The sequence below is a fragment of the Streptomyces sp. NPDC038135 genome (genome assembly GCF_055601245.1).
Genome location: NZ_JBVJXS010000015.1, coordinates 1 through 55285 on the forward strand (window position 1 = coordinate 1; position 55285 = coordinate 55285).

55 protein-coding genes and 1 pseudogene (1 of these 56 cut by a window edge) are annotated in these 55285 nt (G+C 72.2%); 32 read left to right on the forward strand and 24 right to left on the reverse strand.

All coding sequences use genetic code 11. The features are described from left to right. Positions 1–402: pseudogene (locus ACZ7JA_RS34305) on the forward strand (glucose-6-phosphate isomerase); the annotation flags it as partial. Between the two features lie 59 nt (positions 403–461). Here the strand turns inward: ACZ7JA_RS34305 and ACZ7JA_RS34310 are convergent. From ACZ7JA_RS34310 to ACZ7JA_RS34325, 4 genes are read right to left on the reverse strand one after another with little or no spacing between them, the layout of a single operon-like run. Continuing rightward, positions 462–2744: an FtsX-like permease family protein gene (locus ACZ7JA_RS34310; protein ID WP_470812304.1), complete on the reverse strand. Its 2283-nt coding sequence runs from the start codon at positions 2742–2744 to the stop codon at positions 462–464. Between the two features lie 3 nt (positions 2745–2747). Beyond that, positions 2748–2924 (reverse strand): hypothetical protein, encoded by a 177-nt coding sequence (locus ACZ7JA_RS34315; protein WP_470812306.1) that lies wholly within the window; start codon positions 2922–2924, stop codon positions 2748–2750. Then, positions 2924–3712, reverse strand: a complete 789-nt coding sequence (locus ACZ7JA_RS34320; protein ID WP_393430195.1) for an ABC transporter ATP-binding protein — start codon at positions 3710–3712, stop codon at positions 2924–2926. Before ACZ7JA_RS34320 ends, ACZ7JA_RS34315 begins: the two co-directional genes overlap by 1 nt. Further along, entirely contained in the window at positions 3670–4185 is a 516-nt protein-coding gene (locus ACZ7JA_RS34325; protein ID WP_351669293.1) for a PadR family transcriptional regulator, read from the reverse strand. The genes ACZ7JA_RS34320 and ACZ7JA_RS34325 overlap by 43 nt, the downstream gene beginning before the upstream one ends. A gap of 305 nt (positions 4186–4490) precedes the next feature. Between ACZ7JA_RS34325 and ACZ7JA_RS34330 the strand changes: the two genes are divergently transcribed. The 5 genes from ACZ7JA_RS34330 to ACZ7JA_RS34350 all read left to right on the forward strand — a co-directional run bounded on the left by ACZ7JA_RS34330 (position 4491) and on the right by ACZ7JA_RS34350 (position 11142). Continuing rightward, complete coding sequence (locus ACZ7JA_RS34330; RefSeq protein WP_470812308.1) at positions 4491–5762, forward strand: ABC transporter substrate-binding protein; 1272 nt, start codon at positions 4491–4493, stop codon at positions 5760–5762. Between the two features lie 142 nt (positions 5763–5904). Next, a complete protein-coding gene (locus ACZ7JA_RS34335) occupies positions 5905–7566 on the forward strand; it encodes a glycoside hydrolase family 13 protein (RefSeq protein ID WP_389452824.1) in 1662 nt (553 codons plus the stop codon). Positions 7567–7614: 48 nt separating this feature from the next. Further along, positions 7615–8940 carry an ABC transporter substrate-binding protein gene (locus ACZ7JA_RS34340; RefSeq protein WP_351669288.1) on the forward strand — a complete coding sequence of 442 codons (1326 nt, stop codon included), beginning with the start codon at positions 7615–7617 and terminating at the stop codon, positions 8938–8940. A 7-nt stretch (positions 8941–8947) separates the two neighbouring features. Continuing rightward, positions 8948–10306, forward strand: coding sequence for an ABC transporter permease (locus tag ACZ7JA_RS34345; RefSeq protein ID WP_393428732.1), 1359 nt, complete (start codon positions 8948–8950; stop codon positions 10304–10306). Further along, positions 10303–11142, forward strand: a complete 840-nt coding sequence (locus ACZ7JA_RS34350) for a carbohydrate ABC transporter permease (protein WP_351669286.1) — start codon at positions 10303–10305, stop codon at positions 11140–11142. The genes ACZ7JA_RS34345 and ACZ7JA_RS34350 overlap by 4 nt, the downstream gene beginning before the upstream one ends. 72 nt (positions 11143–11214) lie before the next feature. Here the strand turns inward: ACZ7JA_RS34350 and ACZ7JA_RS34355 are convergent, their stop codons facing one another. From ACZ7JA_RS34355 to tkt, 6 genes are all read right to left on the reverse strand, one after another. Beyond that, positions 11215–11712, reverse strand: a complete 498-nt coding sequence (locus ACZ7JA_RS34355) for a lamin tail domain-containing protein (RefSeq protein ID WP_351669285.1) — start codon at positions 11710–11712, stop codon at positions 11215–11217. A 192-nt stretch (positions 11713–11904) separates the two neighbouring features. After that, positions 11905–12687 carry a 6-phosphogluconolactonase gene (gene pgl / locus ACZ7JA_RS34360; RefSeq protein WP_351669284.1) on the reverse strand — a complete coding sequence of 261 codons (783 nt, stop codon included), beginning with the start codon at positions 12685–12687 and terminating at the stop codon, positions 11905–11907. Then, positions 12684–13736, reverse strand: a complete 1053-nt coding sequence (gene opcA, locus ACZ7JA_RS34365) for a glucose-6-phosphate dehydrogenase assembly protein OpcA (protein ID WP_470812312.1) — start codon at positions 13734–13736, stop codon at positions 12684–12686. Before opcA ends, pgl begins: the two co-directional genes overlap by 4 nt. Further along, positions 13733–15271, reverse strand: coding sequence for a glucose-6-phosphate dehydrogenase (zwf, locus tag ACZ7JA_RS34370; RefSeq protein WP_351669282.1), 1539 nt, complete (start codon positions 15269–15271; stop codon positions 13733–13735). Before zwf ends, opcA begins: the two co-directional genes overlap by 4 nt. 1 nt (position 15272) lies before the next feature. Then, positions 15273–16391: a transaldolase gene (gene tal / locus ACZ7JA_RS34375; RefSeq protein WP_351669281.1), complete on the reverse strand. Its 1119-nt coding sequence runs from the start codon at positions 16389–16391 to the stop codon at positions 15273–15275. Positions 16392–16424: 33 nt separating this feature from the next. Continuing rightward, on the reverse strand, positions 16425–18512 hold the full coding sequence (gene tkt / locus ACZ7JA_RS34380) for a transketolase (protein ID WP_351669280.1): 2088 nt from the start codon (positions 18510–18512) through the stop codon (positions 16425–16427). A 379-nt stretch (positions 18513–18891) separates the two neighbouring features. Here tkt and ACZ7JA_RS34385 point away from each other — a divergent pair, with 379 nt between their 5' ends. The 4 genes from ACZ7JA_RS34385 (at position 18892) to ACZ7JA_RS34400 (ending at position 22294) form a co-directional block, all read left to right on the forward strand. Next, entirely contained in the window at positions 18892–19881 is a 990-nt protein-coding gene (locus ACZ7JA_RS34385) for a heme o synthase (RefSeq protein ID WP_389452840.1), read from the forward strand. Between the two features lie 69 nt (positions 19882–19950). Then, positions 19951–20283: a hypothetical protein gene (locus ACZ7JA_RS34390; RefSeq protein WP_351669279.1), complete on the forward strand. Its 333-nt coding sequence runs from the start codon at positions 19951–19953 to the stop codon at positions 20281–20283. Between the two features lie 100 nt (positions 20284–20383). Beyond that, the gene (locus ACZ7JA_RS34395) at positions 20384–21490 is read left to right on the forward strand and encodes an amidohydrolase family protein (protein ID WP_389304367.1); all 1107 of its coding nucleotides are present in this window, start codon (positions 20384–20386) and stop codon (positions 21488–21490) included. A 51-nt stretch (positions 21491–21541) separates the two neighbouring features. Beyond that, positions 21542–22294, forward strand: coding sequence for a nucleotidyltransferase domain-containing protein (locus ACZ7JA_RS34400; RefSeq protein ID WP_351669277.1), 753 nt, complete (start codon positions 21542–21544; stop codon positions 22292–22294). A 1-nt stretch (position 22295) separates the two neighbouring features. Here ACZ7JA_RS34400 and ACZ7JA_RS34405 read toward each other — a convergent pair whose 3' ends face one another. From ACZ7JA_RS34405 to ACZ7JA_RS34420, 4 genes are read right to left on the reverse strand one after another with little or no spacing between them, the layout of a single operon-like run. After that, complete coding sequence (locus ACZ7JA_RS34405; protein ID WP_389452849.1) at positions 22296–23306, reverse strand: COX15/CtaA family protein; 1011 nt, start codon at positions 23304–23306, stop codon at positions 22296–22298. 45 nt (positions 23307–23351) lie between these two features. Then, positions 23352–24125 carry an ABC transporter permease gene (locus ACZ7JA_RS34410; RefSeq protein ID WP_470812316.1) on the reverse strand — a complete coding sequence of 258 codons (774 nt, stop codon included), beginning with the start codon at positions 24123–24125 and terminating at the stop codon, positions 23352–23354. Continuing rightward, a complete protein-coding gene (locus ACZ7JA_RS34415) occupies positions 24122–25045 on the reverse strand; it encodes an ABC transporter ATP-binding protein (protein WP_351669274.1) in 924 nt (307 codons plus the stop codon). The genes ACZ7JA_RS34410 and ACZ7JA_RS34415 overlap by 4 nt, the downstream gene beginning before the upstream one ends. A gap of 31 nt (positions 25046–25076) precedes the next feature. Further along, on the reverse strand, positions 25077–25892 hold the full coding sequence (locus ACZ7JA_RS34420) for an AAC(3) family N-acetyltransferase (protein ID WP_351669273.1): 816 nt from the start codon (positions 25890–25892) through the stop codon (positions 25077–25079). A 184-nt stretch (positions 25893–26076) separates the two neighbouring features. Here ACZ7JA_RS34420 and ACZ7JA_RS34425 point away from each other — a divergent pair, with 184 nt between their 5' ends. From ACZ7JA_RS34425 to dapD, 11 genes are all read left to right on the forward strand, one after another. After that, positions 26077–26838 carry a helix-turn-helix transcriptional regulator gene (locus ACZ7JA_RS34425; RefSeq protein ID WP_351669272.1) on the forward strand — a complete coding sequence of 254 codons (762 nt, stop codon included), beginning with the start codon at positions 26077–26079 and terminating at the stop codon, positions 26836–26838. Then, entirely contained in the window at positions 26835–28256 is a 1422-nt protein-coding gene (gene sufB, locus ACZ7JA_RS34430) for a Fe-S cluster assembly protein SufB (protein WP_199210105.1), read from the forward strand. Before ACZ7JA_RS34425 ends, sufB begins: the two co-directional genes overlap by 4 nt. Positions 28257–28312: 56 nt before the next feature. Next, positions 28313–29497, forward strand: a complete 1185-nt coding sequence (sufD, locus tag ACZ7JA_RS34435) for a Fe-S cluster assembly protein SufD (RefSeq protein ID WP_389304376.1) — start codon at positions 28313–28315, stop codon at positions 29495–29497. Beyond that, on the forward strand, positions 29494–29814 hold the full coding sequence (locus ACZ7JA_RS34440) for a non-heme iron oxygenase ferredoxin subunit (RefSeq protein WP_199210104.1): 321 nt from the start codon (positions 29494–29496) through the stop codon (positions 29812–29814). The genes sufD and ACZ7JA_RS34440 overlap by 4 nt, the downstream gene beginning before the upstream one ends. A gap of 7 nt (positions 29815–29821) precedes the next feature. Continuing rightward, positions 29822–30586, forward strand: a complete 765-nt coding sequence (sufC, locus tag ACZ7JA_RS34445) for a Fe-S cluster assembly ATPase SufC (RefSeq protein WP_351669270.1) — start codon at positions 29822–29824, stop codon at positions 30584–30586. Next, the gene (locus ACZ7JA_RS34450; protein WP_351669269.1) at positions 30583–31839 is read left to right on the forward strand and encodes a cysteine desulfurase; all 1257 of its coding nucleotides are present in this window, start codon (positions 30583–30585) and stop codon (positions 31837–31839) included. The genes sufC and ACZ7JA_RS34450 overlap by 4 nt, the downstream gene beginning before the upstream one ends. 11 nt (positions 31840–31850) lie before the next feature. Beyond that, positions 31851–32318 (forward strand): Fe-S cluster assembly sulfur transfer protein SufU, encoded by a 468-nt coding sequence (sufU, locus tag ACZ7JA_RS34455; protein WP_199210101.1) that lies wholly within the window; start codon positions 31851–31853, stop codon positions 32316–32318. Next, the gene (locus tag ACZ7JA_RS34460) at positions 32315–32647 is read left to right on the forward strand and encodes a metal-sulfur cluster assembly factor (protein WP_131569140.1); all 333 of its coding nucleotides are present in this window, start codon (positions 32315–32317) and stop codon (positions 32645–32647) included. Before sufU ends, ACZ7JA_RS34460 begins: the two co-directional genes overlap by 4 nt. 94 nt (positions 32648–32741) lie before the next feature. After that, positions 32742–33062 (forward strand): DMT family transporter, encoded by a 321-nt coding sequence (locus tag ACZ7JA_RS34465; protein ID WP_351669268.1) that lies wholly within the window; start codon positions 32742–32744, stop codon positions 33060–33062. Further along, positions 33062–33598 (forward strand): TetR/AcrR family transcriptional regulator, encoded by a 537-nt coding sequence (locus tag ACZ7JA_RS34470; protein WP_389304380.1) that lies wholly within the window; start codon positions 33062–33064, stop codon positions 33596–33598. The genes ACZ7JA_RS34465 and ACZ7JA_RS34470 overlap by 1 nt, the downstream gene beginning before the upstream one ends. 64 nt (positions 33599–33662) lie before the next feature. After that, on the forward strand, positions 33663–34652 hold the full coding sequence (gene dapD, locus ACZ7JA_RS34475) for a 2,3,4,5-tetrahydropyridine-2,6-dicarboxylate N-succinyltransferase (RefSeq protein WP_470812321.1): 990 nt from the start codon (positions 33663–33665) through the stop codon (positions 34650–34652). A gap of 341 nt (positions 34653–34993) precedes the next feature. On the opposite strand, the gene ACZ7JA_RS34480 is transcribed toward dapD, so the two are convergent. Next, positions 34994–35281 (reverse strand): hypothetical protein, encoded by a 288-nt coding sequence (locus ACZ7JA_RS34480; RefSeq protein WP_351669265.1) that lies wholly within the window; start codon positions 35279–35281, stop codon positions 34994–34996. Positions 35282–35446: 165 nt separating this feature from the next. Here ACZ7JA_RS34480 and ACZ7JA_RS34485 point away from each other — a divergent pair, with 165 nt between their 5' ends. Then, complete coding sequence (locus tag ACZ7JA_RS34485; RefSeq protein WP_470812323.1) at positions 35447–36097, forward strand: GNAT family N-acetyltransferase; 651 nt, start codon at positions 35447–35449, stop codon at positions 36095–36097. Between the two features lie 28 nt (positions 36098–36125). On the opposite strand, the gene dapA is transcribed toward ACZ7JA_RS34485, so the two are convergent. After that, positions 36126–37019 (reverse strand): 4-hydroxy-tetrahydrodipicolinate synthase, encoded by an 894-nt coding sequence (gene dapA / locus ACZ7JA_RS34490; RefSeq protein ID WP_403684348.1) that lies wholly within the window; start codon positions 37017–37019, stop codon positions 36126–36128. A gap of 156 nt (positions 37020–37175) precedes the next feature. Between dapA and ACZ7JA_RS34495 the strand changes: the two genes are divergently transcribed. From ACZ7JA_RS34495 to ACZ7JA_RS34515, 5 genes are all read left to right on the forward strand, one after another. After that, the gene (locus tag ACZ7JA_RS34495; RefSeq protein ID WP_470812417.1) at positions 37176–37328 is read left to right on the forward strand and encodes a hypothetical protein; all 153 of its coding nucleotides are present in this window, start codon (positions 37176–37178) and stop codon (positions 37326–37328) included. Continuing rightward, complete coding sequence (locus ACZ7JA_RS34500; RefSeq protein ID WP_389452865.1) at positions 37325–38011, forward strand: hypothetical protein; 687 nt, start codon at positions 37325–37327, stop codon at positions 38009–38011. Before ACZ7JA_RS34495 ends, ACZ7JA_RS34500 begins: the two co-directional genes overlap by 4 nt. 54 nt (positions 38012–38065) lie before the next feature. Continuing rightward, positions 38066–38485 (forward strand): phage holin family protein, encoded by a 420-nt coding sequence (locus ACZ7JA_RS34505; protein WP_470812325.1) that lies wholly within the window; start codon positions 38066–38068, stop codon positions 38483–38485. Beyond that, positions 38482–39108, forward strand: a complete 627-nt coding sequence (locus ACZ7JA_RS34510) for a DUF3618 domain-containing protein (protein WP_470812327.1) — start codon at positions 38482–38484, stop codon at positions 39106–39108. The genes ACZ7JA_RS34505 and ACZ7JA_RS34510 overlap by 4 nt, the downstream gene beginning before the upstream one ends. A 263-nt stretch (positions 39109–39371) precedes the next feature. After that, entirely contained in the window at positions 39372–40109 is a 738-nt protein-coding gene (locus tag ACZ7JA_RS34515) for an SRPBCC family protein (RefSeq protein ID WP_351669258.1), read from the forward strand. A 13-nt stretch (positions 40110–40122) separates the two neighbouring features. Here the strand turns inward: ACZ7JA_RS34515 and ACZ7JA_RS34520 are convergent, their stop codons facing one another. After that, on the reverse strand, positions 40123–41949 hold the full coding sequence (locus tag ACZ7JA_RS34520; RefSeq protein ID WP_470812329.1) for an endonuclease/exonuclease/phosphatase family protein: 1827 nt from the start codon (positions 41947–41949) through the stop codon (positions 40123–40125). A 266-nt stretch (positions 41950–42215) separates the two neighbouring features. Here ACZ7JA_RS34520 and ACZ7JA_RS34525 point away from each other — a divergent pair, with 266 nt between their 5' ends. The 4 genes from ACZ7JA_RS34525 (at position 42216) to ACZ7JA_RS34540 (ending at position 46814) form a co-directional block, all read left to right on the forward strand. Next, positions 42216–43643, forward strand: coding sequence for a hypothetical protein (locus tag ACZ7JA_RS34525; protein WP_351669256.1), 1428 nt, complete (start codon positions 42216–42218; stop codon positions 43641–43643). A gap of 332 nt (positions 43644–43975) precedes the next feature. Continuing rightward, the gene (locus ACZ7JA_RS34530; RefSeq protein WP_351669255.1) at positions 43976–45427 is read left to right on the forward strand and encodes an alkaline phosphatase PhoX; all 1452 of its coding nucleotides are present in this window, start codon (positions 43976–43978) and stop codon (positions 45425–45427) included. 73 nt (positions 45428–45500) lie between these two features. Then, positions 45501–46139, forward strand: coding sequence for a 2'-5' RNA ligase family protein (locus tag ACZ7JA_RS34535; protein WP_470812332.1), 639 nt, complete (start codon positions 45501–45503; stop codon positions 46137–46139). A 63-nt stretch (positions 46140–46202) separates the two neighbouring features. Then, the gene (locus tag ACZ7JA_RS34540; protein ID WP_389304397.1) at positions 46203–46814 is read left to right on the forward strand and encodes a TetR/AcrR family transcriptional regulator; all 612 of its coding nucleotides are present in this window, start codon (positions 46203–46205) and stop codon (positions 46812–46814) included. Positions 46815–46832: 18 nt separating this feature from the next. Here the strand turns inward: ACZ7JA_RS34540 and ACZ7JA_RS34545 are convergent, their stop codons facing one another. The 7 genes from ACZ7JA_RS34545 to ACZ7JA_RS34575 form a co-directional block, all read right to left on the reverse strand. Continuing rightward, the gene (locus tag ACZ7JA_RS34545) at positions 46833–48044 is read right to left on the reverse strand and encodes a TerD family protein (RefSeq protein WP_389304548.1); all 1212 of its coding nucleotides are present in this window, start codon (positions 48042–48044) and stop codon (positions 46833–46835) included. A 71-nt stretch (positions 48045–48115) separates the two neighbouring features. Then, positions 48116–49105: a zinc-dependent alcohol dehydrogenase family protein gene (locus ACZ7JA_RS34550; RefSeq protein ID WP_351669251.1), complete on the reverse strand. Its 990-nt coding sequence runs from the start codon at positions 49103–49105 to the stop codon at positions 48116–48118. Beyond that, the gene (locus ACZ7JA_RS34555) at positions 49102–49947 is read right to left on the reverse strand and encodes a carbohydrate ABC transporter permease (protein WP_351669249.1); all 846 of its coding nucleotides are present in this window, start codon (positions 49945–49947) and stop codon (positions 49102–49104) included. The genes ACZ7JA_RS34550 and ACZ7JA_RS34555 overlap by 4 nt, the downstream gene beginning before the upstream one ends. Continuing rightward, positions 49944–50882 carry a carbohydrate ABC transporter permease gene (locus ACZ7JA_RS34560; protein ID WP_351669247.1) on the reverse strand — a complete coding sequence of 313 codons (939 nt, stop codon included), beginning with the start codon at positions 50880–50882 and terminating at the stop codon, positions 49944–49946. Before ACZ7JA_RS34560 ends, ACZ7JA_RS34555 begins: the two co-directional genes overlap by 4 nt. Next, positions 50879–52249, reverse strand: a complete 1371-nt coding sequence (locus ACZ7JA_RS34565) for an ABC transporter substrate-binding protein (RefSeq protein WP_393428651.1) — start codon at positions 52247–52249, stop codon at positions 50879–50881. Before ACZ7JA_RS34565 ends, ACZ7JA_RS34560 begins: the two co-directional genes overlap by 4 nt. 114 nt (positions 52250–52363) lie before the next feature. Continuing rightward, positions 52364–53134 carry a DeoR/GlpR family DNA-binding transcription regulator gene (locus ACZ7JA_RS34570; RefSeq protein ID WP_389304550.1) on the reverse strand — a complete coding sequence of 257 codons (771 nt, stop codon included), beginning with the start codon at positions 53132–53134 and terminating at the stop codon, positions 52364–52366. Positions 53135–53402: 268 nt separating this feature from the next. Next, positions 53403–54212, reverse strand: coding sequence for an NAD-dependent epimerase/dehydratase family protein (locus tag ACZ7JA_RS34575; protein ID WP_351669243.1), 810 nt, complete (start codon positions 54210–54212; stop codon positions 53403–53405). Between the two features lie 263 nt (positions 54213–54475). Here ACZ7JA_RS34575 and ACZ7JA_RS34580 point away from each other — a divergent pair, with 263 nt between their 5' ends. Next, positions 54476–55285: the 5' portion of a 5-dehydro-4-deoxyglucarate dehydratase gene (locus ACZ7JA_RS34580; protein WP_351669241.1), read on the forward strand. The gene runs 132 nt beyond the window's last position; 810 of the gene's 942 nt are visible here — the first part of the coding sequence; it begins with the start codon at positions 54476–54478; its stop codon lies off the right edge, out of view.

A 55285-nucleotide genomic window follows, 5' to 3' on the forward strand; every position in this document is an offset into this window, starting at 1 on the left:
GGTGAACTGGAAGCCCAGCACGACCTGCTGATGGCGAACTTCTTCGCCCAGACCCAGGCGCTCGCCTTCGGCAAGACCGCCGACGAGGTCCGCGCGGAAGGTGTGCCGGAGGAACTCGTCCCGCACAAGACCTTCCCGGGCAACCGGCCGACGACCACCATCCTCGCCCGCGAGCTGACCCCGTCCGTGCTCGGCCAGCTCGTCGCCCTCTACGAGCACAAGGTGTTCGTGCAGGGCGCGGTGTGGAACATCGACTCCTTCGACCAGTGGGGCGTGGAGCTGGGCAAGGTCCTCGCCAAGCGGGTCGAACCGGCCCTGACCGAGGGCGCGGACGTGCCCGGCCTGGACGCCTCCACCCAGGCGCTGGTCGCCAAGTACCGGGAGCTGCGCGGCCGTAGCTGACCGCGGCGTGCGCCGGGCCGGAGGCGGGCGCCTTCGGCCCGGCGGACCGGCTCCGGCGCTCAGGCCACCGCGCTCAGCGTGTCCGCCTGCCGCCGCCGTGCCGCCCGGGCGGCGGGCAGCGCGGTCAGGGCGGCGGCCCCCAGCACGGCGCCCGCCGCCAGCGCGAGCAGCAGACCGGGCGGGGGCGACTGGGCGATTCCGGCGCCGATGCCGCTGGAGTCGCCCTGGGCGTCGATCAGCCGGTGCGCCAGCGGCAGCCCCAGCGCCGTTCCGGCGACCGCGGCCGCCAGCGCCGTACAGGTCGTCGCCGTGACGGTGATCGCACCGATCTGCCGCGGTGACATGCCGATCGCCCGCAGGGCCAGCACGTCCCGCTCGCCCTCCCGGACGCCGCCGCCGATCGCGGTGAGCAGCTCGACCAGACCGATGAGGGCGAGCACCGCGACCAGTCCGGCGACGACCGCGCGCAGCGGCGACAGGCCGTCGGCCGGGTTCGGCACGGCCGCCACGTCCAGGTGGCCGTGCCCGGCAGCGGCGAGGGCGGCCGCGACCCACTGCGGATCGGCGCCGGGGCGCAGCCGGAGCTGGTAGAACGCGGGGGACAGGGCGGGGTCGTTCTCGCGCAGGGTGTCCACGGAGGTCGTCACCACCCGGCCGGCGTTCTGCGGTTCGAGGCTGCGGCCCACGATGTGCAGGATCTGCGGCCGTTCGCCCACCGTCATCCGCACCCAGTCGCCGACCCGTACGTGCAGCAGGTCGAGCAGGCCCTGCCCGGCCACCGCCTCGTCCGGTCCGCGCGCGGCCCGGCCCTCGGCGAGCGCGTACGGATAGGGCCGGTCGTGGGTGCCGAGGCCGCGCAGGGCGATCGTCCCGGTCTGGCCGGGCACCAGCGCGGCCACCTCGACCCCCGGGTAGGCGGCGGCCACCCGGCGGTCGGCCGCCAGCACCGCGCGGACGTCCGCGTCGCCCAGGGAGCCGTCCGAACGGACCGCCAGCGCGGCCGGCAGGCCCACCCGCTCCGGGCTGCTGTGGAACCGGTCGATGGTGGTCCAGGCGCTGAGCGCCACCACGATCAGCGTCAGCGGCAGCGTCAGCCGGGCCACACCGGCCAGCGACCGGCCGCGGCCCGCGAACGCCTTGTGGCAGCCGAGCACGAGCGCCGCGGGCAGCCGCAGCCCCAGGGCGCCGCGCGCCAGGCCGGTCAGCCGGCCGCCCGCCGGGGCGGACGGGCGCGGCACCGGCACCGGCGGCACCCGGCCCGCCCGCCACGCCGCGAGCCCCGTCGTCAGGCCGATGAACAGCATCGCGCCCACGGGCACGGCGGACAGGGCGACGGTGTGCCCGGGCAGTGTCTGCCACACGCCCACCGCGTCGCCGAGCCGCCCCGGGACCCGCCTGCCGCACCCCTCGGTGAGCGCCGCCGCGGCCACCGCGCCGAGCGCCGCGTACGCCAGGTGCTGCAGCAGGAAGACCCGCACCACCTGCCCGGGCGTGAAGCCGATCGCCTTCAGCACCGAGATGTCCCGCAGATGGCCCCGTATGCGGGTGCCGATCGCGCCGTGCACGGCGAGTCCCGCGGCCACCAGGGCGCCCAGCCCGAACAGGCCGAGCACCTGGCCCAGCAGCCGGTTCTCGCCCTGCGCCGCGGCCCGCGCCTGCTGCCAGGTGGACACCTCGCCGACCGCGCCCGCGCCCAGCACGGTGACGGCGCGCTGCACCGCGTAGTCCGTGTCGGCCGGGTCGCCGAGGCGCAGCCCGGTCACCTGGCCTGCGGGGGCGCGCACGGCGGACGGCAGGGCCCAGACCAGGCCGGGCTGGGAACCCGGGCTGTATCCGGGCTCGGCGCTGTCCGCTATGCCCGCCACGGTGAGCGTCCGGGCGGTGCCGGGCAGCGTGAGGGTGTCGCCGGGCTCGGCCAGCAGCGCCCGGGCCAGCCGGCTCTCCAGGACCACGCCGTCCGGCCGTCCAGGGTCCAGCCAGTGGCCCGCGGTGAGCACCGGGCGGCCGACGGAGGGCGGCCGCGGGGTGCCGCGCAGCTCCACGGCGGCCCGGGTGCCGCGGCCGGCGACGGTGGCGGACTCGGTGGGGTAGGGGCCGGCGACGGACTCCACACCGTCCAGCCGGGCGAGCGCGCGGGCGTCGGCCGAGGCGGCGGTGTGGATCCACACATGGGCCCCGTGGGCCTGGGTGAAGGTGCGCTGCCAGGGGTTGGTGGCGTAGCCGAACAGGGCCGCGGCCAGCAGCAGGGAGGCGACGATGCCGGCGGTGGCGAGCGTGATGAACAGCGCCTCGCCGCGGTGCGTGCGCAGATCGGAGTGGGCCCAGCGCAGGGTGGCTCGCACGGCTCAGTCCCCGGTCCGGTGGCCGTACGGCCGGCGCGCGGTGAGCCGCCGGTACGCCGTCGGCCGGTGCGCCGTGCGCCGCCGGGCGACCGGTTCCCGGGCGGTCGGTTCGTGCACCGTCGGTCCCTGGGCGGTCGGTACGTGCGCCGCGGGTCCGTGGGCGGTCGTTCCGTGCGTCATCAGTCCCTCAGCTCCAGCACGCCCGCCGTGCCCGGCTTCCGGGACGGCGGCCCGTCCAGGACGGCGTCGTCGGCTATCCGGCCGTCGAAGAAGCTGATCACGCGGTCGGCGGCGCTGGCCAGCCGGGCGTCGTGGGTCACCAGGACGATGCTCTGCCCGCGTCCGTGGAAGCGGGACAGCAGCCGCATCACCTCGCGGGTGCCCTTGCTGTCCAGACTGCCCGCGGGCTCGTCGGCCAGCAGCAGCGGCGGATGGTTGACCAGGGCGCGGGCGAGCGCGACGCGCTGCTGCTCACCGCCGGAGAGCTCGCCGGGCATGCTGCGCTCCTTGCCCGCGAGACCCAGCTCGGCGAGGAGTTCCACGCGCTCGGCCCGGGCCCGCTTCGGGGGCACGCCGGCGAGCAGGGCGGGCAGCTCGACGTTGTCCGCGACCGACAGATTCGACACCAGGTTGAAGAACTGGAAGACGATCCCGATGGCCTTGCGGCGCTCCACCGCCCAGCGCGCCTCGCTGAAGGAGTCCGTGCACCGGCCGTCGAGCCAGATGCTGCCCTCGTCCGGCCGCTGCAGCCCGCCGAGCAGGTGCAGCAGCGTGGACTTGCCGGCCCCGGACGGCCCGGTGATCGCCACGAACTCGCCGCGCGCCACGCTCAGGCCGACCCCGCGCACGGCGTGCGCGGGCGCGCCCTCGCCGTGGTGGGTCTTCACCAGCCCCTCGGCGCGCAGCAGCGGAACGGAGCCGTCGTTCACTCCAGTCCCTCCAGTTCCTCCTGGCACCGCTCCAGCCAGTCGAGGTCGGCCTGCAGATGCAGCATCGCGCCCTCGATGAGCAGCTGGGCGATTCGGTTGTCCCGGCTCTCGGCCGCGGCCAGTTTCGACAGATCGCGCATGGTGTTGAGGTACTGGCGCCGCTGCCTGTTGATGAGTGCGACCTGGTCGGCGAGACCGGTCTGCGGGGCCAGCGCGAGCTTCATGAAGAACTCGTCCCGTACCCGCGGCTCGTCCTCGGTCTCCTCGAACCAGGCGTGCAGCGCCTCCCGCCCGGCGTCGGTGAGGTGGTAGACCTTCTTGTTGGGCCGGCTCGACTGCTCGACGTCCTCGCCCTCGATCAGTCCCGACTTCTCGAGGCGGCCGAGGGTCACGTAGATCTGGCCGACGTTCGGCTGAGGGTACGCGGAGCCCAGCAGTTGCTCAAGGCCCTGCTTCAGCTCGTACCCGTGGGCGGGACCGCGCGCGAGCAGTGCCAGGAGGGGCAGGCGCACTCGTGCTCTCCTCCTAGTCCGCGAATGTGCTCCAGGCCCACAGGGCCTGGCATCAATCTCACGTCTGCCCGGCGGCGTCTGGCACGCACGGTCGCCGCGTTGCCGAACCGTCCGCGTGGCTCCGCCACGAGGACGCTCCGGCGCCTTGCGATCGCACGCACCAGACGCCGCCGGGCCCGCCCTACGGGCGGACGACGTGAGATTGACGCCAGGCCCTAGTATCGCCCATACCTAACAGGTATACATGGCCTCTGACTCCGGGCGAGGGTGCCCGGAGCCGGGTGTACGTGTTCAGGGAGGAACCTATGCGGTGGATGCGCGCCGCCGGTAGGGGGCTCCTGGTTCTCGCCGTGGTCCTGTCCGGGTACGTGGCCTCCGGCGCCCGCGCCGGCGAAGCCGGAACCGGCGGGCGCGGGCCGCTCACCCTGGCCACCGCCGGCGACCTGACCGGTTACCTCGGCCCGCTGCTGCGGGGCTGGAACCGCACCCACCCCGGCGAGAAGGTGACCCTCGTCGAACTCCCGGACTCCGCCGACGAGACGTACGCGCAGATGACCACGGACCTGCGCGGCGGCGACCGGGGCCGGTTCGACGTCCTCAACATCGACGTCAACTGGACCGCCGAGTTCGCGGCGGCCGGCTGGATCCGCCCGCTGCCCGGCGACCGCTTCCCGCTGGGCGCCTTCCTGAAGCCGGTGGTGCGAACCGCCAGGTACGACGGGCGGCTGTACGCCGTCCCGTACGTCACCAACGCCGGGCTGCTGCTGTACCGCAAGGACGTCCTCGCCAAGGCCGGGGTGCCGCCGCCGCGCACCTGGGCCGAGCTGGAGCGCGACGCCAAGACCGTCGCGCCCAGGTACGGTCTGGACGGCTACGCGGGCCAGTTCCTGCCCTACGAGGGCCTCACGGTCAACGCGGCCGAGGCGGTCTACTCGGCGGGCGGCACCATCCTCGGCGACGAGGGCGCCCGCGTCACCGTGGACTCCGACGCCGCCCGTGAGGGCATCGGCTTCCTCGCCCGCGGTCTGCGCGAGGGCTGGATCCCCAAGGCGGCGCTGACGTACAAGGAGGAGGAGTCCAAGGAGGCCTTCCGGGACGGCCGGCTGCTCTTCCTGCGCAACTGGCCCTACGCCTACGCGGCCGCCTCGGCCCGGGGCTCCAAGGTCGCCGGCCGGGTCGGCGCCGTGCCGCTGCCCGGACCCGACGGGCCGGGCAAGAGCGTCCTCGGCGGATCCAACCTGGCCGTCAACACCCACGCGCGGCACCCTGATTCGGCCGCGCGCCTGATCGCCTACCTCACGAGCGAGCGCGTCCAGCGCCAGGTGCTGACGCGGGGCGCGCTGCCTCCCGTGCGCGCCGCCCTCTACGACGATCCGGCCCTGACCGCGCGGTTCCCCTATCTGCCGACCCTGCGCGCCGCCGTCCTGTCGGCCGAGCCGCGCCCCACGAGCCCGCACTACGACCAGGTCAGCCTGGTCGTCCAGGCCGTCGTGCACGACGCGCTGACCGGGCGGCAGACGCCCTCGGCTGCAGTGCGCCGGCTGGCGCGGGAACTCGACGCCGTCGCCGGCCGATAGCCGTCTCCTAGTTACTTGTTAGGTAACGCCGACATCTCAACTCTGCTCAGAATGCCCGAGTAGGTCCGTTTTTGCATACCCAACTCTCCAGAAGCGTTCGTTCTTTTCATTGACACCCTCGCGACACGCCTACCTAACATGCATGCATAACTGCTGCCCTTCACAGAGACAGGCCTCAGGGTTGAACAGGCATCATTGGTGGCGTGACGCGGTGATCTACCAGGTCTACGTCCGCAGCTTCCTCGACAGCACCGGCGACGGCGTCGGCGATCTGGCCGGCGTGCGCGCCGGACTGCCGTACCTGAAGAAGCTCGGCGTCGACGGGATCTGGCTCAGCCCGTTCTACCCCTCGCCCCAGCACGACCACGGCTACGACGTCGCCGACTACCGCGACGTCGACCCGCTCTTCGGCGACCTCGCCGAGTTCGACCAGCTGATGGCGGCCGCCCGGCGGCTCGGGATCAGGGTCTTGCTGGACATCGTCCCCAACCACTGCTCCAGCGAGCACCCGTGGTTCCGCGAGGCGCTCGCCTCGCCGCCCGGCAGCCCGGCCCGCGCCCGCTTCCACTTCGCCGACGGGCGCGGCCCCGACGGCGGCGAACCGCCCAACAACTGGCACGCCATGTTCGGCGGCCCGGCCTGGACCCGGGTCACCGAGGCGGACGGCCGGCCCGGCCAGTGGTACCTGCACATGTTCACGCCCGAACAGCCCGACTGGAACTGGCGGAACCCGCAGACGCCCGCCGAGTTCGACCGGACCCTGCGCTTCTGGCTCGACCGCGGCGTGGACGGCTTCCGCATCGACGTCGCCGCCGGACTGTTCAAGCACCCCGCACTGCCCGACTCGGACGACCCGGAGGCCGACGCCCGCACCCGCGACTCGGTCAACCCGCTGGCCTGGAACCAGCCCGAGGTGCACGACGTGTGGCGGCAGTGGCGGGCCACCTGCGAGGAGTACACCGCCCGCGACGGCCGCGAGCGCCTGCTGGTCGGCGAGGTCTCCGTGCCCACCGCCCGCGAACACGCCGAGTACGTCCGCCCCGACGAACTCCACCAGGCGTTCTTCTTCGACCTGCTCGGCGCCCCCTGGGACGCCGACGCCTTCCGCAAGGTCGTCTCCGAGGCCATGCAGGACATCGCCGGCACCGGCTCGACCGTCACCTGGGTCCTCAACAACCACGACCAGGTGCGCACCGTCACCCGCTACGGCGAACCCGCCACCGGCGGCAGCGGCCTCGGCCCCGCCCGCGCCCGGGCCGCCGCGCTGCTGATGCTGGCGCTGCCCGGAGCCGCGTACATCTACCAGGGCGAGGAACTGGGCCTGCCCGAGGTCGTCGACCTGCCCGACGACGTGCTCACGGACCCGATCTTCCGCCGCACCGGAAGCCGGGCCCGCATCCGCGACGGCTGCCGGGTGCCCCTGCCGTGGTCCGGGCAGGCCTCCCCGTTCGGCTTCACCTCCGGCGCGGAGAGCGCCAAGCCCTGGCTGCCGCAGCCGGAGTACTTCGCCGAGTACGCCACCGACCGCGCCCTCGCCGACACCCGCTCCTTCTGGCACCTGTACCGCGACGGCCTGCAACTGCGTTCCTCACTGCCCCAGTTGGGCGAGGGCACGCTGCGCTGGCTGGACACCCCGCCGGGCGTCCTCGGGTTCGTCCGCGGCGACGGCCTGGTCTGCGCCGTCAACTTCACCACCGCGCCCACGCCCGCACCGGCCGCCGGCACACCCCTGCTGTCCAGCGGGCCCTGCCCGGCCGGGGTGCTGCCCGGCTCGACGGCCGCCTGGTGGCTCACCGACCTCTGACCTCCCCCGCTCCACGTCAACTCCCACCCTCCCGAAGGGACATCAACGATGATGCGACGACGTACCACCCTGCTCACCGGCTGCACCGCCCTCGCCCTGGCGCTCGGCGCGACCGCCTGCGGCGGCGGCCCCGTCTCGGCCGGCGGCGGCGACAAGGCGCTCAGCGGCCAGACGGTCACCGTGGCCGGCGTCTGGTCCGGCAGCGAACAGAAGAACTTCCAGAAGGTGCTGGACGCCTTCACCGCGAAGACCGGCGCCAAGACCCAGTTCGTCTCCACCGGCGACAACGTCTCCACGGTCGTCGGCAGCAAGATCGAGGGCGGCAACGCGCCCGACGTGGTGATGGTCCCGCAGGTCGGCGTGCTCCAGCAGTTCGCGAAGAAGGGCTGGCTGAAGCCGCTGTCCGCCGCCACGGGCAAGTCCGTGGACGCCGGCTACGCGCCCGTGTGGAAGAAGTACGGCAGCGTCGACGGCACCCTCTACGGCCTCTACTTCAAGGCCGCCCACAAGTCGACCGTCTGGTACAGCCCCGAAGCCCTCGCCCAGGCCGGGGTGAAGCCGCCGAAGACGTACGACGAGATGCTCAAGGCCGGGCACACCGTCTCCGACTCCGGGCTCGCCGCCTTCGCCGTCGCCGGCCAGGACGGCTGGACCCTCACCGACTGGTTCGAGAACATCTACCTCTCCCAGGCCGGGCCCGGGAAGTACGACGCCCTCGCCGCGCACAAGCTGAAGTGGACCGACGCCTCCGTCGTCCAGGCGCTCGGCACCCTCGGCAAGCTGTTCAAGGACAAGCAGCTCGTCGCGGGCGGCCAGAAGGGCGCCCTCAACACCGACTTCCCGGGCTCGGTGGAGAAGGTGTTCGGGCCCAAGCCGCAGGCCGGCCTGGTCTACGAGGGAGACTTCGTCGCCGGCGTCGCCCACGACCAGTTCCAGCGGACCATCGGCAAGGACGCCGACTTCTTCCCGTTCCCGGCGGTCGGCGGCGGCAAGGCGCCGGTGGTCAGCGGCGGCGACGCGGCCGTCGTCCTCAAGGACGGCAAGAACGCCAAGGCCGGCATGAAGCTCCTGGAGTACCTCGCGACCCCCGAGGCTGCGGCCGTGTGGGCGAAGGCGGGCGGCTTCCTGTCCCCGAACAAGAAGCTCGACCTCGCCTCCTACGGCGACGACGTCACCCGCGCCACCGCCAAGTCCCTCGTCGGCGCCGGCGACTCCGTCCGCTTCGACATGTCCGACCAGGCGCCGGCCGCCTTCGGCGGCACCAAGGGCACCGGCGAGTGGAAGCTCCTGCAGGACTTCCTGCGCGACCCGTCCGACCCGAAGGGGACCGCGGCGAAGCTCGAGGCCGCCGCGGCCAAGGCCTACCAGGACTGACGGGCCGATGACCGCCACCGCACTCGTGTCCAAGGAGGCGGCCCCGCGCGCCGCCGGCGCGGCTCGCAGGCGCCGCGGCCGGCGGCGGGCCCGGACCGTCGCCCTGCTCTTCGTCTTCCCCGCCCTGCTCCTGCTCGGCGCGCTCGTCGTCTACCCGGTGCTGTTCTCCGTCGGCCGCAGCTTCTTCGACGCGTCCGGCACCCGGTTCGTCGGCGGCGGCAACTACACCGAGATGTTCCACGACCCGGCGACCCTGAAGGCCATCCGCAACACCACCATCTGGGTGGTCGTCGCCCCCGCCCTGCTGACCGGCCTCGGTCTGATCCTGGCCGTCCTGGTGGAGAAGGTGCGCTGGGCCACGGCGTTCAAGCTGCTGCTGTTCATGCCGATGGCGGTCTCCTTCCTCGCCGCCGGCATCATCTTCCGGCTCGCCTACGACGAGGACCCGGACAAGGGCGTCCTCGACGCCGCCGTGGTCTCCGTGCACGACGCCTTCAAGGGCACCTCGTCGTATCCGACGGCGCGGGGCCGCGACGGCCTGCTGGACCGGGGCCGCGACGGGGCCTACCTCAGCCACGCGGCCGCCTCCCCGGGCGACTCGGTCACGCTGCCCATGGTCGGCGTGCTGCCCGGGGACCTGCCGCGCGACGCCGCGCCCGCCCGGCCGGCGGCGCGGCGCGGCGCCGCCGCCGGTGAACTGCGCGGCGTCGTCTACCTGGACTTCACGCCCGGCGGGGGAGGGAAGCAGGGCCGGGTCGACCCGGAGGAGAGCGGCCTGCCCGGCATGAAGGTCGAGGCGCTGCGCGACGGCAGGACGGTCGCGAGCACCACGTCCTCCTCCGACGGCTCGTTCCGCTTCACCGGACTCCCCGAGGGCTCGTACACGGTGAAGCTGCCCGCGTCCAACTTCGCGCCGCCCTACCAGGGCGTCTCCTGGCTCGGCCCGACGCTGGTCACCCCGGCGATCATCGGCGCCTACCTGTGGATCTGGACGGGCTTCGCGATGGTGCTGATCGGCGCGGGTCTGTCCAGCCTGCCCCGGGACGCGCTGGAGGCGGCACGGATGGACGGCGCGAACGAGTGGCAGATCTTCCGCCGCATCACCGTGCCGCTGCTCGCCCCCGTGCTGACGGTCGTCTTCGTCACCCTCGTGATCAACGTGATGAAGGTGTTCGACCTCGTCTACATCATCGCGCCGGGACCGGTGCAGGAGGACGCCACCGTGCTCGCGACCCAGATGTGGCTCGTGTCGTTCGGCGGCGGCAACAACCAGGGGCTGGGCAGCGCCCTCGGTGTGCTGCTGCTCCTGCTGGTGATCCCCGCGATGGTCTTCAACGTCCGCCGCTTCCGAAGGAGTCAGCGATGAACGCGGTCAGGCGCGGCCTGGGCAACGGCCTGGTCCAGGCGTTCCTCGTGGTGATCGGCCTGGTCTGGGTGACCCCGCTCGCCGGACTGTTCCTGTCCTCCCTGCGCTCGGCCCGGGACACGGCGAAGGGCGGCTGGTGGACGGCGCTGGCCAGTCCGGGGCAGCTGTCCTTCGACAACTACGCGGCCCTGCTGAAGAACGCCGGCATCACCCAGGCCTTCTGGAACACGGTGCTGATATCGGTGCCGACGACCGTCCTGGTCGTCGTCATCGCGGCCCTCGCCGGATACGCCTTCGCCTGGCTGGACTTCCCCCTGCGGGAGCCGCTGTTCCTGCTGGTGGTGGCCCTGCTGGTGGTGCCGGTGCAGATCGGACTGCTGCCGGTGGCCAAACTCTTCGGTCAGCTCGGCCTGTTCGGCACGATCCCCGGCGTCGTCCTCTTCCACGTCGCCTACGGCCTGCCCTTCGCCGTGTTCCTCCTGCGCAACTACTTCGCGGAGATGCCGAAGGAGATGCTGGAGGCGGCACGGATGGACGGCGGCAGCGAATGGCGCATCTTCACCCGCCTGATCCTGCCGGTGGGGCGCCCCGCCATCGCCTCGCTCGCCATCTTCCAGTTCCTGTGGGTCTGGAACGACATGCTGGTGGCGCTCCTCTTCGCCGACAGCTCCTCCCAGCCCCTGACCGTCCAGCTCCAGTCCCAGATCCGCCAGTTCGGCAGCAACATCGACGTCCTGGCCCCGGGCGCCTTCCTGTCCCTGATAGTCCCCGTGATCGTCTTCTTCGCCTTCCAGCGGCACTTCGTCCAGGGCGTGATGGCGGGCTCGGTCAAGTGACCCCACCTGACGGGGACGACGGAGGCGGCCGGCGACCCGGCCGCCTCCGTCGTGTGCGGATCCGCCCCGGCGTCAGCCGTGGAAGGTGATGTAGCCGTTGCCGTCGCGGTCGTTGGCGGACTTGGTGTAGGCGTGGGTGTCCGCGTGGGCGCCGGAGGACTTGTACAGGCGGATGGTGTCCTTGTCGTTGTTCCAGATGAAGTTGCAGTTCTGGCGGTAGACGACGTTCCTGGCGTCCGAGTCGGTGCCGTGGCCGCCGCGCAGCTTCACGTAGTCGCCGGGCTCGAGGTAGTGGTTCCTGGAGAAGACGAACTTGTTGCTGCTGGTGCTGTCCCTGACCACGTAACCCTTGAGGTTGACGGTCGCGGTGCGCGAGTAGTTCTTGATCGTCACGTACTCGCTCTTGGTGTTGCCCGAGGTGCAGCTGTTGGAGTCCCGCCCCGGGGCGTCGTACTGAACGCCCTTGATCTTCAGGGCGGAGGAGTACTCGGCGGCCTGGGCCGGGGCCGCGACGGTGACGGCGAGCGCTCCGGCCGAGACGGCAGCGGCCAGCGCGAAACGTATACGCATGAGGTCCCCCCTCAATCGTGCGAGTGATGCGCCAGGAGCTTACACAAAAGATGAGGGTTACATGTACGTATGATGATGGAAGTGTGAAGAATCCGGCTGAGGGGGAGTCGGTCCGCGGCAACGCGAAGGGGGCGGCGGGGAGTTGATCCTCCCTGCCGCCCCCGTCCGTCATGTGTCACGGGAGGGTGAGCCTCACGGTGACGCCGGCGGATACAGCGAGCGCGGCAACTGCGAGGCCGCCGCGGCGTCCAGCAGCCACAGCGTCCGCGAACGTCCGCGGGCGCCCGCCGCGGGAGCCTGCACCTCGCCCGCGCCCGACAGGGCGATGGCCACCGCCTGGGCCTTGTCCTCACCGGCCGCGAGCAGCCAGACCTCGCGGGCCGAGCGGATCGCGGGCAGGGTCAGCGAGACCCGGGTCGGCGGCGGCTTGGGCGCGCCGTGCACGCCCACCACCGTGCGCTCCGTCTCGCGGACCGCGGGCAATTCAGGGAAGAGCGAGGCCACGTGGGTGTCCGGTCCGACGCCCAGCATCAGCACGTCGAAGGACGGCACCGGGCCGTGGTTCTCCGGCCCGGCCGCCTTGGCCAGTTCCGCCGCGTAGGCCTCCGCCGCCGCCTCCACGTCCGTACCGTGCGGACCGTCGGACGCGGGCATGGCGTGCACGCGCTCCGGGTCCAGCGGAACCGCGTCCAGCAGGGCCTCGCGGGCCTGCGTGACATTGCGCTCCGGATCGCCCTCGGGCAGATAGCGTTCGTCGCCCCACCACAGGTCGAGGCGGCCCCAGTCGATGGCGTCCCGGGCCGGCGCCGCCGCCAGCGCGGCCAGCAGGCCGTTGCCGTTGCGGCCGCCGGTCAGGACCACGGACGCGCTGCCCCGGGAGGCCTGCGCGTCCACGATCCGGGTGATCAGGCGGGCCGCGGCGGCCTGCGCCATCAGTTCCTTGTCGTGGTGCACGACCAGCTGCGGAGTGCTCACTTGGACGTCGCCTTCTTCGCCGGGGCCTTCCTCGCGGCCGCCTTCTTCGCGGGCGCCTTCGCGGCCTCCTTCGCCGGTTCGGCCTCCGGCTCGGCCGCCGCAGGCTCCGCCGCCGGCCCAGGCACGGTGTTCAGCCGCTCCACGCCGTAGGCAAGCGCCGAGGCGTAGGTGTCGTCCGGGTCGAGCCGCCGCAGTTCCTCCGCGATCAGCTCCGCGGTGTCCCGCCGCTTCAGCGCCACCGCGCGGGCCGGCTGGCCCTCGATGGACAGGGTCGCCAGCGAGCCGTCCGCCCGGTCCAGCGTGATGGGGCCCTCGCTGGTCTCCATCCGCACGGCCGTGAGGCCCGGACCCGCGGACGGCGAGCGCCGGACGGGGACGTCCAGCCGGTCCGCGAGCCACATCGCCAGCAGCTCGCAGCTCGGGTTGAACTCCTCGCCCTCCACCTCGACGGCCTTCACCTCGCACACCACCTGGTCCAGGGCCGCCGCGAGCATCGAGCGCCACGGCGTGATCCGGGTCCAGGACAGGTCGGTGTCGCCGGGCGCGTAGGTCTCCGCACGGGCGGACAGCTCCCGCACCGGGTGCTCGGCGGCATAGGTGTCGGTCACCCGGCGCTGGGCCAGCGCGCCCAGCGGGTCGCCCGCCGGGTCCAGCGGCGCGTTCACCGGCCACCAGACGACCACCGGGGCGTCGGGCAGCAGCAGCGGCAGCACCACCGAGTCGGCCTGCTCGGACACCTCGCCGTACAGCCGCAGGACGACCGTCTCGCCGGTGCCCGCCTCGGCGCCCACCCGCACCTCGGCGTCGAGTCGCGAGGACGTGCGGTCGCGCGGGGAGCGCGAGACCCGCTTGATGACCACCAGGGTGCGCGAGGGGTGCTCGCGCGAGGCGTCGTTGGCGGCCTTCAGGGCGTCGTAGGCGTTCTCCTCGTCGGTGACGATGACCAGGGTCAGCACCATGCCGACGGCGGGGGTGCCGATGGCCCGGCGGCCCCGGACGAGCGCCTTGTTGATCGCGCCGGCGGTGGTGCCGGTCAGGTCTATCTTCATGGCCGGCGCCAGCTCCGTCCGTCTCGTGCGAGCATCTCGTCCGCCTCGACGGGCCCCCAGGTGCCCGACTTGTACTGCGCGGGCCTGCCGTGCCGGTCCCAGTACTCCTCGATCGGGTCGAGGATCTTCCAGGACAGCTCGACCTCCTCCGTGCGCGGGAACAGGTTGGCGTCGCCGAGCAGCACGTCCAGGATGAGCCGCTCGTACGCCTCCGGGCTGGACTCCGTGAACGACTCGCCGTAGGCGAAGTCCATGGACACGTCCCGGATCTCCATCGAGGTGCCCGGCACCTTGGAGCCGAAGCGCACCGTGATGCCCTCGTCCGGCTGCACGCGGATGACGACCGCGTTCGAGCCGAGCTCCTCCGTCGCCGTGTGGTCGAAGGGGGAGTGAGGGGCCCGCTGGAAGACCACCGCGATCTCGGTGACCCGGCGGCCGAGGCGCTTGCCGGTGCGCAGGTAGAAGGGGACGCCCGCCCAGCGGCGGTTGTCTATCCCCAGCTTGATCGCGGCGAAGGTGTCGGTCTTCGACTTGCCGTCGATGCCGTCCTCTTCGAGGTACCCGATGACCTTCTCGCCGCCCTGCCAGCCCGCCGCGTACTGCCCGCGCACGGTGCTGCGGCCCAGGTCCTTCGGCAGCCGGACGGCGCCGAGCACCTTGGTCTTCTCCGCCGCCAGCGCGTCCGCGTCGAAGGAGGCGGGCTCCTCCATGGCCGTGAGGGCCATGAGCTGCAGCAGGTGGTTCTGGATGACGTCACGGGCGGCGCCGATGCCGTCGTAGTAGCCGGCGCGGCCGCCGACGCCGATGTCCTCGGCCATCGTGATCTGCACGTGGTCCACGAAGGACCGGTTCCAGATCGGCTCGAACATCGTGTTGGCGAAGCGCAGCGCCAGGATGTTCTGGACGGTCTCCTTGCCGAGGTAGTGGTCGATCCGGAACACCTGGTCCGGCTCGAACACCTCGTGCACGACCTTGTTCAGCTCCTCGGCCGACTTCAGGTCGTGTCCGAACGGCTTCTCGATGACCGCGCGCCGCCAGGAACCCGAGGACTGGTCGGTCAGACCGTGCTTCTTGAGCTGCTGGATGACCACCGGGAAGGAGCGCGGCGGCACCGACAGGTAGAAGGCGAAGTTGCCGCCCGTGCCCTGGGCCTTGTCCAGCTCCTCGATGGTGCCGCGCAGCCGCTCGAAGGCGTCGTCGTCGTCGAAGGTGCCCTGGACGAACCGCATCCCCTGGATGAGCTGCTGCCAGACCTCCTCGCGGAACGGGGTCCGGGCGTGCTCCTTGACGGCGTCGTGGACCTCGGCCGCGAAGTCCTCGTGCGCCCACTCGCGCCGGGCGAAGCCCACCAGCGAGAAGCCCGGCGGCAGCAGACCCCGGTTGGCGAGGTCGTACACCGCGGGCATCAGCTTCTTGCGGGACAGGTCGCCCGTGACGCCGAAGATCACCAGGCCCGACGGCCCCGCGATGCGCGGGAGCCGTCGGTCGGCGGGATCACGGAGCGGGTTCGCTCCGGAACCGGTGAGGCGTGACAACTCAGCCCTCCGAGGGGGCGAGGCGCTCGAGCTCCGCCTGGGTCGACTTCAGCAGGTCGTTCCAGGACGCCTCGAACTTGTCGACGCCCTCGTCCTCCAGCAGCCGCACGACGTCGTCGTAGGCGATCCCGAGCCGCTCCAGCGCGTCCAGGTCGGCACGCGCCTGCTCGTAGGTGCCGGCGACGGTGTCGCCGCGGATCTCGCCGTGGTCCTCGACGGCCTCCAGCGTGGCCTCCGGCATGGTGTTGACCGTGTTCGGCGCGACCAGCTCGGTGACGTACATGGTGTCCTGGTACGCCGGGTCCTTCACGCCGGTCGACGCCCACAGCGGACGCTGCCGGTTGGCGCCGGCGTTCTCCAGCGCGCTCCAGCGCTCCGAGCCGAACACCTCCTCGTACGCCTGGTAGGCGAGCCGGGCGTTGGCGACGGCGGCCTTGCCGCGCAGCGCCTTGGCCTCGTCGGTGCCGAGGGCGTCCAGACGCTTGTCGATCTCGGTGTCCACACGGGACACGAAGAACGACGCCACGGAGTGGATCTTCGACAGGTCCAGGCCGCGCTCCTTGGCCTTCTCCAGGCCGGAGAGGTAGGCGTCCATGACCTTGCGGTAGCGCTCCAGCGAGAAGATCAGCGTGACGTTCACGCTGATGCCGTTGCCGATCGTCTCGGCGATCGCCGGCAGGCCCGCCTCGGTGGCCGGGATCTTGATCAGCGTGTTGGGGCGGTCCACCAGCCAGGCGAGCTGCTTGGCCTCGGCGGCGGTCGCCTTGGTGTTGTGCGCCAGGCGCGGGTCGACCTCGATGGAGACCCGGCCGTCCTGGCCGTTCGTGGCCTCGAAGACCGGGTGCAGGATGTCGGCGGCGTCGCGGACGTCCGCCGTGGTGATCATGCGGATGGCCTCTTCGACGGTGACCTTGCGGGCGGCGAGGTCCGACAGCTGCTGGTCGTAGCCGTCACCCTGCGAGATCGCCTTCTGGAAGATCGTCGGGTTGGTGGTGACGCCCACGACGTGCTGCTGGTCGATCAGCTCGGCGAGGTTGCCGGACGTGATCCGCTTGCGCGACAGGTCGTCCAGCCAGATCGCCACGCCCTCTTCGGAGAGGCGCTTCAGTGCGTCTGTCATGGAATTACATCTCCTACGTGTCGTATATGAGCGTCAGCGCTGGGCGGCGGCCAGGGATTCCCGGGCCTTGGCGGCCACGTTCTCGGCGGTGAAGCCGAACTCGCGGAAGAGCACCTTGCCGTCGGCGGAAGCACCGAAGTGCTCCAGCGAAACGATGCGGCCGGCGTCCCCGACGTACTTGTGCCAGGTCAGGCCGATGCCGGCCTCCACGGCGACACGGGCCTTCACGGACGGCGGCAGCACGGAGTCCCGGTACCCCTGGTCCTGCTCCTCGAACCACTCCACGGACGGCATGGACACGACCCGGGTGGGCACGCCCTCGGCCTGCAGCTCCTCACGCGCCTCCACGGCCACGTGCACCTCGGAGCCGGTGGCGATCAGGACGACCTGCGGCTCGCCGCCGTCGGCCTCCATCAGGACGTAACCGCCGCGCGCGGCCTCGTCGTTGGGCTCGTAGATCGGCACGCCCTGCCGGGTGAGCACCAGGCCGTGCGGCTGCCCCTTGCCGAACTCCTTGGTGTAGCGCTTGAGGATCTCGCGCCAGGCGATCGCGGTCTCGTTGGCGTCCGCCGGGCGGACGACGTTCAGGCCCGGGATCGCGCGCAGCGAGGCGATGTGCTCGACCGGCTGGTGGGTCGGGCCGTCCTCGCCTAGGCCGATGGAGTCGTGCGTCCACACGTAGGTCACCGGCAGGTGCATCAGGGCCGACAGCCGCACCGCGTTGCGCATGTAGTCGGAGAACACCAGGAAGGTGCCGCCGTAGACGCGGGTGTTGCCGTGCAGGGTGATGCCGTTCATCTCCGCGGCCATGGAGTGCTCGCGGATGCCGAAGTGGATCGTGCGGCCGTACGGGTTCGCCTCCGGCAGCGGGTTGCCCGCCGGCAGGAAGGAGCTGTCCTTGTCGATGGTGGTGTTGTTCGACCCGGCGAGGTCGGCGGAACCGCCCCACAGCTCGGGGATCACCGCGCCGAGGGCCTGCAGCACCTTGCCGGAGGCGGCACGCGTCGCGATGCCCTTGCCCGGCTCGAAGACCGGGAGCTTCTGCTCCCAGCCGGCCGGCAGCTCGCCCTTGGCGATGCGGTCGAAGTCGGCGGCGCGCTCGGCGTTGCCGTCCCGCCACACCTGCAGCGACTTCTCCCACTCGGCCTTCGCCTGCGCCCCGCGCTCCAGCGCCCTGCGGGTGTGGGCGAGGACCTCGTCGGCGACCTCGAAGCTGCGCTCCGGGTCGAAGCCGAGGACGCGCTTGGTCGCCGCGACCTCGTCGTCGCCGAGCGCCGAGCCGTGGGCGGCCTCGGTGTTCTGCGCGTTCGGGGCCGGCCAGGCGATGATCGAGCGCATCGCGATGAAGGACGGCCGGTCGGTGACCTGCTTCGCGGCCTCGACGGCGTCGTAGAGCGCGTGCGGGTCGAGATCGCCGTCCGGCTTCGGGGCGACCCGCTGCACGTGCCAGCCGTAGGCCTCGTAGCGCTTGACGGTGTCCTCGGAGACGGCGGTCTCGGTGTCGCCCTCGATCGAGATGTGGTTGTCGTCCCACAGCAGGATGAGGTTGCCGAGCTTCTGGTGGCCGGCCAGCGAGGACGCCTCGGCCGAGATGCCCTCCTGGAGGCAGCCGTCACCGGCGATGCAGTAGATGTAGTGGTCGAAGGGCGACTCGCCCGGCGCGGCCTCGGGGTCGAACAGCCCGCGCTCGTAGCGGGAGGCCATCGCCATGCCCACCGCGTTGGCCACACCCTGGCCCAGCGGGCCGGTCGTGGTCTCCACGCCCTTGGTGTGTCCGTACTCGGGGTGGCCCGGGGTCTTCGAGCCCCAGGTGCGGAAGGACTCCAGGTCCTCCAGCTCCAGGCCGAAGCCGGCCAGGTAGAGCTGTGTGTAGAGGGTCAGGGACGAGTGGCCGGCGGACAGCACGAAGCGGTCGCGGCCGACCCACTCCGGGTCGGCCGGGTCGTGCCGCATCACCTTCTGGAAGAGGGTGTATGCGGCCGGGGCCAGGCTCATCGCCGTACCGGGATGGCCGTTGCCGACCTTCTGTACGGCGTCGGCGGCCAGGACCCGGGCGGTGTCCACGGCCCGCTGGTCCAGCTCGGTCCACTCAAGGTCTGTGGTGGTCGGCTTGGTGCTCACCCTGGGTCAGGGCTCCTCTCCACATGTCGGACGCCGGCCCTGGGGGCGTGCCCCCTCCCGGCCGCCGGTGCGCACTGCCTGCACACCGGCCGTCACGAGCCTACCCCCGTAAGGACGTGCGTTTTTTCGAGTCATTACAGACTGCCGGGACTCTTGGACATCCGCCTCCCGACTGGCCGACAGCGCATTTGGCAGATGAATACGGAGCCGCTCATCCGACTGCTCAATCGAGCCCCACCGCACCTCGGACGCGCGGCCGGCCAACACGACCCCACCCCCGCTGAGGCCGGGGTCTGGGCAACGTCTAAAGTGGCGTGGTACGCGCGAGCCCTTACCCGGCCTTCAAAGAGGGGAGGCTCGCTGGGAGTCTCTGTCAGGGGTGTGCGTGACGGCCGTCGAATCCCGTCCTGGGGGCACCTCCCAGGCCCTTCAGGCACTGGGGGAGGGTGCGGTTCCTGATGCGAACCGGAGCCCGGTTCACCGGCCGTTCGGGGCCCGTGTCAAGGCGTTCGTGGCGCTGACCAAGCCGCGGATCATCGAGCTGCTGCTCATCACCACCGTTCCGGTGATGTTCCTGGCTCAGCAGGGCGTGCCCGACCTGAAGCTGGTCCTCCTCACCTGTGTGGGCGGGTACCTCTCCGCGGGCGGCGCAAACGCGCTGAACATGTACATCGACCGGGACATCGACGCGCTGATGGACCGCACCTCGCAGCGGCCGCTGGTGACCGGCATGGTCAGCCCGCGCGAGTGCCTGGCCTTCGGCATCACCCTGGCGGTCGTCTCGACGCTGCTGTTCGGGCTGACCGTCAACTGGCTGTCCGCCTGGCTGTCACTCGGGGCGCTTCTCTTCTACGTCGTCGTCTACACGATGATCCTCAAGCGGCGCACCTCGCAGAACATCGTCTGGGGCGGCATCGCCGGCTGCCTGCCGGTGCTGATCGGCTGGTCCGCGGTGACGAACTCGATGTCCTGGGCGCCGGTGGTCCTCTTCCTCGTCATGTTCTTCTGGACGCCGCCGCACTACTGGCCGCTGTCCATGAAGGTCAAGGAGGACTACGCGCGCGTGGGCGTGCCGATGCTCCCCGTGATCGCCTCCAACAAGGTGGTCGCCCGGCAGATCGTCATCTACAGCTGGGTGATGGTCGCCGTCTCCCTGCTGCTCACCCCCCTCGGCTACACCGGCTGGTTCTACACCGTGGTCGCCCTCGCGGCCGGCGGCTTCTGGCTGTGGGAGGCGCACGGACTGCAGAACCGGGCGAAGGCCGAGGTCACGGGCGTGAAGCTCAAGGAGATGCGGCTGTTCCACTGGTCCATCACCTATGTCTCCATCCTCTTCGTCGCGGTCGCCGTCGACCCGTTCCTGCGCTGACCCGCACCGGGCACAGGTCACACGGCCCTGCCCTCGCCAGTCGATCTACCCGTGAGTAGCATCCTGTCCATGGCAGACACGCAGCAGGTTGACCCCAAGGACGAGCGCCGGGCGGCGAAGCTGGCCCGGCAGATCGGCGCCTTCTCCAAGGCCCACGGCGGCGCCGAGGGCCAGGTGGCCCACATCGGCGAGCGCGGCGCCCGCATCGTGCTCGTCGGCGCGGACGGCGGCTGGGGCGACCTGGTGGCGCCCAGCACCGCCGTCGCCGAGCAGGCCGTGGAGAAGGCCGGCATCACCGTCCACGAGTCCTTCGACGGCGAGTTCGCCGCCAAGGTGACCACCGGACGCTACGAGTGGAGCCGGATGGCGGGCATCCAGGTCGGCGGCCCGAGCAACGGCTGACGCCTGGGGCCGCCAGTTCGAACGGCCCTGAGGCGGCACCGGATCGCGGGTTCACCCGTTAGGCCCTGCAAGAAGCGCAGCGCCTCCCCGGGGAGCCCGCATGATCGAAACGCCGTCCCTCGTCGACCAGTACTGCCACGGCGTGCTGCGCACCGAGCTGGGCCTCGGCACCTTCGAGGCCCGGCTCGCGCGCACCGAGGGCCCGCCGGCGCCGGGCACCACCCTCTTCGACACCCAGACCGGCTTCGCCGTACGCCGCTGGTGCCCGCCCCTGCTCGGCCTGGAGCCCCACTGCCCGCCCGCCCGGTACCTGGCCCGGCGCCGCGAACTGGGCGTCCTGGAGGCGGGCCGCCGGCTGCTGCGGGGCAGCGGGATCACCACCTACCTGGTCGACACGGGCCTGCCCGGCGACCTCACGGGCCCGGCGGAGCTGGCGTCCGCGGGCGACGCCGAGGCCCACGAGATCGTCCGCCTGGAACTCCTCGCCGAGCAGGTCGCGGACACCTCGGGCACCGTGGAGTGCTTCCTCGCCAACCTCGCCGAGTCGGTGCACGGGGCCGCCGCCGAGGCGGTCGCCTTCACCTCCGTCGCCGGCGTCAGACACGGCCTGGCCCTCGCCCCCGAGCCGCCGGGCCCGGGCGAGGTGCGGGGCGCGGCGGGCCGCTGGCTGGCCGGACGCCGGGTGGGCGGGGCGCTGACGGACCCGGTGCTGCTGCGGCACCTGCTGTGGATCGCGGTCGCCTCGGGCCGGCCCCTCCAGCTCCACGCCGGGCTCGGCGAGCCCGGCTCCCGCATCGACCGCACCGACCCGGTGCTGCTCACCGACTTCGTGCGCGCCACCGCCGGGCTCGGCACCGACCTGATCCTGCTGCACGGCTACCCGTACCACCGCCACGCCGCCCACCTCGCCGGAGTCTTCCCGCACGTGTACGCCGACTCCGGCGCGGCCCTCGTGCGCACCGGCGCCCGGGCGGTCACGGTCCTCGCCGAGATCCTCGAACTGGCGCCCTTCGGCAAGATCCTCTTCTCCAGCGGCGGCCACGGCCTGCCCGAGCTGCACGTCGTCGGCGCCCTGCTGTTCCGCGAGGCCCTGAGCCGGGTGCTGGGCGCCTGGGTCGCCGAGGACGCCTGGTCACCGGACGACGCCCAGCGGGTGGCCCGGATGGTCGCCGCGGACAACGCGCGGCGGGTCTACGCGCTGGACTGAGGGATGTGCGCAGGGGTGTGCGGCGGCGCCGGCGCCGTACAGACTGCTGCCATGCCCACCGATGCCACGCCGACCGAAGCGCTCCTCGCCCGCTTCCTGCGCGACCTCGCCCCGCTGCGGCCGCTGGCTCTCTGGGCGCACGGCTCGCTGGCCGGCGGCGACTACCAGGAGGGCCGCAGCGACCTCGACCTGATCGCGGTGCTACCGGACCCGCTCACCCTGGGCACGGTGCACGGGGTGGTCCGGACGCACCGCCGGCTGCGCGCCGCACCGCTCGCGGCCGGGCTGCACTGCACCTACCTCACCCCGGCTGCGTCGGGGGACCCCGGCCGGTCCCACCTGACCTGGGCGCACGGCCGTGTGACGCGCCGCCCGGTCACCCCCGTGACCCGGCGCGAACTGCACGACTTCGGCCGGGTGCTGCACGGCGGGCCGCCGGCCGGGCTGCTGCCGCCGGTCCCGGACCGGCAGCTCGGCGAGTTCGTCGTACGGGACCAGCGGGACTACTGGCGGCCCCATGTGGACCGCGCCCGGCTGTGGCGGCAGGACGTCTGGGTGGACCTCGGACTGCTCACCTTCGCCCGCGCCACCGTGACCCTGCGCGACGGACGGCTGGTCTCCAAGCGCGAGGCGCTGACCGAGCTGGCCGCCCTGGGCGCGCCCGCCGAGGTCGTGGAGGACATCACCCGCCGGCGCTACGGCGCTCCGGCCCCGCGGGACGAGGCCTGGCTCGCCCGCCGCGCCGGGCTGACCCGGGCCTACCTCGGGCCGGCGATCGACGAACTGGTCACCGTGTACGGATGACCTACGCGCGCGTGCCCACCGCCACCTCGGCAGAGGGGCCGGGCACGTCGAGGGCGGCCCCGGGGCGCTCCCGGAGCGCGAGCAGCACCCGCAGCACCCCGATCCACACCAGGCACGAGCCGAGCATGTGCAGGGCGACGAGGATTTCGGGCAGGTGCGTGAAGTACTGCACGTAGCCGATGACACCCTGCCCGAGCAGGATCAGGAACAGCTCCCGGGTGCGTGCCAGGGGTCCGCCGGGCGCGTCCACCGCCTTCAGCACGAACCACAGCGCGAAGGTCAGCGTCACCACGATCCAGGCGAGCACCGCGTGCAGCTTGGAGACGGTCTCCCAGTCGATCGGGATCCGCGGCACCTCCGAGGAGTCGCCCGCGTGCGGGCCGGCCCCGGTCACCACCGTGCCGACCGCGAGGAGCAGCACCGAGGCGGCCACCAGGAACCACACGAGCTGCTGCACCGCCTTGCCGACCAGCGGACGCGGCGCCTCGTCGCCCTCGCGGGTGCGCTGCCACATCACCGTGGCGATGGCGATCAGCCCCGAGGAGAGCAGGAAGTGCGCGGCGACCGTGTACGGGTTCAGGCCGACCAGGACGACGATGCCGCCGAGCACCGCGTTGCCCATGACCACCCAGAACTGCGCCCAGCCCAGCCGGGTCAGGCTCCGCCGCCGCGGCTTCTCGGCGCGCGCGGCGACGATCGCCCAGCCGACGGCGGCGCACAGCACGTACGTCAGCATGCGGTTGCCGAACTCGACGACCCCGTGGAAGCCCATGGCCCGGGTGGTGGTCAGCGAGTCCTCGGTGCAGGTCGGCCAGGTCGGGCAGCCGAGGCCCGAGCCGGTGAGGCGGACCGCGCCGCCGGTGACCACGATGATCACCGCCATGACGAGCGCGGCGAGCGCCGCCCGCCGGACGGTCCGGGGATCCGGGGTCCAGCGGTCGGCGATGAAGGCGAGCGGGTTGCGCAGCGCCGCGGTGGCGTCGGCGAGGGTCAGCTTGGGCACGTGCACCATGGTAGGCCGCCGCTTGTGCACACTTTCACGAGGGTCCATCGCGCCTCACTCCCAGCGGAAGAACTTCCCCGCCGCGGCCAGTCCCAGGACCGCCCACACCGCGAGGATCCCCAGATCGCCCCAGGGCACCCCGGCCCCGTGCTGGAGGACGTCCCGGAGCCCGTCGGAGAGCGCCGAGATCGGCAGCAGGCCGAGCACGTGCCGGCCGGCCGAGCCGAACTTCTCCAGCGGGACGACGACCCCGCCGCCGACGAGCAGCAGCAGGAAGACCAGGTTGGCGGCGGCCAGCGTCGCCTCCGCCTTCAGCGTGCCGGCCATCAGCAGGCCGAGCCCGGAGAAGGCGGCCGTGCCGAGCACCAGCAGGAGCAGTACGGCGAAGGGACTGCCGTGCGGGGACCAGCCGAGGGCGAACGCGATTGCGGTCAGCAGGATCACCTGGAGGAGCTCCGTGACCAGCACCGACGCCGTCTTCGCGGCCATCAGACCCCAGCGGGGCAGCGGGGAGGAGGCCAGCCGCTTGAGCACGCCGTAGCGGCGCTCGAAGCCGGTCGCGATGGCCTGCCCGGTGAACGCCGTGGACATCACGGCGAGGGCGAGGATGCCGGGCGCGAGGAAGTCCACGGCCTCGCCCTTGCCGGTGTCCACGATGTCCACGGAGCTGAACAGGACCAGCAGCAGGGTCGGGATCACGACCGTCAGCAGCAGTTGCTCGCCGTTGCGCAGCAGCATCCGGGTCTCCAGCGCCGCCTGCGCCGCGATCATGCGGGGGAGGGGCGCCGCGCCCGGCCTGGGGGTGTACGTACCCGACGCGGTGCTCATGAACGCAGCTCCTTGCCCGTGATCTCCAGAAAGACGTCCTCGAGGGTGTGCCGCTCGACCGAGATGCGGTCCGGCATCACCCCGTGCTGGGCGCACCACGAGGTCACCGTCGCCAGCAGCTGGGGGTTCACCTTGCCGGAGACCCGGTAGGCGCCCGGGGTCAGCTCGGCGGCCGTGCAGTCGGCGGGCAGCGCCTTCAGCAGGGAGGCCACGTCGAGGCCGGGGCGGCCGGTGAAGCGCAGGGTGTTCTCCGCGCCGCCCTTGCACAGCTCCTCCGGCGAGCCCTGGGCGATGACCCGGCCGCCGTCGATGATCGCCACGTCGTCGGCGAGCTGCTCGGCCTCCTCCATGTAGTGCGTGGTGAGGATCACCGAGACGCCGTCGGCGCGCAGGTCCCGCACCAGGTCCCAGGTGGCCCGGCGGGCCTGCGGGTCGAGTCCCGCGGTCGGCTCGTCCAGGAATACCAGCTCGGGGCGCCCGACGACGGCCATGGCGAGCGCGAGCCGCTGCTGCTGGCCGCCGGACAGCCGCCGGTAGGAGGTCCGGCCGCAGGAGCCGAGCCCGAGGCGCTCGATCAGCGCGTCCACGTCCAGCGGGTGCGCGTGCAGTCTGGCGACGTGCCGCAGCATCTCGTCGGCCCGGGCGCCGGAGTACACGCCGCCGGACTGGAGCATCACGCCGATCCGGGGACGCAGGTCGGCGGACTGCCGTACCGGGTCGAGGCCCAGGACGCGCACCGTGCCGGAATCCGGCCTCCGGTACCCCTCGCAGGTCTCGACCGTGGTCGTCTTGCCCGCCCCGTTGGGACCGAGCACGGCGGTCACTCCCGCCCGGGCCACCAGGTCCAGCCCGTCCACCGCGGTCTTCGTGCCGTACCGCTTCACCAAGGCCTCGACCTGGACCACGGGCTCACTTCGCATGAACCCAGAGTCTAGGGACGCCGCCGGGCGTTCAGACGCGGGGGTGCTGGAAGTCCTCCTCACGGGGCCGGTGCAGCGGGAGCCACCGCTGCGCGTAGGCCACCGCGTCCGCCACCGGGAACAGGCGCGCGTCGGCGGCGCCCACCTTCCCGCGCACGACGGGCCGGTCCCGTTCGAAGTCGTGGCCCAGCTCGTCGAAGCGGTCCGAGGTGATCGACACCTCGGTCACCGTCTCCCAGCCGCCGCCCGGCGCCGGCCGGCCGACGTTCACCAGCGGCGACGGGGTGCGGTACTCGGCCAGGTGGAAGCTGGTGCAGGCGTCGTAGCCGGCGCCGAGCAGCAGCACCCGGGCGTCCAGTTTCTCCAGCCGGGCCAGCGGGCTCCGCTCGCCGAGCCGGCAGTCGCGGGCGTGCCCGTCCACGATGCCGGCCGCGCGGGGGCCGAGGGCCGCGAAGGAGGTCTGCGGATGCGCGCTGCGCAGGGCGCCCGGCCAGGTCCGCACGGTCTCCGGTACGACGCCGACGCCACGCGAGGGAGTGGTCGCCGGGTCGTACGGGGGCATGGTGGCGCGGATGCGGTCCCACCACTCCTCGGGCACCCGCGGGCTGCGCCACAGCGCCGGGTCGGACTGGTCGCCGGACTGGGTGGGGACGACGAGCGTGCCGGCCGGGCCGAGCGCGTCGAGGAGCGCCTGGACGACGGCGACGGCGCCCCCGTTCACCCAGCCGAGGGAACTCAGCGAGGAGTGTGCCAGGAGGGTCTCGCCGCGTTCGACACCCAGTCGGCGCAGCTCCTCGGCCAGGCTGTCCCGGGTGAGAAGAGGGCCGGTCGGAGGGGGTGTGGACATGGTCCCGGAGTCTCTCCGACCAGGGGCCGCGGCGCCAGTGAGCCGCCTGGCCGGGCTGGGCGGGATGATCGATCAGAAGGTCATTTCCGCAGGTGGGATTAGGTATGCCTAAGTGACGCAGGGCACCGGGGGGTGATCCGGACGGCGCTTGTCAGTCTCCGAGGAATTACGCAACAATGGCGTTGTGAAAAACGTCGGCGAGGCTCGGGAGACCCCGGTGGGGACCCCGCAGGAGGAGCTCGCGACCGGGGAGCGCTCGACGCGCAACCGGGTCGCGCGGTCCATCCTGGACCACGGCCCGTCGACCGTCGCCGAGCTGGCCGGACGGCTGGGCCTGACCCAGGCCGCCGTACGCCGCCACCTGGACGCGCTCGTCGCGGACGACGTCGTGGAGGCCCGCGAGCAGCGGGTGTACGGCGCGCGCACGCGCGGCCGGCCCGCCAAGGTGTTCGCGCTCACCGACTGCGGCCGGGACGCCTTCGACCAGTCGTACGACAAGCTGGCCGCGGACGCGCTCCGCTGGATCGCCGAGCGGGAGGGCGGTCCGGAGGCGGTCGCCGCCTTCGCCCGGGCCCGGTTCGCCGCACAGGCGGAGGCCTACCGCGAGGCGATCGAGAGCGTCGGCCCCGAGCTGCGCGCCGAGGCACTGGCCAAGGCCCTCAGCGCGGACGGGTACGCTGCTGCGGCGCGCAGCGCGCCCCTTCCGCAGCGGGGTGAGCAGCTCTGCCAGCACCACTGCCCGGTCGCGCACGTGGCGGAGCAGTTCCCGCAGCTGTGCGAGGCGGAGACGGAGATCTTCGCCGAGCTGCTGGGTACCCATGTGCAGCGGCTGGCGACCATCGCGCACGGCGACGGCGTCTGCACGACGTTCATCCCCAAGATTTCGAAGTCCGACAACCAGAGCCACCAAGCATCTGCAAGCACGGCCGGGAGGAACCCCGCATGACTCTCCCCACGGAGACTGCCCACCCCGAACTCGAGGGTCTGGGTAAGTACGAATACGGCTGGGCCGACTCCGACACTGCCGGCGCCTCTGCGAAGCGCGGCATCAACGAGGACGTCGTCCGGGACATCTCCGCGAAGAAGTCCGAGCCGGAGTGGATGACGAAGCTCCGTCTCAAGGGCCTCAGGCTCTTCGAGAAGAAGCCCATGCCGAACTGGGGCTCGGACCTGTCGGGGATCGACTTCGACAACATCAAGTACTTCGTGCGCTCCACCGAGAAGCAGGCGGAGTCCTGGGAGGACCTGCCCGAGGACATCAAGAACACGTACGACAAGCTCGGCATCCCCGAGGCGGAGAAGCAGCGCCTCGTGGCCGGTGTCGCGGCCCAGTACGAGTCCGAGGTCGTCTACCACCAGATCCGTGAGGACCTGGAGGAGCAGGGCGTCATCTTCCTCGACACCGACACCGCGCTGAAGGAGCACCCGGAGCTCTTCAAGGAGTACTTCGGGACGGTCATCCCGGTCGGCGACAACAAGTTCGCGTCGCTGAACTCCGCGGTGTGGTCCGGCGGCTCCTTCATCTACGTGCCGAAGGGCGTGCACGTCGAGATCCCGCTCCAGGCCTACTTCCGTATCAACACGGAGAACATGGGCCAGTTCGAGCGGACCCTGATCATCGTCGACGAGGGCGCCTACGTGCACTACGTCGAGGGCTGCACCGCCCCGATCTACAAGTCGGACTCGCTGCACAGCGCGGTCGTCGAGATCATCGTCAAGAAGAACGCCCGCTGCCGCTACACGACCATCCAGAACTGGTCGAACAACGTCTACAACCTGGTCACCAAGCGCGCCGTCGCCTACGAGGGCGCGACCATGGAGTGGATCGACGGCAACATCGGCTCCAAGGTGACGATGAAGTACCCGGCCGTCTACCTGATGGGCGAGCACGCCAAGGGCGAGACCCTGTCCATCGCCTTCGCGGGCGAGGGCCAGCACCAGGACGCCGGCTCCAAGATGGTCCACATGGCGCCGAACACCTCGTCCAACATCGTCTCCAAGTCGGTGGCGCGCGGCGGCGGCCGCACCTCGTACCGCGGCCTGGTCGAGATCGGCGAGGGCGCCGCGGGCTCCAAGTCCAACGTGCTCTGCGACGCGCTGCTGGTCGACACCATCTCCCGCTCCGACACGTACCCCTACGTGGACGTCCGCGAGGACGACGTCTCCATGGGCCACGAGGCGACCGTCTCCAAGGTCTCCGAGGATCAGCTCTTCTACCTGATGAGCCGCGGTCTGTCCGAGTTCGAGGCGATGGCGATGATCGTGCGCGGCTTCGTCGAGCCGATCGCCAAGGAACTCCCCATGGAGTACGCCCTCGAGCTCAACCGGCTGATCGAGCTCCAGATGGAGGGCGCGGTCGGCTGACGCCACCGCCGCTCCCGTCAAGCCACTCACGTAAGAAAGCGAGCAGACCGACAGCCATGGCTGAGGCTCAGAACATCCCCGTGGGCTCCACCACCGCGGGCCAGATCGCGGTGGCCGCCGAGTCGACCGTCGCCACGCGCATGAGCGTGCCCCCGTCCTTCGACGTGGCGGACTTCCCGGTCCCGCACGGCCGCGAGGAGGAATGGCGGTTCACGCCGCTGGAGCGCCTGCGCGGCCTGCACGACGGCACCGCCGTCGCGACGGGCGCCGGCGTGAAGGTCGCCGTGGAGGCCCCCGAGGGCGTGACCGTCGAGACCGTCGGCCGCGACGACGCGCGGATCGGCCGGGCCGGCACCCCGGTGGACCGCGTCGCCGCGCAGGCGTACTCGGCGTTCGAGCAGGCCGGCGTGGTCACCGTCCCCAAGGAGACGGTGCTCACCGAGCCGATCCGCATCGCCGTGCACGGCGAGGGCGGGGTCGCCTTCGGCCACCAGGTGATCGAGCTGGGCGCCTTCGCCGAGGCCGTCGTCGTCATCGACCACACCGGTGACGCGGTCCTCGCCGCGAACGTCGACTACGTCCTGGGCGACGGCGCCAAGCTGACCGTCGTCTCCGTCCAGGACTGGGACGAGAAGGCCGTCCACGTGGCCCAGCACAACGCGCTGATCGGCCGGGACGCCTCCTTCAAGTCCGTGGTCGTCACCTTCGGCGGCGACCTGGTCCGGCTGCACCCGCGCGTGGAGTACGCCGGTCCCGGCGGCGAGGCCGAGCTGCTCGGCCTGTACTTCACCGATGCCGGGCAGCACCAGGAGCACCGCCTGCTGGTCACCCACAACACTCCGCACTGCAAGTCGAACGTCGTCTACAAGGGCGCGCTCCAGGGCGACGACGCGCACGCCGTCTGGATCGGCGACGTGCTCATCGAGGCCGCCGCCGAGGGCACGGACACCTACGAGATGAACCGCAACCTCGTCCTCACGGACGGCGCGCGCGTCGACTCGGTGCCGAACCTGGAGATCGAGACCGGTGAGATCGTCGGCGCCGGCCACGCCTCCGCCACCGGCCGCTTCGACGACGAGCAGCTCTTCTACCTGATGGCCCGCGGCATCCCCGAGCAGGACGCCCGTCGCCTGGTGGTCCGTGGCTTCTTCGCCGAGCTGGTCCAGCAGATCGGCGTCGCCGACATCGAGGAGCGCCTGCTCACCAAGATCGAGCAGGAGCTGGAGGCCTCGGTCGCATGACGTCCTTCGTACGCGCCTGCGGGCTGAGCGAGCTGGAGGAGGACACCCCGAAGCGGGTGGAACTCGACGGCACGCCGGTCTCGGTCGTGAAGACGGAGGGCGAGGTGTTCGCCATCCACGACATCTGCTCGCACGCGAACGTCTCCCTCTCCGAGGGCGAGGTGGAGGACTGCCAGATCGAGTGCTGGCTGCACGGCTCCGCCTTCGACCTGCGCACCGGCAAGCCGTCCGGCCTGCCCGCGACGCGCCCCGTCCCCGTATACCCCGTAAAGATCGAAGGGGACGACGTTCTCGTCTCCCTCACCCAGGAGTCCTGAGGCACCCATGGCAACGCTTGAAATCCGAGACCTGCACGTCACCGTCGAGGCCGACAACGCCACGAAGGAGATCCTCAAGGGCGTCGACCTGACCGTGAAGCAGGGCGAGACGCACGCCATCATGGGCCCCAACGGCTCGGGCAAGTCGACCCTCGCCTACTCGCTCGCGGGTCACCCGAAGTACACGATCACCAGCGGCACCGTGCTGCTCGACGGCGAGGACGTCCTGGAGATGTCCGTCGACGAGCGCGCCCGCGCGGGCCTGTTCCTGGCGATGCAGTACCCGGTCGAGGTCCCCGGCGTCTCGGTCTCCAACTTCCTGCGCACCTCCGCCACCGCCGTCCGCGGCGAGGCCCCGAAGCTGCGCACCTGGGTGAAGGAGGTCAAGGAGGCCATGGAGCGCCTCAACATGGACCCGTCCTTCGCCGAGCGCAACGTCAACGAGGGCTTCTCCGGCGGTGAGAAGAAGCGGCACGAGATCCTCCAGCTCGAGCTGCTCAAGCCGAAGGTCGCGATCCTCGACGAGACGGACTCCGGTCTGGACGTCGACGCCCTCCGCATCGTCTCCGAGGGCGTCAACCGCGTCCGCGAGACCGGCGAGGTCGGCACCCTGCTGATCACGCACTACACGCGCATCCTGCGCTACATCAAGCCCGACTTCGTCCACGTCTTCTCCGCCGGCCGGATCGTGGAGTCCGGCGGCGCCGAGCTCGCCGACAAGCTGGAGGAAGAGGGCTACGAGGCTTACACGAAGGGTGGCGCATCCGCGTGACGCAACTGCCGGGCCTCCTCGACACCGAGGCGATCCGCAAGGACTTCCCCATCCTGGACCGCGCGGTCCACGACGGCCGGAAGCTCGTGTACCTGGACAACGCGGCGACCTCGCAGAAGCCGCGTCAGGTGCTGGACGCCCTGAGCGAGTACTACGAGCGCTACAACGCCAACGTCCACCGCGGTGTGCATGTGCTCGCCGAGGAGGCCACGGCGCTGTACGAGGGCGCGCGCGACAAGGTCGCCGAGTTCATCAACGCGCCCAGCCGCGACGAGGTGATCTTCACCAAGAACGCCTCCGAGTCGCTGAACCTCGTGGCCAACATGCTGGGCTGGGCCGACGAGCCCTACCGGGTGGACCACGAGACCGAGATCGTCATCACGGAGATGGAGCACCACTCCAACATCGTGCCGTGGCAGCTGCTCGCGCAGCGCACGGGCGCGAAGCTGAAGTGGTTCGGCCTCACCGACGACGGCCGGCTCGACCTGTCCAACATCGACGAGGTCATCACCGAGAAGACGAAGATCGTCTCCTTCGTGCTGGTGTCCAACATCCTGGGCACGGTCAACCCGGTCGAGGCGATAGTCCGCCGGGCCCAGGAGGTCGGCGCGCTGGTGTGCGTCGACGCCTCGCAGGCCGCGCCGCACATGCCGCTCGACGTCCAGGCCCTCCAGGCCGACTTCGTGGCCTTCACCGGTCACAAGATGTGCGCCCCGACCGGCATCGGTGTGCTGTGGGGCCGCCAGGAGCTGCTGGAGGACCTGCCCCCGTTCCTCGGCGGCGGCGAGATGATCGAGACGGTGTCGATGCACTCCTCGACCTACGCCCCGGCGCCGCACAAGTTCGAGGCGGGCACGCCGCCGATCGCCCAGGCGGTCGGTCTCGGCGCGGCGATCGACTACCTGAGCGCGCTCGGCATGGACAAGATCCTCGCGCACGAGCACGCGCTCACCGAGTACGCGGTGAAGAGGCTCGCCGAGGTGCCGGACCTGCGGATCATCGGCCCGACCACGGCCGAGGACCGCGGGGCCGCGATCTCGTTCACACTGGGCGACATCCACCCGCACGACGTGGGCCAGGTGCTCGACGAGCAGGGCATCGCGGTACGCGTGGGTCACCACTGCGCGCGCCCCGTCTGCCTGCGGTACGGAATTCCCGCGACCACGCGAGCGTCGTTCTATCTGTACTCCACGCCGGCGGAGATCGACGCTCTGGTCGACGGGCTGGAGCACGTACGGAACTTCTTCGGATGAAGGGCTGACGCGTGAAGCTGGACTCGATGTACCAGGAAGTCATCCTGGACCACTACAAGAACCCGCACGGGCGGGGCTTGCGGGATGGCGACGCCGAGGTGCACCACGTGAACCCGACGTGCGGCGACGAGATCACCCTCCGAGTGAAGTACGACGGCACGACCATCGAGGACGTCAGTTACGAGGGCCAGGGCTGTTCCATCAGCCAGGCCTCCGCCTCGGTGCTGAACGAGCTGCTGGTCGGCAAGGACCTGGCCGACGCGCAGAAGATCCAGGAGACCTTCCTGGAGCTGATGCAGTCCAAGGGCAGGATCGAGCCGGACGACGCCATGGAGGAGGTGCTGGAGGACGCGGTCGCGTTCGCCGGCGTCTCCAAGTACCCCGCCCGGGTCAAGTGCGCCCTCCTGAGCTGGATGGCGTGGAAGGACGCGACGGCCCAGGCACTGGACGGCGCCGACGCCGAAAGGAAGACGGCATGAGCGACACCGTGGAGATGAAGCCCGCCTCCGAGGAGGAGCTCCGCGAGGCCCTGATGGACGTCGTCGACCCCGAGCTGGGCATCGACGTCGTCAACCTGGGCCTGATCTACGGCATCCACGTCGACGACGCGAACATCGCGACCGTCGACATGACCCTGACGTCCGCGGCCTGCCCGCTGACGGACGTGATCGAGGACCAGGCCAAGTCCGCCACGGACGGCCTGGTCAGCGAGTTGCGCATCAACTGGGTCTGGATGCCGCCGTGGGGCCCCGACAAGATCACGGACGACGGGCGCGAGCAGCTTCGCGCGCTCGGCTTCAACGTCTGACGCAGCACCCCGCGAAGGGGGCCGCGGCCGTGTGCCGCGGCCCCCTTCCGCATGTCCGGCCCGGGCACGGGCACCGATGTGTACGCTCGTACACATGGGATACCTCTGGCTCGCCTGCGCCATCGCCGCCGAGGTCGTCGCGACGACCGCGATGAAGTACAGCGAGGGCTTCAGCAGGCCGGTGCCCTCCCTGGTGACGGCCCTCGGCTACGTCGTCGCCTTCGCGCTGCTCGCCCGGACCCTGCGGACGGTGTCGATCGGCACGGCGTACGCGATCTGGTCGGGCGCGGGGACGGCGACGATCGCCGTCATCGGCCTGACGCTCTTCGGGGAGGGGCTGAGCACCGCCAAGGTCGCCGGGATACTCCTGATCATCGGGGGAGTGGTGGTCCTGAACCTGGGCGGTGCGCACTGATGCCCCGCCGTCATGACCCCGGCCGTCGGCAGCGGATCATCGACGCGGCGCTCCGGGTCGCGGGGGAGAAGGGCATCGCGGGGCTCAGCCACCGCTCGGTGGCCGCCGCGGCGGACGTGCCGCTCGGCTCCACGACGTACCACTTCGCCGGCCTGGACGACCTGCTGGTGGCCGCCCTGGAGCAGGCCGGCGAGGGGTTCGGCGACGTGCTCGACGCCGACGGGGTCCTCGCCGACCCGGACGCCGACCTCGCGGCGGGCCTCGCGCGGGTCCTCGGCGACTGGCTGGCCGGCGACCGGCCGGGGGCGGAGCTGGAGTACGAGCTGTACCTCGCCGCGCTCAGACGCCCCGCCCTGCGGCCCGTCGCCGCGCGCTGGACGCGCCGGACGGCCGCGCGGCTGGCCGAACGCACCGATCCGCGGACGGCCCGGGCCCTGCTGGCGCTGATGGACGGCATCTGCCTCCAGGTGCTGCTCACCGGCGGTTCCTACGACGAGGAGTACGCGCGCGACGCCCTGGCCCGGCTGATCCTCTGAGGCGGCGACCGGCACGTGAGACACGGTTCGCTCCGGCGCCCCCGCCCACGTTAGGTTTTCCCACATGACCGACACGACTGCTTCCCGCACCACCGGTGCCGTGGCCGCCGGCCTCGCCACCATCGCCTCCGACGGCACCGTTCTCGACACCTGGTTCCCGGCCCCCGAGCTGGTCGCGGACCCCGGCCCGGCCGGCACCGAGCGGCTGTCCGCCGAGCGGGCCGCGGAGCTGCTGGGCGGCGGTGCGACCGCGGCGACCGGCCCGGACGCCCGCCGGGGCGTCGAGGTGGTCGCGGTCCGTACGGTCATCGCCTCGCTGGACGAGAAGCCGGTCGACGCGCACGACGTCTACCTGCGCCTGCACCTGCTCTCGCACCGCCTGGTCAGGCCGCACGGCCAGAACCTGGACGGCGTCTTCGGTCACCTCGCCAACGTCGCCTGGACCTCGCTCGGCCCGGTCGCCGTCGACGACATCGAGAAGGTGCGGCTGAACGCCCGCGCCGAGGGCCTGCACCTCCAGGTCACCTCGATCGACAAGTTCCCGCGCATGACGGACTACGTCGCCCCGAAGGGCGTCCGCATCGCCGACGCCGACCGGGTGCGCCTCGGCGCCCACCTCTCCGAGGGCACCACGGTCATGCACGAGGGCTTCGTCAACTTCAACGCCGGCACGCTCGGCACCTCCATGGTCGAGGGCCGCATCTCCGCGGGCGTCGTGGTCGGCGACGGCTCCGACATCGGCGGCGGCGCCTCCACCATGGGCACGCTGTCCGGCGGCGGCAACGTGATCATCGCCATCGGCGAGCGCTGCCTGGTCGGCGCCGAGGCGGGCGTGGGCATCGCGCTCGGCGACGAGTGCGTGGTCGAGGCCGGCCTGTACGTCACCGCGGGCACCCGCGTCACCATGCCCGACGGCCAGATCGTCAAGGCCCGCGAGCTCAACGGCGCCTCCAACATCCTCTTCCGCCGCAACTCGGTCACCGGCGCGGTCGAGGCCCGCCCGAACAACGCGGTCTGGGGCGGCCTGAACGACATCCTGCACAGCCACAACTGATCACGGGCGGCCGGTGAGCGCCCTTCCGCGGCCCCCGGCGGCCCGGGGAGGGCGCTCACCCGCATCCGCCGCCGTACCTCCGGTTCGTCCCGCAGCCGGACACGAACCGCACAACGGCCGCCGCCGGCCGGCCCGTTGTCAGTGCCCGCGCCTATGGTCTCCAGTGCGCGGCCGGCTTCCGGGGGTTCCAGCTCCGAACGAATGGTTTCATCCCCGGCCTGTCCGGGGGCGGCCCGGAGACCCTGTCCGGGACCCAACCGACGACCGGGCTTCGTCGATGGCCACGAGATGACCCGCCAGCGCCGGCCGCGCACCTCCTCTCGGGTTCCACCTCGGCCTGGTCAGCCCATGAAGACGCTGTGCGTTCCGGGTACCTGTACCGCCAGCCCCGGGGGGATGACCTGGACGACGCCGCCTGCGCAGCCCGGAACGTTGTGGACCAGGGCGGGTGTGTCCGTGAAGTTGAAGACGGTGGACAGCCGGGTTATCTCGAAGCAGCCCTTCGGGTCGTCGTGACGGACCCCGTCGATCGCGAGGAACCCGGTCGCGGCGAAGGTCGAGCCCGGTACGGCGAGCGCGAGCGATCCGGCGGCGGCGAGTGTGGCGAGTGTCGAGCCGATGCGACGCATGGCGAACCTCCCGGCTTGGCGGCCCGGGGACGTCCCGGCCCTGCAACCGACCGTACGGAAGCGTGCACGCACCGCATCCGGGCGTCCCCCAAGTGGGCGACGGCGGCCGCCGTCGCCCGGTGAAAATCGGATGCGGCGGCCGGGTGGGCTGGCTACCGTCCGGGCGTGGCCTACACCTATCCGCCGCTGAACGTCGAAGTCCGCACGCCGCGTCTGACGCTGGCCGGCGCGTCCGACGAACTGCTGGAACGTCTCGTGCCGCTCGTGCGCGCCGGGGTCGCCGACGCCGAGCCGTGGCCGTTCGACGATCCGATCTCGTTCTACGCCGACAGCCCCGAACGCGAGTGGCGGTGGCTGCGCGGCATCTGGGCCGGCCGGGGCCGCGTGAGTCCGGATGCGTGGCGGCTGTACTTCGTGGTGATGGTCGACGGCGAACCGGTCGGCATGCAGGACCTCATCGGCAGGAACTTCACCCGGTTCGGCACCGTGTCCAGCTTCTCGTGGCTCGCCCCCGCCAGCCGCGGACAGGGACTCGGCAAGGAGATGCGGGCGGCGATCCTGCATCTGGCCTTCGCCGGGCTGGGCGCACGCGAAGCGGGCAGCGACGCCTTCGTCGACAACACGGCGTCCAACCGCGTCTCCCATGGGCTGGGTTACGAACCGAACGGCACGGACTGGGACACCCGCCGTGGCGACCCCGCAAGGATCCAGCAGTGGCGGCTCACCCGGGACGCGTGGGAACGGGTCCGCCGGGACGACATCGAGCTGACCGGCGTCGAGGAATGCCTGCCCGTTCTGGGCATCGGCACGATCTGACACGACCGTCACGGCCCCGCCGGGCCGGTCAGGGTGCGACGAGCCGTTCGTACAGTGCCGCCAGTGCGTCGGCCGTCTCCCGGCCGGCGGGCAGCAGGGGCGGTCGTACCGGGCCCGCGGGCAGGCCGAGCCGGCCGAGCAGGGCCTTGGCGGTGACCGTGCCGGGCAGGCCCGCGTCCATCATCGCCTCGATCAACGGCGTCACGCCCAGCTGGAGTTCGGCCGCGCGGGCCGTGTCGCCCGCGTCGAACGCGTCCAGGACGGCGGCGATCCGCCCCGGCACCGCGTTCGCGACCGTGCTGACACAGCCCGCCGCGCCCACCGCGTACAGCGCGAGCACGTGCTCGTCGCAGCCCGCGTAGTACGCCAACTCCGTCGCCGCCAGCACCTTCTGGGTGCCGAGGAAGTCGTACGAGCAGTCCTTGACCGCGACGATCCGGGGGTGTTCGGCGAGCCGGATCATCGTCTCCGGCTCGATCCGGGTGCCGGTGCGGCCCGGGATGTCGTAGAGCATCACCGGCAGCCCGCTCGCGTCGGCGACCTGCCGGAAGTGCGCTTCCAGCGCCTCCTGCGGCGGCCGGCTGTAGTACGGCGTCACCACCAGTACGCCGTCGGCGCCCGCCTTCTCCGCCGCCCGGGCCCCCTCGGCCGTGTGCCGGGTGTCCGCCGTGCCGACGCCGGCCACCAGCGCGGCCCGGTCGCCGACCGCCTCCCGGACGGCCGCGATCAGGTCCGCCTTCTCGGTGTCCGTGGTGGTGGGCGACTCGCCCGTGGTGCCGCTCAGCACCAGCCCGTCGCAGCCCCCGGCCACGAGCCGGTCCGCCAGCCGCCCGGCGCCCTCCAGGTCGAGTGCGCCCGCCTCGGTGAACGGGGTGATCATCGCGCACAGGGTGCGGCCGAAGGGCTTGCGTCGGGTCGTCATGCAGGTAGTCTCGGCCGGACGACGGTGAAGCTCTACTTAATTCTGCTACCAGGTATTGGTAAGCATTACTGAATAGTGGGGGTGGTGGCCGAAGGTCCTGTGTCCAAGTCGGCCGACATGGGTCACTATGAGTCGGGACGGTCATTGACGTCGGTCATGGGAGGCACCATGAAGCTCGGCAAGGCACTGGCCACCGGAGTCGCCGAGGAGCGGCCCCTCGTCCGTCAGGAGGAGCCGGAGCTCCCCGAGGAGATCACCCGCACCGCACCGGCCGAGCCGGCCCGCGAAGAGGTACCGGCGGCCCGATGAGGCTGCGGCTCCCGGTGGAACGCCCGACGGAGCCGCCGACCGGATACAAGATCGCCCATCCGGTGCTGTCGCAGGACGGCGCCCGGGCCGGGTTCACCGGTGTGTCCCTGGGTGGCGCGCTGCCGTACGGCGTGCTCGACGACGCGTCCTGCGTCTACGGGCGGCGGCACCGTGCGCCCGCGCGGCTGTGCGACTGCGGCTTCCACTGCGTGCACGACCGCACGGCCGCCGAGGCCCTGCTGTGCACCGCCGAGCACCGGGCCGCGGTCCTGCTCGAAGTATCCGTGCTCGGCGCCTACATCCGCTTCGAGCGCGGCTTCCGGTACGCCCGGCAGCGGGTGCGCACGGCGACCGTGGGCCCGTGCGCCTGCGGGGCCGGGGCGGTCGCGCTCGCCGACGCCGGCTGGGGCAGGCCCGGCTGGCAGGCCCTGGCGCCCGCGTGCGCGGGCTGCGCGGGGGCTCGTACGGCCGTCCCGCTCGCCGGGTTCGCCCGGCTGGCCGGAGAAGGGCTGCGGGTGGTGGCGGCCGCCGCCGCGCCGTCCGCCGCGTTGACGGCCGACGGCGACCTGGGCGTACCCGAACTCGTGGCCGAGGCGGCCCTGTTGCAGGCCCGGCTGGACTGGTTCCAGACGCAACTCGCCCGGCTCGGCTCACCCGGGACGGGGGGAGAGGGGAGAGGGTGACGGACCCGGGCCTGGGTACTCGGGGGGTTCCGTACGGAGGAGGAGGCGGAACACGTGACCGTGACCTCGCAGACACGGCCCTCTGTCGACGGGCACCCGTCCACGGGTGAACTCGTCAGCCGGGCCACCGAACAGCTTTCCCGGCTCCTGCGGCAGGAGGTCGCCCTCGCCAAGGAGGAGCTGGCCGAGAAGGGGCGCCATGCCGGACGGGGCGGCGGACTGCTCGGTGCCGCGGGCGCCGTCGGTTACGTCGGCCTCATCACCCTGGCCGGCGCCGCCACCGCCGCGATCGCCCTCGCGCTGCCCGTGTGGGCGTCGGCGCTGATCGTCGCCGTGGTGTTCTTCGCCGTGGCCGGTCTGCTGGCCATGGCCAGCCGGGCCCAGTTGCGCCGCGCGACCCCGCCCAAACCCGAGGCGACGCTCGACAGCGTCAAGGCGGACGTCGACGTGATCAGGGAAAGGGCACACCGATGAGCCACAAGAACCCGCACGGCTCGGGCGCCAAGGGCCCCGACGAACTGCGGCACCAGATAGAGCAGACCCGCAGCCAGCTCGGCGACACCGTCGAGCAGCTCGTCGGCAAGGTCGACATGAAGGGACGGGCCAAGGCCCGCGCCGCCGACCTGAAGGACAAGGCCGGCGCCATGACGGTGCAGCTCCGCTCCAGCGCCGCACAGGCCGGGCACACCGTGCAGGAGCGGGCGGCCAGGACCGGGCACGCGGTGCAGGAGCGGTCCAGTCACGCCCGGCACGCGGTGCAGGAGCGGTCCAGTCACGCCCGGCACGCGGTGCAGGAGCGGTCCGGCCACGCCCGGCAGGCGGTCCAGGACCGTGCCGCCCCGGCCAGGCACGCCCTGCAGGAACGCGCCACGAGCGCCGGGCACGCACTGCAGGAGCAGGCCACCAGTGCCGGTCACGCACTGCAGGAGCGGGGTGCGCGTGCGCGGCACGCGGGCGACGGCCTCCGGCAGTCCCTGCACCGGGCGCTGGACGCGGGCAGGCGGCACCCCGGACCGGTGCTGGCCGCGGGCGCCCTGACCGCCGCCGCGATCGCGGCGGCCGTCACCTGGCGCCGGCAGCGCAGCCGCTGCTCCTGACCCGCTCCGGACCGCCTGTCCCGCCGGCGGGACGGCGTCGCCGACCACCCTCGCACCGCGGACTTCGTCCTCCTGGACGGGAAACGGTGCGAGGGTGGTCGCATGCCGGACGTGACCGTGACCGAGGACCCCGAGGCGGCGGCCGCCGCCGCCGGACCCGCTGAGGGCCCGGCTGCCGGCGGAGCCGGCCGCGGCCGCCGGATCGTCGTCGCCCTCCACCCCACGGTCCGGGACCGGACCGAGAGCCGAGCAGGAGCCCCGCCATGCCCGAGGAATTCGAGATCGTCCGCGAGTTCGAGGTCGACGTCCCGCCGGAGAAGGTCTGGGAGGCGATCACCACCGGTACCGGCGGCTATCTGTGGCCGATGGACCCGCCCGAGCCCAGGGAGGGCGGCCGGGGCCCCTTCGGATCCACCGTCACCGCCTGGGACCCGCCCCACCGCTACACCAGCCGCAGCGAGGACGTGGGCATGCCCGGCCAGTCGCTGAACCAGCTCGACCACACCGTCGAGCCCCGCGACGAGGGCCGCCGCGCCCGGGTGCGCTACGTGCACAGCGGGATCTTCACCGGCGACTGGAACAACCAGTACGACGGCGCGAGCAAGCACACCAACTTCTACCTGCACACGCTGTGCGAGTACCTCACGCACTTCGCGCCCCGCCCCGTCGCCTTCGCCCAGGTGCACGGGCCCGCGGCCTCGGCGACGCCCGGGGCGCTCGCCGCCGTCGCCCGGGCCCTCGGGCTCGCGGACGACGCGGCCGCGGGCACGAAGACCGGCGTCCGGGGGCCCGGCGGGCGGACCCTGGACGCCGTGGTCGACTACCGGAACCCGTACTTCATCGGGCTGCGCACCGACAGCGCCCTCATCCGCTTCTTCGGACGCGGCCACTGGGGCGCCCCGCTCGGCGTCAGCGTCCACGACTTCGCGCCCGGCGCCGACGGCCCGGCGAACGAAGCCGCCTGGCAGGACTGGCTGAACGGCGTGTTCCGCCAGCCCTGAACCGGGCCGGAGGCTACGGACGGAACCGCAGCACCTGCGGGTCGTGGTCGCTGATCTGGTCGTTGAACTCCGAGTTGATGTGCACGCTGTCGTACTCGAGGCCGCAGTCGCGCCGGATCGCCGGGCTCACCAGGATCTGGTCCAGGACCTGCTGGTTGCCCTGGTAGTCGTAGGTGTAACGCTCGCTCTTCGGCAGCGACTTGATCGCCGACCACAGCTCGCCGTCGCCCTCGAGGATCCGGGCGGTGCCGGAGAACTCGAAGTCGTTCATGTCGCCGAGCGCGATGACGTTCGCGTTCTTCTGCACCGACAGGATGTCCTTGACGAAGGCGTTCACCACCGTCGCCTGCGCGTGGCGCTGGATCTCCGAGCTGCGCACCGGCGGCTGGTACTGGGAGGCCAGACCCTGGTCGCCGCCCTTGGAGTTCAGGTGGTTGGCGATGACGAAGACCGTCTTGCCGTGGAAGACGAACTCGCCGGCCAGCGGCTTGCGGCTGTTCGCCCAGGCCGCGTTCGCCGGGTCGACCCGGCCCGGGGAGGCGGTGAGCTGCGCCTTGCCGCGCACCTTGGTGACGCCGACCGCGGTGGTCGAGTCGCCGCCGGCGCGGTCCACGAAGGACACCCGCTCGGGGTTGAACAGGAACGCCTGGCGGATGTTGCCGCCGGGCTCGCCGCCGTCCTGGTCGTTGACCGGGTCGATGGAGCGCCAGTCGTACTTCGGGCCGCCGGCCGCGACGATCGCGTCGATCAGCTTGTGCACGGTCTCGCTCGCGTCGACCGTGCCGTCGTCCTTGGCGCCGTTGTTGTCCTGGATCTCCTCCAGGGACACGACGTCCGGCGACTGCAGGTTGTGCACGATCGCGGCGGCGTGCTGGTCGAACGTGGCGTCCGACGGGTCGAGGTTCTCGACGTTGTACGTCGCCACCGCGAGCTCGCGGTCCGACTGCGCCTGCGTGGTCTCGCGCTGCAGGCCGCCGCTCTTCAGCGTGCCCAGCTCGCTCGCGACCAGGGTGTAGCCGCCGTACTGGTTGAAGTCCAGCGGGCCGGTGGTGCTGCCCGCCAGGGTGTCGCCGACGTTCGCCTTCGGGAAGTCGGCGGTCGCGCCCAGCGACTGGATCTGCAGCCGGCCGGTGTTCTGGGAGTCGTAGGAGCCGTAGACCGTGCCGCCGCGGCGGCTCGCGTGCTCGTGCGGCTTCACCGTGACCCACAGCTCGCTGTACGGGTCGGTCGCGGTGACCACCCGCGCGTCGGCGACCTGGACGTTCATGCCCTCGAGGGACTCGTAGTAGTCGAGGGCGTACGCCGACGGGTCCAGGGCGAGGCCGTTGATCGAGCCGGCCGCGGCGGTGTCGCCGGCCGGGGCGTAGGCGTCCGGCACCGCGTCCTCGTCGACGACGACCGGCGCCGGGACGGCGTTGCCGGTGGAGACCGCGGTGACCGTGGGCTTGGTGATCTCCGTCACCGACTGGTTGCCGGAGGAGGCGCCGCCGGGGACGTACTCGGAGACCGTGCCGGTCACCGTGACCGAGTCGCCGACCGCGACCTTCGGCGTGGAGCTGGTGAAGACGAAGACGCCCTCGCTGGTGGCGGGGTTGTCGTCCGGCGTGGCGTCCTGCAGCCAGAAGCCCTTGGAGGAGCCGTAGGTGCGGGTGGCCGTGACGATGCCGGGGACGTCCGAGACCTTCTGCCCCGCGAACGGGGATATCCGGGTGGTGCCCTGGATGTCGTGCACGCGGACCGAGTCGGCGTGCGCGGGCGAGGTGAGGACGACGGCGGACGCCGCGCCGCAGACGGCGGCGACGGTGAGCGCGGCGAGGCGCGTGGAAGACCTGCTCGGCAAGGGATCCCTCCGGGGGATGTGACTGGGCGCCGGGACGAGGATGGAACGGCAGCGTGTGGGACTCGTGGCCCTCTGTGACACGCGTGAAGCCGAGTGAACAGTTGTCCCCCCAACTTCTACGCGCGTCAATCTCCTGCCTGTGGAGGGGAGTTGTCAAGGTTTCGGCCATGTACGGTGCCCGGCCGGGAGATGAACCGGGCGGCATGGGTGGAAATCCGTCTAGGCTGAGCGGCTGAGCCCTTTCACGGTCCGAGGAGATCCAGCCGATGTCAGACAGCTCCCCCCTGCCGCCCGTGCGGCTGCGTCCCGAAGCGGAGCTGGCGCGTGCCGCGCTGTCCACACCGTTGCTCTCCCGCGCCGCCCGCCTCGCCCGCTGGGCCGGGCCCGGCACCCGGGTCGACGCCGGCGGCGGACTGGTCGAGGAGCAGCTTCCGGCCGCCGCCGAGCTGCTCGGGCTGAGCGGGGACGACGCCGCCGCCCACGCGAGCGAGGCCTGGCGGGTGGCCGTGGACGCCGGACTGGTCGCGGTCACCGACGAGGAGGCCGGGACCGTGACGGCCGGCGAGGAGCTGGCGCTGCTCACCGCCGGGTCCCCGCACGACGTGCTCACCGTGTGGCTCAGCGCCCTGGAGACGGTCGTCGCGGACGCGAGCGTGCCCGACCTGGACGGTCTTCTCGACGCCATGGACGAGGGCGGCGAGGTCGATTTCGCGTCACTCGACTGGGACCCGGAGGCCGAGGCGGAGTTCCTCGACGGCGTCCTCGGCACGCTCTACGCGCTGACCGTCGCCGAGGGCGGCGCGGGCGAGGGTCCGGTGCCGCTGCCCGCCCTCGCCGCCTCGGTGATCGTCCCCAGTGACATGGGCGAACCCACCAACGACGTCCTGGAGCAGGTCTCCGACGCGATGATGCGGCTCGACGACCAGTTCCGGATGCTGGAGCCGGTCGGACTGGTCGAGTACCAGCCGGTGGACGAGGCGCTGATGGCCGACGCCGACGAGGAACCCGCAGCGCCGGTGGACGACACCGACGTCTCCCGCTACGGCATGGTCCGGCTGACCCCGCTCGGCGCGTACGGCCTGCGGGCGCGGCTGCTGGAGGCCGGCTTCGAGGCGCCCGCGGTGGGCGAACTCGCCGACAAGGGCGCGGACGCCCTGCTCGACGGCACCTCCCGCTTCGGCCAGTCCGCCGCCCGCGCCGAGACGGAGCAGTGGCTGGCCCGGCGCGAACCGCTCGCCTCGGCGCGGGAGTTGCTGGCGGCGGCGCGCGGCGCCGACGCCGGGGCGCCGCTGCGCCGACTGCGCTGCCAGCAGGCGCTGTCCCTGGTCGGCGCGGAGGCCGAGCCGGCGCTGCGGGAGGTCCTCGACGACCCGGAGCTGGGCGGGCTCGCCCGGGTCTGGCTCAGCGAACACGGCGCGGCGGACGTGCCCGCGCCCTCCCAGGACCTGGTGTTCTGGCTGACCGTCGACACCCTGGCCGCGCAGCTCCAGGCGGAGGGGAACTCCGAGGAACTGCAGGCCCTGGTGGAGGGACTGGCCGAGCAGCACAGCGGGTTCTTCGCGGCGGCGTGGCGGGTGGACCACCCCGCGACCGCCGACGTGCTGGAGGCGATGGGGCGGCTGCACCCGGACAAGAAGGTGGCCAAGGAGGCGCGCAAGGCCGCCTTCAAGGCCCGCTCGCAGCAGGGCGGCTAGGCGGAGGCGGCCCGGCGGACCGGCCGCGCGGCGGAGAGGGCCGTGCGCACGGTGGAGAGGGCCGTTCACGGCTGAGCGGAGGCGGGCCGCCGAGCGCGGACACCGGTGGGGCGGGGCGCGCCGGGCCCGCTGCTGCCTGCCCGCCCGCGGGTCGGGCGCCGAGCGGCCGCGGCCGGTTCCTTGACCGGCCATGGGGCAGTGCTTACGGATTCATGGAACAGGGACCCCGGCGGTAGCCCGGCGTTCAACTCCCGTTCAGCACCGGCCGGGAGCGTGAGCGCCGACCGCAGGACGCCACCCTCCACGGCACGCCCACTGTCACAGGAGACACCATGTCGCTCAGCCGCAGGGACTTCGCCAGAACATCCGCGCTCACCGGTGCCGGAGTCGCGCTCGCGGGCAGCGTCGGCGCCCTCGCCACCGCCCCGGGCGCCCTCGCCGCCACGGACACCGGCGGCGCGGACGGCGAGTCGGCCCACGGGCACGGGCACCACGGCGTCGGCTACGGCCCCCTGCTCCCCGACCCCGACGGCATCCTCGCGCTGCCCGCCGGATTCAAGTACCGGGTCATCACCTACAGCGGGAAGACCAAGCTGGAGTCGGGCGAGTTCACCCCGTCCAACCACGACGGCACCGCCACCTTCGACGGCCCGCGCGGCACCACGCTCCTCGTCAACAACCACGAACTCGCCGGGGCCCGCGCCCAGTGGCCGCACCCGGTGCCGCTCACCGAGGGCCTCGTCTACGACCCGGCCGCGGCCGGCGGCTGCACCGTCGTGGAGGTCCGGCGCGGCGGCGAGGTCGCCGAATGGGTGGGCATCGCCGGCACCGCCACCAACTGCGCGGGCGGCAGCACCCCCTGGGGCACCTGGCTCACCTGCGAGGAGACCGAGGACAAGGCCGGCAAGAACGGCTTCACCAAGGACCACGGCTACGTCTTCGAGGTCGACCCCGAGGACCGCCGGGCCAACCGCGACCCCAAGCCGGTCAAGGCCCTCGGCCGGTACGCCCACGAGGCCGTCGTCGTCGACCCCAAGCGCGGTCACCTCTACCTCACCGAGGACGCCTCCGGCCCCAACGGCCTGCTCTACCGCTGGACTCCGCCGGAGGGCTTCCGCCACGGCCGCGGCAAGCTGCGCACCCTCGCCGACGACGCCGGCGTCCTCCAGGCCTTCAAGTGCTTCGACTCCGGCGGCCAGTTCGTGGACGACCTGTCCCGCGCCACGAAGACCGGCACGGTCTACGGCGTCGACTGGGTCACCGTCCCGGACCGCGACGCCCGGCAGGTCTCCATCCGCAAGCAGTTCGGCGACGGCCAGATCACCCGCGCCCGCAAGCTCGAGGGCATGTGGTGGGGTGACGGCGGCGCCTACATCGTCTCCTCCTACGCCCGTGCGGAGAGCCCGGTCCAGCACGACGGCCAGGTGTGGTTCTACGACCCCAAGCGCCGCACCCTGACGCTGAAGGTCCTCATCGGCGTCAACCCGGACCCGTCCGCCGACGGCGACTTCGACGGCCCGGACAACATCACCGTCTCCCCCTACGGCGGCCTGGTCATCGCCGAGGACGGCGAGGGCGTGCAGCACCTGTTCGGCGCGACGGAGAGCGGCCGCACCTACCCCATCGCCCGCAACGAGCTGAACCTGGGCACCGCCGAGGAGCCCGAGTACAGCGAGTTCACCGGCGTCACCTTCTCGCCCGACGGCAGGACGCTTTACGCCAACATCCAGACGCCCGGCATCATGCTGGCCATCACGGGCCCGTGGAAGCGGCAGCAGCGCTGAACCGGCCGGTTTCCTCCGGCTGAGCGGCGTCCCGGGGGCGGCGGCCGGCGACGGGCGGGGCCATGATGGAGGCGTGTCCCGCCCGTCCGTGCCCGGTCCGGCCGCCGCCCCGGGACGGCTCGCGTCGGCGCCCACGCCCCGGACCGCCGTCGCCTGGCTGCCCCCGGGGCCGCTGTGGCCCGCCGTCCAGCGGATCCGCGCCGAGCACGACCCGCAGATCCGCCGGTGGCCGCCGCATGTGAACCTGCTCTTCGGCTTCGTGCCGGAGGACGACTTCCCGGCGGCGCTCCCGCTGCTGGCCGCGGCGGCCGCGGAGCGCGAGCCCTTCGGCATCCGGCTCGACGGGGTCCGCTTCTTCCGCCACCGCGCCTCCGCCACCGTGTGGCTCGACCCCGCGGCGGCCGGACTCGACCCCTGGACCCGGCTCCACGCCGCGCTGGCGGAGCCGTTCCCGGCCTGCGAGCACCGCTTCCCGCGCTTCACCCCGCACCTCTCGCTCGGCCGCACCCGGGCCCCGCGGGAGCTGGCGGCCGAGTGCGCCGCCCGGCTCGGTGCGCTGCACGCGCGCGTGGTCGGGGTCTGTGTGCTGTCCCGCCGCGGTGACGGGCCGATGCGCATCCGCGCCACGATCGCCCTGGGCACCGGCGTGATCGGCCGCCGGCCCGGCCCGGACCCGGCCGGCGCCTGTTACGAGCCGCCGGACAGCCGCTGACCGCGGGGCCCGAAGCGCTCCCGGTACTGTTCGGGATCGGCACGGTTCGCGAGGAGTTCCCGGATGACGCAGGCCAGACCCATGCGCGCGGACGCCCGGCGCAACTACGACCGGCTGCTGCGGGTGGCGGCCGAGGTCTTCGCCGAGCACGGGGAGAACGCCTCGCTCGACGACATCGCCAAGCGCGCCGGAGTCGGTTCCGGCACGCTGTACCGGCACTTCCCCAACCGCCGGGCGCTGCTGGAGGCCGCCTACACCGACCGGATGGCGGCGCTCGCCGCACGGGCCGACGAGCTGGCCGAGGCGCTGCCGCCGGGGGAGGCGCTGGAGGAGTGGCTGAACGAGCTGTGCGCCGGGACGATCCGGGTGCGCGGGCTGAAGGCGCTGCTGGGTTCGGCCGTCATGGACGGCGGGGCGGCGCCGATCCCGGTCTGCGGCGCCCCGGTCCGGGACGCGGCCGCCCGGCTGGTGGCCGCGGCCCGGGCCGCGGGCGCCCTGCGGTCCGACGTGGAGCCGCTCGAACTGCTGCGGCTGGCGCACGGCGTGGCGACGGCGTCGGAGTTCGCGGACGGGCAGGGCGGGCAGATCCGCCGCTATCTGGCCCTGCTGATGGAAGGGCTGTACGGGCAGCGGGACCGGCCGGCCGGCGGGCGCCCCGCGCGGGAGCGCCCCTGACCGTCGTACGGGCGGCGGCTACAGCGCCCGGGCTCCCGGGTCGACCATGTTCCGCACCGTGCGCGCCTTCACGAAGTCGCCCATCGCCGTCATCTCCCACTCGCCGGAGTACTGCCGGATGAGCTTGGCCATCATCACGCCGGTCTGCGGCTCGGCGCTGGTCAGGTCGAAGCGGACCAGCTCCTCGCCCGAGGCCGCGTCCACCAGACGGCAGTAGGCCTTGGCGACCTCGGTGAACTTCTGGCCGGAGAAGGAGTTGACCGTGAAGACCAGGCCGGTGACCTCCTGCGGGATCCTGCCGAGGTCGACGACGATCACCTCGTCGTCGCCGCCGCCCTCGCCGGTGAGGTTGTCACCCGAGTGCTTGATCGCGCCGTTCAGGATCGACAGCTTGCCGAAGTAGCAGCTGTCGACCGGGTTGCGCTGCGGGCCGTAGGCGATGACCGAGGCGTCCAGGTCGATGTCCCGGCCGCGGTAAGCGGGCTCCCAGCCCAGGCCCATCTGGACCCTGGAGAGCAGCGGGCGGCCGCCCTTGACCAGGGACACGGTCTGGTTCTTCTGGAGGCTGACCCGGCCCTTGTCCAGGTTGATCTTCCCGGCGCCGGGCGCGGGCGCGGCCGGGGCGGCGGGCGCCTGCGGAGGGGCGGACGGGGCCTGCGCGGGGGCCGGCGGTGCGGCCGGCGGCTGCGGCGGGGCCGCGGGCGCCGCGACCGGCGGTGCGGCGGGCGCGGCGGCGGGCTCCTCCACCGAGACGCCGAAGTCCGTGGCGATGCCGGCCAGCCCGTCGGCGTACCCCTGGCCGACGGCGCGGGCCTTCCACTGGCCGTTGCGGCGGTAGATCTCCATGACCACCAGCGCCGTCTCGGAGCCGAGCCGCGGCGGCGTGAAGGTGGCGAGGACCGCGCCGCCGGCGGCGTCCCGGACGGTCGCCGTCGGCTCGATGCCCTGGAAGGTCTGGCCCGCGGCGTCCGGGCTCGCGGTGACCACGATCTTCTCGATCTCCGGCGGCACGGCGGCGGTGTCGACCTCGATCGCGTCGGGCGCGGCACCGCCGCCGGACCGGTACGTCACACCCGGGCCGCCGGGCTGGTTGTAGAAGATGAAGTCGTCGTCGGAGCGCACCTTGCCGTCGGCGGTGAGCAGCAGGCCCGATACGTCGAGCCGCACCGGTGCGGCGACGTCCACCGTCACGCGGGCGGCGGACAGAGGGATGTTCGAGCCGGGGGTCATAGCTGTCATGACGTGTGAACGAACGGCACCGCTTTACCGTTCCCTTACCGACGGCCCGACCCCCGTTCGGCTCAGGGGACGACGACGATCTTGCGGCCGACGCCCGCCGCGAACTGCTCCAGCGCCTCGGGGTAGCGCTCCAGCGGGATCCGGTCGCTGATGAACACCTCCGGGTCCAGCACGCCGTTCGCGAACAGCTCCGCCGCCCGCTCGAAGCTGTGCAGCACCGCCATGGAGCCCGTGATGGTGATCTCCTGGTTGTAGATCCGGTACGGGTCGATGGTCACCCGGGCCGCGTAGTCGGCCACCCCGAACTGCAGGAACGTGCCGGCCTTCGCCACCCGGTCGAGACCGTCCTGGATGGCCGCCGCGTTGCCCGTCGCGTCCACCACCACGTCCCAGCCCCGCGGCCGGTCCAGCTCGTCCGCGTTCGCGGCCGACGCCGAGACGCCGAGCCTGCGCGCCGTCTCCAGCCGGGCCGGGTTCACGTCGACGACGTCCACGCTCGCCGCGCCGGTGCGCTTGGCCAGCTCCAGCATCATCAGGCCCATCGTCCCGGAGCCGTAGATCAGCACATGGGCGCCGAGGCGCGAGTTGAGCACGTCGTAGCCCCGCACCGCGCAGGACAGCGGCTCCACCAGGGCCGCGTCCTCGGTGCGCACGTGCTCGGGCAGCCTGACGCAGTTCGCCACGGGGGCCACCGCGTACCGCGCGGCGCCGCCGGCCGTGGTCACGCCGATCGCGGCCCACCGCTCGCACAGGTTGTTGTGGCCGGTGCGGCAGTGGCGGCACTCGTAGCAGTACAGGGACGGGTCCACGGCCACCCGGTCGCCGACCGCGACCTCCGTGACCTGCGTTCCGACGCCGACCACCTCGCCCGCGAACTCGTGCCCGGGGACGATGGGCAGCTTGGGCGCGAACTCGCCCTGGAGGATGTGCAGGTCCGTGCCGCACAGGCCGCACGCGGCCACCTCCACGACGACCTCGCGGGGCCCCGGCGTGGGGTCGGGCACCTCGGTGACGACGGCGCGGCCCACGGACTCGATGACGGCGGCCTTCATTTCACGGCTCCCAACGACAGGCCCTGGACCAGCTTGTCCTGGGCGGCGAACCCCGCGGCGAGCACCGGCAGGGAGATGACGAGCGACGCGGCGCACACCTTGGCCAGGAACAGGCCCTGGCTGGTGATGAAGCCGGTCAGGAAGACGGGGGCGGTCTCGGCGACCACGCCCGTCAGGACCCGGGCGAAGAGCAGTTCGTTCCAGCTGAAGATGAAGCAGATCAGGGCGGTCGCCGCGATGCCGGGCAGGGCGATCGGGGCCACCACGCGCGCGAGGACGGTCGGCAGCCGGGCTCCGTCCACCCGGGCCGCCTCGATCACCGCCACCGGCACCTCGGCGAGGAAGGACTGCATCATCCACACCGCGATCGGCAGGTTCATCGAGGTGTAGAGGACGACCAGCAGCCAGATGTCGTCGAGCATCCCGGTGTTCTTCGCGAACAGGTAGACGGGCAGCAGGCCCGCCACGGCCGGCAGCATCTTCGTGGACAGGAAGAAGAACAGGACGTCGGTCCACTTGCGCACCGGCCGGATCGACAGCGCGTACGCCGCCGGCAGGGCGAGCAGCAGCACGCAGGCGGTGGAGACCACCGAGGCCACCGTGGAGTTGATCAGCGCGGGCCAGGGACTGGCCCCGCCGCCGGTGCCGAAGAACTCGCGGTAGCCGTCCAGGGTGAGGGAGGCGGCGAAGGAGGGCGGGTTGGTCGCCGCGTCCGCCTCGGAGTGGAAGGACGTCAGGGCCATCCAGGCGATGGGCAGGAAGAACACGATGCCGGCCAGCCAGGCCACCAGGCCCAGGCCGGTTCCCGTGCGCACCCTGCGCTTGACGACGGTGGCGCTCATGCGCGGGACACCTCCTCGCGGAACAGGGACGACACCACGCGCAGGGCGAAGGTCGCGATGACGATGGAGCCGACGACCACCAGGACGCCGGCGGCCGAGGCCAGACCGTTCTCGTGGGCCTGGTAGAAGCTCTGGTAGACGGTGTAGGGCAGGTTGGCGCTGCCGAGCCCGCCGGAGGTGATCGTGAACACCGCGTCGAAGTTCTGGACGATGTAGATCGACCCGAGCAGGGCGCCGAGCTCCAGATAGCGGCGCAGGTGGGGCAGGGTCAGATGGCGGAAGATCTGCCAGTCGCTCGCGCCGTCGACCCGGGCGGCCTCGATCTGCTGCTGGTCCCGGCTCTGCAGTCCGGCCAGCAGGATCAGCATCATGAACGGCGTCCACTGCCACACCAGCGAGACCTCGACCGCGAGCAGCGGGGTGTTCGAGATCCAGTCCGGCTGTGGGCCGCCCACATAGTGCAACAGCCCATTGAGCAGCCCGTATTCAGGGTTATAGAGCACATGCTTCCAGAGCAGGGCCGCCGCCACCGGCACCACGAGGAAGGGTGCGATGAGCAGGGTGCGCACGAGGCCCCGGCCGCGGAACCGCCGGTCCAGCAGCAGGGCCAGGGCCAGGCCGAGGACCAGGCTGGCCAGTACCACCGCCACCGTGAGCAGCAGGGTGGTCCAGACCGAGTGGCGCAGGTCCGCGTCGGTCAGCACCTGGCGGTAGTTGTCGAGGCCGGTGAAGTGGCGGGCCTTGGGGTAGAGGGCGTTCCAGTCGAAGAAGGAGATCACCAGCGTGGCCACGAACGGCAGCTGGGTCACGACGATCATGAAGACGAGGGCCGGGAGCAGCGGGGCCCGGGTGGCCCAGGCGCGCAGCCGGGCCGGGGGGCGGTGCGCCGCCCGTGCGGGGGTGGTCGCGATCGGTGCCGTGGTCGTCGCTGTCATCGTCCCTCGTACTCCTCGGAGATCTTCTCGGCGAGCGCCTGCGACTTCCTCAGGGCCGAGTCGACGGACTGGCGCCCGGCGATGGCCGCGCTGATCTCCTGGGAGACCTTGGTGCCGAGGTCGGTGAACTCGGGGATGCCGACGAACTGGATGCCGGGCGCGGGCCGCGGCTGCACGCCGGGGTCGTTCGGGCGGGCGCCCTCGATGGCCTTGCGGGTCATCTCCTGGAAGGCGGCGGCCGACTCGCGGTAGTCGGCGTTCCGGTAGGTCGACGCCCGCTTGCCCGCCGGGACGTTCGGCCAGCCGCTGGTCTCGCCGACCAGCCGTTCGTAGCCCTTGCCCGACGCCCAGGAGACGAACTTCCAGGCCTTGTCGGGGTTGCGGGAGGCCTTCTGGATGCCCCAGGCCCAGGTGTAGAGCCAGCCGGAGGAGCCGGTCCGCTCGACGGGGGCGGGTGCGTAGCCGAGCTTGCCGCGGACCGGGGACCTGGCCGCCTCCAGCAGGCCGGCGGCGCTCGTGGCGTCGTACCACATGGCGACCTTGCCCTGGGTCATGCCGTTCAGGCACTCGGCGAAGCCGGACTGGGCGGCGCCGGACTCGCCGTGCTCGCGCACCAGGTCGACATAGAACTTTGTCGCCTTGACGAACTCCGGGGAGTTCAGGCGTGCCTTCCAGCCCTTGTCGAACCAGGTGCCGCCGAAGGTGTTGACCACGGTGGTGAGCGGCGCCATCAGCTCGCCCCAGCCGGGCAGGCCGCGCAGGCAGATGCCCTTCATGCCGGGCCGGGCCCCGTCCGCCTTCGCGGCGAGGCCGGCCACCTGCGTCCAGGTGGGGTGGGCGGGCATCTTCAGGCCCTTCGCCGCGAACACGTCCTTGCGGTACATCAGGAAGGACGACTCGCCGTAGAAGGGCTGCCCGTAGAGCCTGCCGTCGTCCGCCGTCAGGGACTGGCGCATCGGCTTCAGCACGTCCTGCTCGTCGTAGGAGGGGTCCCGGGCGACATAGCCGTCCATGTCGTGCAGCCAGCCGTTGCGGGCGTAGATCGGTATCTCGTAGTTGGACAGGGTGGCCACGTCGTACTGGCCGGCCTGGTTGGCGAAGTCCTGGCTGATCTTGTCGCGGACGTCGTTCTCGGGCAGGACCGTGAAGTTCACCTTGATGCCGGTCTCCTTGGTGAAGTGGCCGGCGGTCAGCTTCTGCAGCTCGGTCATCTGGGGGTTGTTGACCATCAGCACGTTGATGGAGTCGCCGCCGGAACCGGTCCCGCCCGCACCGGCCCAGCAGCCGGAGAGCAGCGGGGCGAGCAGCGTCCCCGCGGCGGCCACGGCGAGCGTGGCTCGCGGCCTCCGTCGGCTCGGGATGCGCATGGATCGCTCCTGGATGTGTGGATGTATGGGGAGATAAGGGGCGTACGAGGGTGTGCGGAGGCCCGCGGGGGAGGTGCCGCGGGCGTGCGGACCCGGCGCTCCGGGCCCGGCCGATCAGACCCGGATGACCTGCGGGCCCAGCAGGGAGTAGCGGTGTGCCTCGGTGGCCGGCAGCAGTGTGCTCGTCACGATCGCCTCCAGCGCGCCGATCTCGGCGAACCGGCAGAAGCTGACGGCTCCGAACTTGGTGTGCACGCCCGCGAAGACGGTGCGCCGGGCGGCGCGGACGGCCTGGGCCTTCACTTCGCTGACCGCGGGATCGGGGGTGGTGAGCCCGTGGTCGCGGGAGATGCCGTTGGCCCCGATGTAGGCGAGGTCGATCACGAAGCCGGACAGCATGCGGGTGGCCCAGTGGTCCACGGTGGCCAGCGTGCCGGCCCGGACCCGCCCGCCGAGGAGCAGGACCGACACGTCCTCGGCCTCGGCCAGGGCGCCCGCGACCGGCAGGGAGGCGGTGACCACGGTCAGCGGCCGGCCGGCGGGCAGTGACTCGGCGATGAGCTGCGGGGTGAAGCCCTCGTCCACGAAGACCGTCTCCGCGTCGCCGAGCAGTTCGGCGGCGGCGGCCGCGATCCGGCGCTTCTCCGGGACGTGGCTGGTGGCGCGGAAGGCGAGCGTGGTCTCGAAGCCGGCGCTCTCGACCGGGTAGGCGCCGCCGTGCGTCCTGCGGACCAGGCCGTGGTCCTCCAGGGCGCGCAGGTCGCGCCGGACGGTCTCCTTGGCCACGCCCAGTTCGGCGGCGAGCGCGGTGACGTCGACCGAGCCGGCGGTGCGCGCGGCCCGCACGATCTCGCGCTGCCGTTCCTCCGCCGTCCTCATGCCCATGTCGTCACCCGCTTCCCCGCCGCGCTGCCCGTTCGGGCCCATGGGGGAATTTCTACAGCGGGCGTGCGGCGCTGACCAGGCCTGTTACGGGCCCGATCCTGCCCGGATGTGCCCGTTCGGGGCGTGCGGCGCCCGTCGCGGACCTGCGGGGCCTTCCGGGACGGGGTGGGATCGGGCGGCCCGGATGCCCGTATACGGCGGCGGGCGGGCCCGATCGGTGCCCGCCCGCCGCCGTGAACGGCCTTTTCCGGCCTCGCGGCCGGCCCTGTCAGTACGGCCAGATCGGCGGGTCGTTGACGAAGTGGCCGCCGAGGTGGCTGTGCGCGGGGTTCGCCGGGTCGAGTTCGCCCTGCTCGGCGATGAGCTTCCCGGCGTACGGCTCGGAGTCGTCCCGGGGGTCGTAGCCGAGCGCCCGCGCGCTCGTGAGGTCCCACCACAGGCGGGTGTTGGCCGAGGAGCCGTACACCACGGTGTGGCCGACCCCCTCGGCGGTCAGCGCCGCGTGGAAGAGGCGGGCGCCGTCGTCCGGGCTCATCCACACCGAGAGCATGCGCACGCTGGTCGGCTCCGGGAAGCAGGAGCCGATGCGCACGGAGACGGTCTCCAGGCCGTGCTTGTCCCAGTAGAGCTGGGCCAGGTCCTCGCCGAAGGACTTGGACAGGCCGTAGAAGGTGTCCGGGCGGCGCGGGGTGTCGACGGGGATCAGCGGCCCGCCCGGGCGGGGGGCGGGGGTGTAGCCGACGGCGTGGTTGGAGGAGGCGAAGACGACGCGGCTCACGCCCTCGAGGCGGGCGGCCTCGTACAGGTTGTAGGTGCCTTCGATGTTCGACCGGAGGATCTTCTCGAAGGGCGCTTCCAGGGAGATGCCCGCGAGGTGGATGATCGCGTCCACCCCGCGCACCGCCTCGCGCAGCGCGTCCGTGTCCGTGAGGTCCGCGGTGACGGCGTCCGGTTCGCCCTCGACGGGCCGCGCGTCGAACAGGCGCAGCGTGTAGCCGTACGCCGGCAGCAGGGACCGCATCAGGGTGCCGAGCCCGCCGGCGGCGCCGGTGAGCAGGACGGTGCGGGGAGCGGGCATCCTCGGACTCCTTGATCGCCTCGGACGAGGGTGAACGGCCGTGTGCGCGGACATCACTGGCACATCATCGACATGGACATCATTCACATGCGTGGACACGCTAGAAAGCGGTGGCGGATCCAGTCAAGTGTGCCGTGGGGGTGGGAAGGTCCGCCGTCGTGTTGCGCGTTCGCACGCTTGACCGGGCCCGAAAGAGGCCCGTAGCGTGCGGATGTTCAGAAATATAGACGCTGATCAGAAGCATGCACCGACAGGGAGTGCTCGTGACGCCAGCCCCTCTCGCCGCCCGGCTCCGTGATCCGAGCGGGCCGCTGTTCTTCCCCGTCACGGCCTATGGCTCCGGCGGCTCCGTCGACCTCGACGTCTACCGCGCCCATGTGCGCGAGGGCGTCGCGGCCGGTGCCGCCGCCGTCTTCGCGTGCTGCGGCACCGGGGAGTTCCACGCGCTGCTGCCCGAGGAGTTCGAGGCCTGCGTCCGGGCCGCCGTCGAGGCTGCGGGCGGCCGGGTGCCCGTCGTCGCGGGCGCCGGCTACGGCACCGCACTCGCCGTCCGCTACGCGCGCACCGCCGAGGCGGCGGGCGCCGACGGACTGCTCGCGATGCCTCCCTACCTCGTCCACGCCGGCCAGGAGGGCCTGCTGCGGCACTACCGGGAGATCGCCGCCGCCACCGCCCTGCCGGTCATCGTCTACCAGCGCGACAACGCCGTCCTCACCCCGCCGACCGTCGTCGGACTCGCCCGCACCGAGGGCGTCGTAGGCCTCAAGGACGGGCTCGGCGACCTGGACCTGATGCAGCGGATCGTCAGCGCCGTGCGCACCGAGGCCCCCGGCGACTTCCTGTACTTCAACGGGCTGCCGACCGCCGAGCAGACCCAGCTCGCCTACGGCGCCCTCGGCGTCACCCTGTACTCCTCGGCCGTCTTCTGCTTCGCCCCGGAGATCGCCCTCGCCTTCCACCGGGCGCTGCGCTCGGGCGACGAGGCCACCGTGCGGCGTCTCCTGGACGGGTTCTACCGCCCGTTCGTGGAGCTGCGCGCCGAGGGCCGCGGCTACGCCGTGTCGCTCGTCAAG

Bases quoted from the DNA above. Each gene is read 5' to 3' on its own strand.
- ACZ7JA_RS34315 (WP_470812306.1), bottom strand. From the start codon at position 2,924: ATGACGCACGGAACGACCGCCCACGGACCCGCGGCGCACGTACCGACC.
- ACZ7JA_RS34330 (WP_470812308.1), top strand. From the start codon at position 4,491: ATGCGGTGGATGCGCGCCGCCGGTAGGGGGCTCCTGGTTCTCGCCGTG.
- ACZ7JA_RS34335 (WP_389452824.1), top strand. From the start codon at position 5,905: ATGCATAACTGCTGCCCTTCACAGAGACAGGCCTCAGGGTTGAACAGG.
- ACZ7JA_RS34340 (WP_351669288.1), top strand. From the start codon at position 7,615: ATGATGCGACGACGTACCACCCTGCTCACCGGCTGCACCGCCCTCGCC.
- ACZ7JA_RS34345 (WP_393428732.1), top strand. From the start codon at position 8,948: ATGACCGCCACCGCACTCGTGTCCAAGGAGGCGGCCCCGCGCGCCGCC.
- ACZ7JA_RS34350 (WP_351669286.1), top strand. From the start codon at position 10,303: ATGAACGCGGTCAGGCGCGGCCTGGGCAACGGCCTGGTCCAGGCGTTC.
- ACZ7JA_RS34355 (WP_351669285.1), bottom strand. From the start codon at position 11,712: ATGCGTATACGTTTCGCGCTGGCCGCTGCCGTCTCGGCCGGAGCGCTC.
- opcA (WP_470812312.1), bottom strand. From the start codon at position 13,736: ATGAAGATAGACCTGACCGGCACCACCGCCGGCGCGATCAACAAGGCG.
- tal (WP_351669281.1), bottom strand. From the start codon at position 16,391: ATGACAGACGCACTGAAGCGCCTCTCCGAAGAGGGCGTGGCGATCTGG.
- ACZ7JA_RS34390 (WP_351669279.1), top strand. From the start codon at position 19,951: ATGGCAGACACGCAGCAGGTTGACCCCAAGGACGAGCGCCGGGCGGCG.
- ACZ7JA_RS34395 (WP_389304367.1), top strand. From the start codon at position 20,384: ATGATCGAAACGCCGTCCCTCGTCGACCAGTACTGCCACGGCGTGCTG.
- ACZ7JA_RS34400 (WP_351669277.1), top strand. From the start codon at position 21,542: ATGCCCACCGATGCCACGCCGACCGAAGCGCTCCTCGCCCGCTTCCTG.
- ACZ7JA_RS34405 (WP_389452849.1), bottom strand. From the start codon at position 23,306: ATGGTGCACGTGCCCAAGCTGACCCTCGCCGACGCCACCGCGGCGCTG.
- ACZ7JA_RS34410 (WP_470812316.1), bottom strand. From the start codon at position 24,125: ATGAGCACCGCGTCGGGTACGTACACCCCCAGGCCGGGCGCGGCGCCC.
- ACZ7JA_RS34415 (WP_351669274.1), bottom strand. From the start codon at position 25,045: ATGCGAAGTGAGCCCGTGGTCCAGGTCGAGGCCTTGGTGAAGCGGTAC.
- ACZ7JA_RS34420 (WP_351669273.1), bottom strand. From the start codon at position 25,892: ATGTCCACACCCCCTCCGACCGGCCCTCTTCTCACCCGGGACAGCCTG.
- sufB (WP_199210105.1), top strand. From the start codon at position 26,835: ATGACTCTCCCCACGGAGACTGCCCACCCCGAACTCGAGGGTCTGGGT.
- sufD (WP_389304376.1), top strand. From the start codon at position 28,313: ATGGCTGAGGCTCAGAACATCCCCGTGGGCTCCACCACCGCGGGCCAG.
- ACZ7JA_RS34440 (WP_199210104.1), top strand. From the start codon at position 29,494: ATGACGTCCTTCGTACGCGCCTGCGGGCTGAGCGAGCTGGAGGAGGAC.
- sufC (WP_351669270.1), top strand. From the start codon at position 29,822: ATGGCAACGCTTGAAATCCGAGACCTGCACGTCACCGTCGAGGCCGAC.
- ACZ7JA_RS34460 (WP_131569140.1), top strand. From the start codon at position 32,315: ATGAGCGACACCGTGGAGATGAAGCCCGCCTCCGAGGAGGAGCTCCGC.
- ACZ7JA_RS34465 (WP_351669268.1), top strand. From the start codon at position 32,742: ATGGGATACCTCTGGCTCGCCTGCGCCATCGCCGCCGAGGTCGTCGCG.
- ACZ7JA_RS34470 (WP_389304380.1), top strand. From the start codon at position 33,062: ATGCCCCGCCGTCATGACCCCGGCCGTCGGCAGCGGATCATCGACGCG.
- dapD (WP_470812321.1), top strand. From the start codon at position 33,663: ATGACCGACACGACTGCTTCCCGCACCACCGGTGCCGTGGCCGCCGGC.
- ACZ7JA_RS34480 (WP_351669265.1), bottom strand. From the start codon at position 35,281: ATGCGTCGCATCGGCTCGACACTCGCCACACTCGCCGCCGCCGGATCG.
- dapA (WP_403684348.1), bottom strand. From the start codon at position 37,019: ATGACGACCCGACGCAAGCCCTTCGGCCGCACCCTGTGCGCGATGATC.
- ACZ7JA_RS34495 (WP_470812417.1), top strand. From the start codon at position 37,176: ATGGGAGGCACCATGAAGCTCGGCAAGGCACTGGCCACCGGAGTCGCC.
- ACZ7JA_RS34500 (WP_389452865.1), top strand. From the start codon at position 37,325: ATGAGGCTGCGGCTCCCGGTGGAACGCCCGACGGAGCCGCCGACCGGA.
- ACZ7JA_RS34510 (WP_470812327.1), top strand. From the start codon at position 38,482: ATGAGCCACAAGAACCCGCACGGCTCGGGCGCCAAGGGCCCCGACGAA.
- ACZ7JA_RS34515 (WP_351669258.1), top strand. From the start codon at position 39,372: ATGCCCGAGGAATTCGAGATCGTCCGCGAGTTCGAGGTCGACGTCCCG.
- ACZ7JA_RS34525 (WP_351669256.1), top strand. From the start codon at position 42,216: ATGTCAGACAGCTCCCCCCTGCCGCCCGTGCGGCTGCGTCCCGAAGCG.
- ACZ7JA_RS34530 (WP_351669255.1), top strand. From the start codon at position 43,976: ATGTCGCTCAGCCGCAGGGACTTCGCCAGAACATCCGCGCTCACCGGT.
- ACZ7JA_RS34540 (WP_389304397.1), top strand. From the start codon at position 46,203: ATGACGCAGGCCAGACCCATGCGCGCGGACGCCCGGCGCAACTACGAC.
- ACZ7JA_RS34545 (WP_389304548.1), bottom strand. From the start codon at position 48,044: ATGACCCCCGGCTCGAACATCCCTCTGTCCGCCGCCCGCGTGACGGTG.
- ACZ7JA_RS34550 (WP_351669251.1), bottom strand. From the start codon at position 49,105: ATGAAGGCCGCCGTCATCGAGTCCGTGGGCCGCGCCGTCGTCACCGAG.
- ACZ7JA_RS34555 (WP_351669249.1), bottom strand. From the start codon at position 49,947: ATGAGCGCCACCGTCGTCAAGCGCAGGGTGCGCACGGGAACCGGCCTG.
- ACZ7JA_RS34560 (WP_351669247.1), bottom strand. From the start codon at position 50,882: ATGACAGCGACGACCACGGCACCGATCGCGACCACCCCCGCACGGGCG.
- ACZ7JA_RS34565 (WP_393428651.1), bottom strand. From the start codon at position 52,249: ATGCGCATCCCGAGCCGACGGAGGCCGCGAGCCACGCTCGCCGTGGCC.
- ACZ7JA_RS34570 (WP_389304550.1), bottom strand. From the start codon at position 53,134: ATGGGCATGAGGACGGCGGAGGAACGGCAGCGCGAGATCGTGCGGGCC.
- ACZ7JA_RS34575 (WP_351669243.1), bottom strand. From the start codon at position 54,212: ATGCCCGCTCCCCGCACCGTCCTGCTCACCGGCGCCGCCGGCGGGCTC.